Annotated in this window: 49 protein-coding genes (2 of these 49 running past the window's edge); 33 read left to right on the forward strand and 16 right to left on the reverse strand. The window is 66.0% G+C overall.

All coding sequences use genetic code 11. The annotated features are described in order from the left end of the window. From nirB to R5H30_RS13045, 6 genes are all read left to right on the forward strand, one after another. Nucleotides 1–1,784: the 3' portion of a nitrite reductase large subunit NirB gene (nirB, locus tag R5H30_RS13020; protein WP_318328849.1), read on the forward strand. The gene continues 658 nt to the left of window position 1, outside the view; only the last 1,784 of its 2,442 coding nucleotides appear in the window; the start codon falls outside the window, past its left edge; the stop codon is at nt 1,782–1,784. After that, nucleotides 1,781–2,116, forward strand: a complete 336-nt coding sequence (gene nirD / locus R5H30_RS13025; RefSeq protein ID WP_318328850.1) for a nitrite reductase small subunit NirD — start codon at nt 1,781–1,783, stop codon at nt 2,114–2,116. The genes nirB and nirD overlap by 4 nt, the downstream gene beginning before the upstream one ends. Beyond that, nucleotides 2,113–4,728 carry a molybdopterin-dependent oxidoreductase gene (locus R5H30_RS13030; protein ID WP_318328851.1) on the forward strand — a complete coding sequence of 872 codons (2,616 nt, stop codon included), beginning with the start codon at nt 2,113–2,115 and terminating at the stop codon, nt 4,726–4,728. Before nirD ends, R5H30_RS13030 begins: the two co-directional genes overlap by 4 nt. Further along, the gene (locus R5H30_RS13035; RefSeq protein ID WP_318328852.1) at nt 4,725–5,705 is read left to right on the forward strand and encodes a glycosyl transferase family protein; all 981 of its coding nucleotides are present in this window, start codon (nt 4,725–4,727) and stop codon (nt 5,703–5,705) included. Before R5H30_RS13030 ends, R5H30_RS13035 begins: the two co-directional genes overlap by 4 nt. 11 nt (nt 5,706–5,716) lie before the next feature. After that, on the forward strand, nt 5,717–7,102 hold the full coding sequence (cysG, locus tag R5H30_RS13040) for a siroheme synthase CysG (protein ID WP_318328853.1): 1,386 nt from the start codon (nt 5,717–5,719) through the stop codon (nt 7,100–7,102). Nucleotides 7,103–7,174: 72 nt separating this feature from the next. Further along, nucleotides 7,175–8,626: a DUF2252 domain-containing protein gene (locus R5H30_RS13045; RefSeq protein WP_318328855.1), complete on the forward strand. Its 1,452-nt coding sequence runs from the start codon at nt 7,175–7,177 to the stop codon at nt 8,624–8,626. 7 nt (nt 8,627–8,633) lie between these two features. Here the strand turns inward: R5H30_RS13045 and R5H30_RS13050 are convergent, their stop codons facing one another. Genes R5H30_RS13050 through R5H30_RS13065 form a run of 4 tightly spaced genes read right to left on the reverse strand, consistent with a single transcriptional unit; the run spans nt 8,634 to nt 12,265 of the window. Then, nucleotides 8,634–9,809: a M24 family metallopeptidase gene (locus tag R5H30_RS13050; RefSeq protein ID WP_318328856.1), complete on the reverse strand. Its 1,176-nt coding sequence runs from the start codon at nt 9,807–9,809 to the stop codon at nt 8,634–8,636. 3 nt (nt 9,810–9,812) lie between these two features. Next, a complete protein-coding gene (locus R5H30_RS13055; RefSeq protein WP_318328857.1) occupies nt 9,813–10,229 on the reverse strand; it encodes a cupin domain-containing protein in 417 nt (138 codons plus the stop codon). Between the two features lie 3 nt (nt 10,230–10,232). After that, nucleotides 10,233–11,069: a phosphoenolpyruvate hydrolase family protein gene (locus R5H30_RS13060; protein ID WP_318328858.1), complete on the reverse strand. Its 837-nt coding sequence runs from the start codon at nt 11,067–11,069 to the stop codon at nt 10,233–10,235. Then, the gene (locus tag R5H30_RS13065; protein ID WP_318328860.1) at nt 11,069–12,265 is read right to left on the reverse strand and encodes a Tm-1-like ATP-binding domain-containing protein; all 1,197 of its coding nucleotides are present in this window, start codon (nt 12,263–12,265) and stop codon (nt 11,069–11,071) included. Before R5H30_RS13065 ends, R5H30_RS13060 begins: the two co-directional genes overlap by 1 nt. Nucleotides 12,266–12,633: 368 nt before the next feature. On the opposite strand from R5H30_RS13065, the gene R5H30_RS13070 reads away from it, so the two are divergent. From R5H30_RS13070 to R5H30_RS13095, 6 genes are all read left to right on the forward strand, one after another. Beyond that, nucleotides 12,634–13,944, forward strand: coding sequence for an ABC transporter substrate-binding protein (locus tag R5H30_RS13070; protein WP_318328861.1), 1,311 nt, complete (start codon nt 12,634–12,636; stop codon nt 13,942–13,944). A gap of 71 nt (nt 13,945–14,015) precedes the next feature. Beyond that, nucleotides 14,016–14,918: a carbohydrate ABC transporter permease gene (locus R5H30_RS13075; protein ID WP_318328862.1), complete on the forward strand. Its 903-nt coding sequence runs from the start codon at nt 14,016–14,018 to the stop codon at nt 14,916–14,918. Nucleotide 14,919: 1 nt separating this feature from the next. Then, the gene (locus R5H30_RS13080) at nt 14,920–15,882 is read left to right on the forward strand and encodes a carbohydrate ABC transporter permease (protein WP_318328863.1); all 963 of its coding nucleotides are present in this window, start codon (nt 14,920–14,922) and stop codon (nt 15,880–15,882) included. After that, nucleotides 15,879–16,091, forward strand: coding sequence for a hypothetical protein (locus R5H30_RS13085; RefSeq protein ID WP_318328864.1), 213 nt, complete (start codon nt 15,879–15,881; stop codon nt 16,089–16,091). Before R5H30_RS13080 ends, R5H30_RS13085 begins: the two co-directional genes overlap by 4 nt. Further along, a complete protein-coding gene (locus R5H30_RS13090; RefSeq protein WP_318328865.1) occupies nt 16,091–17,182 on the forward strand; it encodes an ABC transporter ATP-binding protein in 1,092 nt (363 codons plus the stop codon). The genes R5H30_RS13085 and R5H30_RS13090 overlap by 1 nt, the downstream gene beginning before the upstream one ends. Further along, nucleotides 17,182–18,240, forward strand: a complete 1,059-nt coding sequence (locus R5H30_RS13095) for an ABC transporter ATP-binding protein (RefSeq protein ID WP_318328866.1) — start codon at nt 17,182–17,184, stop codon at nt 18,238–18,240. The genes R5H30_RS13090 and R5H30_RS13095 overlap by 1 nt, the downstream gene beginning before the upstream one ends. A gap of 8 nt (nt 18,241–18,248) precedes the next feature. Here the strand turns inward: R5H30_RS13095 and R5H30_RS13100 are convergent, their stop codons facing one another. The 4 genes from R5H30_RS13100 to R5H30_RS13115 are packed head-to-tail and all read right to left on the reverse strand — an operon-like array spanning nt 18,249 to nt 22,028. Further along, nucleotides 18,249–19,229, reverse strand: a complete 981-nt coding sequence (locus R5H30_RS13100; RefSeq protein WP_318328867.1) for a 2-hydroxyacid dehydrogenase — start codon at nt 19,227–19,229, stop codon at nt 18,249–18,251. Nucleotide 19,230: 1 nt separating this feature from the next. Continuing rightward, complete coding sequence (locus R5H30_RS13105) at nt 19,231–19,941, reverse strand: FadR/GntR family transcriptional regulator (protein ID WP_318328868.1); 711 nt, start codon at nt 19,939–19,941, stop codon at nt 19,231–19,233. A gap of 2 nt (nt 19,942–19,943) precedes the next feature. Continuing rightward, nucleotides 19,944–21,110: a mandelate racemase/muconate lactonizing enzyme family protein gene (locus R5H30_RS13110; protein WP_318328869.1), complete on the reverse strand. Its 1,167-nt coding sequence runs from the start codon at nt 21,108–21,110 to the stop codon at nt 19,944–19,946. Between the two features lie 54 nt (nt 21,111–21,164). Next, nucleotides 21,165–22,028 carry a sugar phosphate isomerase/epimerase family protein gene (locus tag R5H30_RS13115; protein WP_318328871.1) on the reverse strand — a complete coding sequence of 288 codons (864 nt, stop codon included), beginning with the start codon at nt 22,026–22,028 and terminating at the stop codon, nt 21,165–21,167. A gap of 265 nt (nt 22,029–22,293) precedes the next feature. Here R5H30_RS13115 and R5H30_RS13120 point away from each other — a divergent pair, with 265 nt between their 5' ends. Next, complete coding sequence (locus tag R5H30_RS13120; RefSeq protein WP_318328872.1) at nt 22,294–23,142, forward strand: sugar phosphate isomerase/epimerase family protein; 849 nt, start codon at nt 22,294–22,296, stop codon at nt 23,140–23,142. Nucleotides 23,143–23,145: 3 nt separating this feature from the next. On the opposite strand, the gene R5H30_RS13125 is transcribed toward R5H30_RS13120, so the two are convergent. Then, nucleotides 23,146–24,051, reverse strand: a complete 906-nt coding sequence (locus R5H30_RS13125) for a LysR family transcriptional regulator (RefSeq protein WP_318328873.1) — start codon at nt 24,049–24,051, stop codon at nt 23,146–23,148. A gap of 160 nt (nt 24,052–24,211) precedes the next feature. On the opposite strand from R5H30_RS13125, the gene chvE reads away from it, so the two are divergent. From chvE to R5H30_RS13160, 7 genes are read left to right on the forward strand one after another with little or no spacing between them, the layout of a single operon-like run. Continuing rightward, entirely contained in the window at nt 24,212–25,267 is a 1,056-nt protein-coding gene (gene chvE / locus R5H30_RS13130) for a multiple monosaccharide ABC transporter substrate-binding protein (RefSeq protein WP_318328874.1), read from the forward strand. A 57-nt stretch (nt 25,268–25,324) separates the two neighbouring features. Beyond that, nucleotides 25,325–26,845, forward strand: a complete 1,521-nt coding sequence (gene mmsA, locus R5H30_RS13135) for a multiple monosaccharide ABC transporter ATP-binding protein (RefSeq protein ID WP_318328875.1) — start codon at nt 25,325–25,327, stop codon at nt 26,843–26,845. A gap of 13 nt (nt 26,846–26,858) precedes the next feature. After that, nucleotides 26,859–28,094 carry a multiple monosaccharide ABC transporter permease gene (gene mmsB / locus R5H30_RS13140; RefSeq protein ID WP_318328876.1) on the forward strand — a complete coding sequence of 412 codons (1,236 nt, stop codon included), beginning with the start codon at nt 26,859–26,861 and terminating at the stop codon, nt 28,092–28,094. Between the two features lie 29 nt (nt 28,095–28,123). Further along, nucleotides 28,124–29,869: an L-arabinonate dehydratase gene (gene araD, locus R5H30_RS13145; RefSeq protein ID WP_318328877.1), complete on the forward strand. Its 1,746-nt coding sequence runs from the start codon at nt 28,124–28,126 to the stop codon at nt 29,867–29,869. Continuing rightward, nucleotides 29,869–30,798 carry a Gfo/Idh/MocA family protein gene (locus R5H30_RS13150; protein WP_318328878.1) on the forward strand — a complete coding sequence of 310 codons (930 nt, stop codon included), beginning with the start codon at nt 29,869–29,871 and terminating at the stop codon, nt 30,796–30,798. Before araD ends, R5H30_RS13150 begins: the two co-directional genes overlap by 1 nt. A gap of 4 nt (nt 30,799–30,802) precedes the next feature. Beyond that, nucleotides 30,803–31,840: an aldose epimerase family protein gene (locus R5H30_RS13155; RefSeq protein WP_318328879.1), complete on the forward strand. Its 1,038-nt coding sequence runs from the start codon at nt 30,803–30,805 to the stop codon at nt 31,838–31,840. A gap of 11 nt (nt 31,841–31,851) precedes the next feature. Then, on the forward strand, nt 31,852–32,769 hold the full coding sequence (locus R5H30_RS13160; protein ID WP_318328880.1) for a dihydrodipicolinate synthase family protein: 918 nt from the start codon (nt 31,852–31,854) through the stop codon (nt 32,767–32,769). 4 nt (nt 32,770–32,773) lie between these two features. Here R5H30_RS13160 and R5H30_RS13165 read toward each other — a convergent pair whose 3' ends face one another. Then, nucleotides 32,774–33,967, reverse strand: coding sequence for an ROK family transcriptional regulator (locus tag R5H30_RS13165; RefSeq protein WP_318328881.1), 1,194 nt, complete (start codon nt 33,965–33,967; stop codon nt 32,774–32,776). Nucleotides 33,968–34,128: 161 nt separating this feature from the next. Between R5H30_RS13165 and R5H30_RS13170 the strand changes: the two genes are divergently transcribed. The 13 genes from R5H30_RS13170 to R5H30_RS13230 all read left to right on the forward strand — a co-directional run bounded on the left by R5H30_RS13170 (nt 34,129) and on the right by R5H30_RS13230 (nt 52,633). Next, nucleotides 34,129–35,142, forward strand: coding sequence for a sugar ABC transporter substrate-binding protein (locus R5H30_RS13170; RefSeq protein WP_318328883.1), 1,014 nt, complete (start codon nt 34,129–34,131; stop codon nt 35,140–35,142). Nucleotides 35,143–35,253: 111 nt separating this feature from the next. Then, entirely contained in the window at nt 35,254–36,324 is a 1,071-nt protein-coding gene (locus R5H30_RS13175) for an ABC transporter permease (RefSeq protein ID WP_318328884.1), read from the forward strand. Next, on the forward strand, nt 36,324–37,097 hold the full coding sequence (locus R5H30_RS13180; protein ID WP_318328885.1) for an ATP-binding cassette domain-containing protein: 774 nt from the start codon (nt 36,324–36,326) through the stop codon (nt 37,095–37,097). The genes R5H30_RS13175 and R5H30_RS13180 overlap by 1 nt, the downstream gene beginning before the upstream one ends. Then, complete coding sequence (locus R5H30_RS13185) at nt 37,097–37,765, forward strand: nucleoside triphosphate hydrolase (RefSeq protein ID WP_318328886.1); 669 nt, start codon at nt 37,097–37,099, stop codon at nt 37,763–37,765. The genes R5H30_RS13180 and R5H30_RS13185 overlap by 1 nt, the downstream gene beginning before the upstream one ends. Then, on the forward strand, nt 37,762–38,700 hold the full coding sequence (locus R5H30_RS13190; RefSeq protein WP_318328887.1) for a carbohydrate kinase family protein: 939 nt from the start codon (nt 37,762–37,764) through the stop codon (nt 38,698–38,700). Before R5H30_RS13185 ends, R5H30_RS13190 begins: the two co-directional genes overlap by 4 nt. A 56-nt stretch (nt 38,701–38,756) precedes the next feature. Continuing rightward, on the forward strand, nt 38,757–41,153 hold the full coding sequence (locus tag R5H30_RS13195; protein ID WP_318328888.1) for a glycogen/starch/alpha-glucan phosphorylase: 2,397 nt from the start codon (nt 38,757–38,759) through the stop codon (nt 41,151–41,153). A gap of 14 nt (nt 41,154–41,167) precedes the next feature. Continuing rightward, nucleotides 41,168–43,369: a 1,4-alpha-glucan branching protein GlgB gene (gene glgB, locus R5H30_RS13200; protein ID WP_412105139.1), complete on the forward strand. Its 2,202-nt coding sequence runs from the start codon at nt 41,168–41,170 to the stop codon at nt 43,367–43,369. 55 nt (nt 43,370–43,424) lie between these two features. Further along, complete coding sequence (glgC, locus tag R5H30_RS13205; protein ID WP_318328889.1) at nt 43,425–44,684, forward strand: glucose-1-phosphate adenylyltransferase; 1,260 nt, start codon at nt 43,425–43,427, stop codon at nt 44,682–44,684. A gap of 5 nt (nt 44,685–44,689) precedes the next feature. Next, nucleotides 44,690–46,132 carry a glycogen synthase GlgA gene (gene glgA / locus R5H30_RS13210; RefSeq protein WP_318328890.1) on the forward strand — a complete coding sequence of 481 codons (1,443 nt, stop codon included), beginning with the start codon at nt 44,690–44,692 and terminating at the stop codon, nt 46,130–46,132. Nucleotides 46,133–46,135: 3 nt separating this feature from the next. Beyond that, nucleotides 46,136–48,247 carry a glycogen debranching protein GlgX gene (gene glgX, locus R5H30_RS13215; protein WP_318328892.1) on the forward strand — a complete coding sequence of 704 codons (2,112 nt, stop codon included), beginning with the start codon at nt 46,136–46,138 and terminating at the stop codon, nt 48,245–48,247. Further along, the gene (gene malQ / locus R5H30_RS13220) at nt 48,244–50,310 is read left to right on the forward strand and encodes a 4-alpha-glucanotransferase (RefSeq protein WP_318328893.1); all 2,067 of its coding nucleotides are present in this window, start codon (nt 48,244–48,246) and stop codon (nt 50,308–50,310) included. Before glgX ends, malQ begins: the two co-directional genes overlap by 4 nt. Continuing rightward, nucleotides 50,300–51,931: an alpha-D-glucose phosphate-specific phosphoglucomutase gene (locus R5H30_RS13225; protein WP_318328894.1), complete on the forward strand. Its 1,632-nt coding sequence runs from the start codon at nt 50,300–50,302 to the stop codon at nt 51,929–51,931. Before malQ ends, R5H30_RS13225 begins: the two co-directional genes overlap by 11 nt. A gap of 36 nt (nt 51,932–51,967) precedes the next feature. Further along, the gene (locus tag R5H30_RS13230; RefSeq protein ID WP_318328895.1) at nt 51,968–52,633 is read left to right on the forward strand and encodes a D-lyxose/D-mannose family sugar isomerase; all 666 of its coding nucleotides are present in this window, start codon (nt 51,968–51,970) and stop codon (nt 52,631–52,633) included. Here R5H30_RS13230 and R5H30_RS13235 read toward each other — a convergent pair. The 6 genes in view from R5H30_RS13235 to R5H30_RS13260 are tightly spaced (at most 56 nt apart) and all read right to left on the reverse strand, a layout consistent with a single transcriptional unit that may run on beyond the window. Continuing rightward, the gene (locus R5H30_RS13235) at nt 52,630–53,400 is read right to left on the reverse strand and encodes a LamB/YcsF family protein (protein WP_318328896.1); all 771 of its coding nucleotides are present in this window, start codon (nt 53,398–53,400) and stop codon (nt 52,630–52,632) included. The two genes, R5H30_RS13230 and R5H30_RS13235, sit on opposite strands and share 4 nt — an antisense overlap. A gap of 11 nt (nt 53,401–53,411) precedes the next feature. Next, nucleotides 53,412–54,437, reverse strand: a complete 1,026-nt coding sequence (locus R5H30_RS13240) for a 5-oxoprolinase subunit C family protein (RefSeq protein ID WP_318328897.1) — start codon at nt 54,435–54,437, stop codon at nt 53,412–53,414. Further along, entirely contained in the window at nt 54,434–55,165 is a 732-nt protein-coding gene (locus tag R5H30_RS13245) for a 5-oxoprolinase subunit B family protein (protein ID WP_318328898.1), read from the reverse strand. Before R5H30_RS13245 ends, R5H30_RS13240 begins: the two co-directional genes overlap by 4 nt. A gap of 7 nt (nt 55,166–55,172) precedes the next feature. Then, a complete protein-coding gene (locus R5H30_RS13250; protein WP_318328900.1) occupies nt 55,173–56,483 on the reverse strand; it encodes a TRAP transporter large permease in 1,311 nt (436 codons plus the stop codon). A gap of 4 nt (nt 56,484–56,487) precedes the next feature. Continuing rightward, on the reverse strand, nt 56,488–57,012 hold the full coding sequence (locus R5H30_RS13255; protein ID WP_318328902.1) for a TRAP transporter small permease: 525 nt from the start codon (nt 57,010–57,012) through the stop codon (nt 56,488–56,490). A gap of 56 nt (nt 57,013–57,068) precedes the next feature. Beyond that, nucleotides 57,069–57,671, reverse strand: the 3' portion of a protein-coding gene (locus R5H30_RS13260) for a TRAP transporter substrate-binding protein (RefSeq protein ID WP_318328903.1). The gene runs 372 nt beyond the window's last position; only the last 603 of its 975 coding nucleotides appear in the window; its start codon lies off the right edge, out of view; its stop codon occupies nt 57,069–57,071.

Genomic DNA, 57,671 nt, shown 5'->3' on the forward strand with positions numbered 1-57,671 from the left:
GGGCGCTGCAACTCGAGGATGGCGAGGAAATCCCCTGCGACCTACTGGTGATGGCCGTGGGTATCCGGCCCAACGTGCAGCTTGCGCAGGAGGCAGGACTTGCCGTCGCCCGCGGCATCCAGGTCGACGACCAGATGGTGACCTCGGACGAGGACGTGCTGGCCGTCGGCGAATGCGTCGAACACAACGGCGCGCTCTTCGGCCTTGTGGCGCCGCTGTACGATCAGGCCAAGGTGGTCGCCGGAACGCTGGCCGGCGCAACGGCTGCTTTCACTCCGAAGGAGGTCTCGACCAAACTCAAGGTGACCGGATGCGATCTGTTCAGCGCCGGCGATTTCGCGGATGGCGACGGGCGCGAGGACATCGTGTTCCGCGATCCCGCCCGTGGCGTCTACAAGCGCCTGGTGATCGAGAACGACCGCCTGATCGGCGCGGTGATGTATGGCGACACCGCGGACGGCAACTGGTTCTTCGGGTTGATCAAGGATCGCGCAGACATCTCGGGGATGCGCGACACCCTGATCTTCGGGCCCAATTTCGCGGGGGGTGCCCCTGTGGACCCTTTGCAGGCCGTTGCAGCCTTACCGCCTGAGGCGGAGATCTGCGGCTGCAACGGCGTTTGCAAGGGCCAGATCGTCAAGGCCATCGAAGGCGGCGCGCATGACCTCGGCGCGGTGCGGGCCGAAACCAAGGCGTCCGGATCCTGCGGAACCTGCACCGGACTGGTGGAACAGGTTCTGGCGGTCACGCTGGGCGACGACTTCCAGATGCCTGCGGCGCAGCCCGTTTGCGGCTGCACCGACCTCACTCATGAAGACGTGCGCCGCCTGATCAAGTCGAGGGAACTGAAGTCGCAACTGGCGGTCTGGCAAGAGCTTGGCTGGAAGACCAGGGACGGCTGCCATGTCTGCCGGCCGGCGCTGAACTTCTACCTGCTGGCCGACTGGCCGCTCGACTACCTCGACGACCCGCAAAGCCGGTTCATCAACGAACGCAAGCACGCCAATATCCAGAAAGACGGCACCTTCTCGGTCGTGCCGCGCATGTGGGGCGGGATCACCAACCCGACCGAGTTGCGCGCCATCGCCGATGCCGCCGAGAAATATGCCGTGCCCACGGTCAAGGTCACCGGCGGCCAGCGCATCGACCTGCTGGGCGTGCGGTCCGAGGACCTGCCGGCAATCTGGGCCGACCTGAACCGCGCCGGGCTGGTGTCGGGGCACGCCTATTCCAAGGGGCTGCGCACGGTGAAGACCTGTGTCGGCACCGACCATTGCCGCTTTGGCACCCAGGACAGCACCGGGATGGGCATCAAGCTGGAAAAGGCGCTCTGGGGCTCATGGACGCCGCACAAGGTGAAGCTCGCCGTGTCCGGCTGTCCGCGCAACTGCGCCGAGGCGACCTGCAAGGACGTTGGCGTGGTCTGCGTCGACTCGGGCTACGAGGTTGGTGTCGGCGGGGCGGCGGGCATGGACGTGAAAGAGACCGAGCCGCTGGCCAAGGCGAAGACCGAACAGGAGGCGATCGACCTCACCGTGGCCTTCGTCCAGCTCTACCGCGAGAACGCCAAGTACCTCGATCGGCCCTACAAGTGGATCGCCAAGGTCGGACTCGACTGGGTGCGTGCGCGTGTCGTCGACGATCTGCAGGAGCGTCAGGCCCTCATCGACCGCTTCGCGATCAGTCAGAGCGTCTACCAGAAAGACCCCTGGGCCGAACACGCGGCGGAACGCTCTGAGAGCTATCAGCCCCTGACCATCGTGGCGAAGGAGGCCGCGGAATGACCAACTGGATCGACATCGGCCCGCTCGAGGCCATCGCCCCGCGCGGCGCGCGCGTATTGCGCACCGCCTTCGGCTGCATCGCCGTGTTCCGCACCGCCGAGGATGAGGTCTATGCCATCGACAACACCTGCCCGCACCGTGGCGGACCGCTGGCCGAAGGCATCGTGCATGGCCACTCGGTCACCTGCCCGCTGCACAACTGGGTGTTCGACCTGCGCACCGGCGAGGCGCAGGGCTCCGACAGCGGCGCGGTCGGCACCTACGGCATCCGCGTCGAGGCGGGACGTCTCCTGATCGATCCGAAGCACCTCGAAAAGAGGGACGCGGCGTGATCCGGACCACCTGCCCCTATTGCGGCGTCGGCTGCGGCGTTCTCGCCGCGCCCGACGGCGCGGGCGGGCTGGTGGTGAAGGGCGACCCGGATCACCCGGCGAACCGCGGCCGGCTGTGCTCCAAGGGCGCCGCGCTGGGCGAGACCGTGGGCCTCGACGGCCGGCTGCTGGCACCGGTTGTCGACGGCGCGGAAACCGACTGGGACACGGCGCTCGATCGCGTGGCGCAGAGATTCTCCGACGCGATCCGCGACCACGGTCCGGACAGCGTCGCCTTCTACGTCTCGGGCCAGATGCTGACCGAGGACTACTACGTCGCCAACAAGCTGATGAAGGGCTTCATCGGCTCGGCCAACATCGACACCAATTCGCGCCTCTGCATGGCCTCCAGCGTCGCCGGGCACAAGCGCGCCTTCGGTACCGACACGGTTCCGGGCGTCTACGGGGATCTCGAACTGGCCGACCTCGTCGTGCTCGTCGGCTCCAACCTCGCCTGGTGCCATCCGGTGCTCTACCAGCGCATCGCCGCGGCAAAGGCGGCGCGACCGGAGATGAAGATCGTCACGGTCGATCCGCGCGTCACGGCGACCTCGGACCTTGCCGATCTGCACCTCGCGCTGACCCCCGGCAGCGACGTGGCGCTCTTCAATCACCTGCTTGCCGCGATCCAGAAGCGGGGCGCGGTCGACAGCGAATTCGTGCTGGAGCACGTCGCCGACTTCCCTGAGGCGGTGCGGACGGCGCTGTGCAGCGATCCCGAACCGACCGGCCTGAGCCACGCCGAGATCGAGCAGTTCGTGCGGCTCTGGATCGGCACAGAGAAGGTCGTGACGGTCTATTCGCAGGGCGTGAACCAATCCGCGCAGGGCACCGACAAGGTCAACGCGATCCTCAACTGCCACCTCGCCACGGGCCGCATCGGCCGGCCCGGCATGGGCCCGTTCAGCGTGACCGGCCAGCCTAACGCGATGGGCGGGCGCGAGGTCGGCGGGCTCGCCAACCAGTTGGCCGCGCATCTCGATATCGAGAACCCCGCTCACCGCCAGGCCGTGCGCGCCTTCTGGTGCGCCCCGGCCATTCCCGAAACCCCCGGTCTCAAGGCCGTGGAGATGTTCGAGGCGGTGCGCGACGGGCGCATCAAGGCGCTGTGGATCATCTGCACCAACCCGGCGGTGTCGCTGCCCGAAGCCGACGCAGTGCGCGCGGCGATCGCAAGCTGCGCGTTCACGGTGGTTTCCGACTGCACCGCCAAGACCGATACCGCGCGGCTGGCCGATGTGCTGCTGCCGGCCACGACCTGGGGCGAAAAGGACGGCACGGTCACCAATTCCGAGCGTTGCATCAGTCGGCAGCGGCCCGCGTTGCCCGCGCCGGGACAGGCGCGGCACGATTGGGAGATCCTCTCGGAGGTCGGGCGGCGCATGGGCTGGTCGCGGGCCTTCGATTACAGTCACCCGGCCGAGATCTTCGCTGAACATGCCGAGCTGTCTGGCGTGGCTGCGGGCTTGGGCAAGGATTTCGATATCTCGGGTCTCGCCGGTCTCGGACGCTCTGATTACGACGCAATGACCCCGGTCCGCTGGCCGGTGGCCGACTGCAGGACCGGGGGTCGCTTCTTTGGCGACGGTCGGTTCTTTACCAAGGACGGCCGGGCGCGCATGATCGCGGTCAGTGCGCAAGACCGCGTGAGTGCGGACTGGCCCGCGCGCCCCTTTGTGTTGAACACGGGCCGCATCCGCGACCAGTGGCACACGATGACCCGCAGCGGGCAGTCTGCGCGCCTTGCCGGCCACCTTGCCGAACCCTTTGCCGAGATGAACCCCGCGGATGCCGCGCGGCTGGGCGCGAAGCCGTCGGATCTGCTCGAGGTCACCAACGACCACGGGCGGGCGATCCTGCGGGTACTTGTGACCGACCGCGTCGCACCGGGACAGGTCTTTGCACCGATCCACTGGAGCGCCGAGAACGCCAGCGCCGCACGGATCGCCGCGCTGGTGCCCGCAATCATCGACCCGGTGTCGGGTCAACCCGACAGCAAGGCCGCGCGCGTCTCGATCCGCCGATACGATGCCGCTTGGTACGGCTTCGCGGCAAGCGTCGTCCGGCCAACCCCGGACTGCGCCTATTGGGCGCGGGCCAGGACCGCGGCGGGCTGGCGCGTCGAACTGGCGGGTACGCAACCCAAGGCGGACTGGACGGCCTTCGCCCGCGACCTTCTGGGCTGCGCCACGGCAGAGAGCGTGACGATGGACGACGACGCGCGCGGCACGCGGCGGATCGCCTTCCATCAGGAGGGCAGGCTTGTCGCGGTGCTCTTCGCCGGTTCCGAACCGGTCGCCGTATCGCGCCGCCATGTGGCCGACCAGCTCGGCACCGAGGCGCCCGGTATTCTCGCGGGACGTCCCGGAGGCGAGATGCCAGACCCAGGTCAGACGCTTTGCAGTTGCATGGGCGTCGGGATCAACACCATCTCCCGCGCGATCCGCGACGGAGGCCTCACCACCGTCGACGGTGTCGGCGCGGCGACCGGCGCGGGCACGAGCTGCGGCTCGTGCCGGTCCGAGATCGCCGAGCTGATCCTGCGCCTGAAGGTCCCGGAGGCGGCGGAATGAGCTTGGCCAATTTTGTCGCGACGATCGCCCGCGGTCCTTCGCGCGGACGCAGCCTGACGGTTGACGAGGCCCACGCGGCCATGACCGTGATCCTGACCGGAGAGGCCGAACCCGAGGCGATCGGCGCCTTCCTCATGGTGCTGCGCTATCGCGGCGAGACCCCGGAGGAACTTGCCGGTTTCTCGCTGGCGCTGCGCGACGTGCTGCCCGGATGGACCGGCGCGGTCCCGGCTGTCGACTGGCCCTGCTACGCCGCCGGACGCACCCGGGGCCTGCCGTGGTTCCTGCTTTCGGCCCGGCTTGTGGCCTTGGCCGGACTGCCCGTCCTGCTGCATGGCTGGAACGCCTTCCAGACGCCCGTGGCGAGCGTGCGCGACGCCCTTCCGGGCCTCGGCATTCCTGTCGCTGCAACGCCGGACGAGGCCGGAACCCTGCTGCGCGACCACGGCATCGCCTATCTGCCGCTCGAGGCGATGTCGCGCCGGGTGTTCGATCTCATCCGCCTTCGCGAGGTCCTGGGGCTGCGGTCTATCCTCAACACGGCGGTGCGGATGATGAACCCGGGCCACGCCTCCTGCGTGGTGCAGGGCGTCTTTCACCCCGCCTACCGTCCGTTGCAACAAGAGGCGGCGCGGATCGTCGGCCTGCAGAACCTGGCGATCATCAAGGGTGGCGGCGGCGAGTTCGAACGCCACCCGGCAAAGGACGTGACCGTTTACGGGCTGCGCGAAGGGGCCGAGTTCCGAGAAGCCTACCCGGCCCTGCGCGACGACCACCGGCGCCTTTCGGAAAGTACCGAGGACCCCGCTGCGCTCGATCGCCTCTGGCGCGGCGAAAGCACCGAACCCTTCGCGACCGCCATCGTTCTCGGCACGGCCGCGCTTGCGCTCGAAGCCCGGGGCGCGGCCGCGCCCGGTGGCGGCCTCGATCTGGCGCGACGGCTCTGGGCCGATCGTGCTGTCCACGTTGCAGCCTGAGGAGACCGGGTGTGAAGTTCTTTCCGATGTTCATTCGCTGCGCCGGACGCCGGGTCGTGATCGCCGGCGGAGGCGAACAGGCGGCCCAGAAGGCGCGGCTGATGCTCAAGACCGAGGCGCGGATCGTTCTGCTTGCGCCGCATCTCGACGACGAGCTTGCAGCCCTTGTTGCCGATGGCCGCGCCGATCATCACGCCGGCCCGATCACGCCCGCGTGCTTCGAGGACTGCGCGATGTGCTTCGTCGCCACCGGGTGCCCCGCGCTCGATACCACGCTCCATTCGCTGGCCAAGGAGGCCGGCGCGCTTGTGAACGTCGTCGACCGCCCTGAGCTTTGCGATATCACCACGCCGGCGCTGGTCGATCGCGACCCGGTCGTCGTCGCCATCGGTACGGAAGGCACGGCGCCTGTGCTGGCGCGGCAGATCAAGACGCGGGTGGAGGAGATGCTGGCCCCCTCTCTCGGCGGCTACGCGGCGCTTGCCGGACGGTTGCGGGGCGCGGTCGCCGCGCGCCTGCCGCGCGAAAAGCGTCGCGCGTTCTGGCGCTGGGTATTCGACGGCGCACCTCGCGCCGCATGGCAGCGCGGTGCGGAACGCGAGGCGGCACGCCTGCTGAAAGAGGTGATTGCCGGCGAGGCCACCGACACCGGGACACCGCAAGGCTGCATCTCGCTGATCGGCGCCGGTCCCGGGGCGCGCGACCTGCTTACGCTGCGCGCGGTCGAACGTCTTCAGGAGGCCGACGTGATCTTCTACGACCGTCTGGTCGACCCGGACGTTCTGGAACTCGCGCGGCGAGATGCCGAGCGCGTCTGCGTCGGCAAGGAGGTCGGCGGCCATTCCTGGCCGCAGGCGCGTATCGACGCGGTGATCGTCGCCGCGGCGCGATCGGGCAAGCGTGTCGCCCGCCTGAAATCGGGCGACCCGTCGATCTTCGGGCGCGCGACCGAGGAAATCGCCGCCGCCCGCGCCAAGGGAATCCCGGTCGAGATCGTGCCGGGCGTCACCGCCGCCTCGGCCGCCGCCGCCGCCCTCGGGCACCCGCTGAACGAACGCGGCCGGTCTGACACGATCGTGCTCGCCACCGGTGCCTGTCGCGACGGTGACCCTCCACCGGACTGGAGCGAACACGCGCGGCCCGGGACCACGCTTGCCTGGTACATGGCCGTCGGTGCCGCGCAGGCGCTGCGCGACAACCTTCTGCGCGCCGGGATCGGCGGCGACGCGCGGGTCGAGATCGCAGCCTGCGTCAGCACGCCGCGCGAACACCTTCTCGACACCGCGCTGGCCGAGCTTCCGGAAACGTTGCGACGGCACGGCATCTCGGGCCATGCAATCCTGATGCTGACCCTGCCCAAGCCCGCGCAGCAGGCAAGCGTCGCCCTGGCGTCGTAGACCGCGCACAGCGCCTCGGAACCGGTGTGACCACATAGCGGTTGACTCTTCCGCACCAAGGCGGAGGGCGAAATGGCTGAAACGAAGGCGAAGTCGAAACCGAAAACGCGTGGCAAGTCCGGCAACACCGGCAAGGGGTCCGGCGAAGACGGCTCGGGAAATGTACGCAAGCTCGAGAGCCGGGTCTCGGCCTACCGCGATCTGGCCAACGATTACGTCGCCCGGCCTTGCATGATGCGCCCGTCCGAGTTGCGCGGGCTGCGTCGGCGGCTTCACGTGCGCGACACCATCATCGAGGATCACGCGGTCCGCATCGACGAGAAGGCGCAAGGGGCAACCGAGAAGTTCGAGAAGCTCGCGGGATCGCTCTTTTCCTTTTTCCGCGGCACTTCTCTGCTGTTTCACCGCGACATGGCCGGCGAGGACGAAAGGCTGCCCTCGGTGCTGGCTCTGGGTGACGTGCATCCGACGAATTTCGGCATCATGCCGAATGCGGACAACGTGCCGATCTTCGGCGTCAACGATTTCGACGACGTCATCTACGCGCCGTTCAGTTGGGACCTCAAACGCGGGACCACGGGGTTTCTCGTTGCCTCGAAAGAGATTGCGGGCCACGGTCACAAAACCCAACGGAAGATCGTGCGCAGCTTCGTCGAGGGCTACCACGCGCGGATGGGATTCTACGCCGAGCGCGCGCGCGACGCGAGCCAGCAGATGCGACCCGACAACAGCCCCAAGATCATCCGCCAGCTCTTCGACAGCGCCGGCGAAAGCCGGAAGGCGTGGCTTCGGGATCGCTATCTTGACGAGACCGGGCGCGGCTTTCGGGCCAACGCGGAGCTGACGCCGATCTCGAGCCGCGTCGAGGAGTTCCAGAAGCTCATCGACAAGGTGGCCAAGCAGAACGGGATCGAGCCGGGACAGCGCACCGGCGAGCTGCGGGTCAAGGATGTCTGCGTCCGCCACGGACAGGGCACGGCCTCGCTGGGCCTGCCGCGCTACTACTGCCTGATCGAGGGACCGTCCGCGGATGCCACCGACGACATCATCGTCGAGTTCAAGCGCGCGCGGCGCTCGGCGCTGGAAGGGCTGGTGCCCGAAAACGACTTCAACGCCGGCGCGGAAGGCGACCGGATCGCGCACGGACAGGCGGTGCATCTCGCCGAAGGTGACGTGTTCTATGGCAGCGTGGAGATCGACGGCGTGAGCTTCCTCTCGCGCGAGCGCGCGCCCTTCCGCGAGGATGTGGACCTGGACGACCTGTCGAAGAAGCAGTGGAAAGCCTACGCGCACGCCTGCGGCGAGGCCCTGGCACAGGCGCATGCCCGGTCCGATGACGCGGGCCAGCTCGACTATCGGATCGAGCCGCGGATTCTCGAGGCGATGACGCCGCTCGACCTTTTTGTCGACGACATGGTCCGGTTCGGGCGCGAGGCGGTCAAGCGGCTGAAGCGCGACCACAAGTATTTCCGCCGCGACCTGAAGCTCGGCGCCTTCGACATGACCCAGAAGTGGTATCGCTGACCGGCTGTCAGCCCGTCCCGCCGGGGTTCCACCCGCGCCCGTCCCCACCGAACAGCTCGTAGCCGTCCTCGGTCACTGCAAGCGTGTCCTCGAGCTTGATGAACCCGCGTTCGGGATGCAGCATCGTGGTCTCTACCGACAGCACCATGCCGGCCTGAAGCGGCTTCTCGGCGTCGACGCCTTCGTAGGCGACCGGGTGATTGGTCATCAGGAACGGGGCCTCGTGGGTAATCACACCCATGCCATGTGCGAAGAAATCCGTGCAGTCACGGCTGGGTTGGCGACCAAGTTCCGCCTCTCCGGCGGCGATCAGGTCGCCGCCGAGCGCCCCGGCACGGACTTTGGCAAAGGCGGCCTGCTGGACGCTGTCGATCTCGCCCAGAAGATCGATGAGCTGCGCATCCGGCTCCCCGAGACAGCCCATCCGGCAGATGTCGCCGATATAGCCGTCGAGGTTCCCGCCGGAGTCGATCGACAGCACCTCGCCCGGCGCCCAAGCCTGATCCGAGGCGGCGCGGTTGTGCGACGCGCCCAGCGTCAACAGGCAGTATTCGAACTGGAGCCCGCGCGCCGTCTCTTCCTGTCGCAGTCGTTCGATGATCTCGCGCTTCGTCGTTCCCTCCCGCGCCCAGGCCACCGTCGCCTGCATCGACGCGCTGATCCGCTCCGAGGCGTCGCGCAGAAGATCGAGTTCGGCCGCCGATTTGACCGCGCGCAGCCGTTCGAGCAAACCGCCCGCGTTCACCAGCGGCGCGTTGGAGTAGGCGGCCTCGAGCGCCTTGGCGGCATCCGACGGCAGGAACCCGGGCTCGACCCCGATGCGTGGCGAGGCGGGCGCGACCTTTTTAAGGTGCGCGACGGCGGCCTCCATCGCATCCGTCGTGCCCCAGGCCACGGGCATGAAATGCGGTGTCCAGAACGGGGTGTTGGCATGCTCCATGCCTTCCATCTTGTTGCCGACATAGGCGGTCTTGTCCGGCGCGCCCTTCACGTAAGCGATGATCGGCAGATAGCGCGAGTGGCCGATGGCATCCATCGCCGAGAAGAAGATGAAGCGGTAGCCGCCCAGCAGGTACTGCACGTTGTGCTTCGACGTGGCGAGCAGCACGTCGATTCCGGCCTCTTCCATCAGGCTGTCGAGATGATCGAAATCGTAGGGCAGGTCGGTGGCGAGGTCTTTCATCGGTCAGCCTTTCGCGGGGATCAGGTGGAAATCGGGAAGCTCCTTCAGCAGCTCCTCCGGCCCGGCCGGGGCGTAGACGACAAAGATCTGCATCTCCTCGTCGCCGGTGTTCAGGGTCGAGTGAAAGCGGCTTTCGGGAATGAAGACGGTGCAACCCGCGCGCACGGTTTCAGTATGCGGCACACCGTCCTCGTCCTCGACCATCTGCTCGCCTTCGCCCTTGAGGATAAAGATGATCTCTTCGCTGCCCGGGTGGTTGTGGCGGGCGTGACCCTGGCCCGGCGGGACGGTGACGACGGCGGCCGAGAATTGCTGCGCGCCATTGATCTTCGGGCCAAGAGTCACCGAAAGCTGGCCCCAGTCGAACCCGAAGGCGTCGACGTCGCCGGGGTAGCGGTAGAGATCCTTTACATCGGTCATGGCTCACTCCTTTCCGGGCAGCGCCTTGAAGGCGCGGATCTGGTCTGCAATCGCGCGTTCGGCCGGCAGGCGCTCGGCCGAGGACGCGCCATAGAAGCCGTGGATGCGGTCGGCGTGTTTCAGAACGTATCCGGCATCTTCGGGCATGGAGATCGGCCCGCCGTGGCACAGCAGGATCACGTCCTCGCGCACGCCGCGCGCGGCGGCGGCGATGGCGTCGATTTCGGTCACGCACTGGTCGAGCGTCTTGGCGGAGGTCGCCCCGATGGTGCCGCCCGTGGTCACGCCCATGTGCGCGACGATGATGTCTGCGCCGGCTTCCGTCATCGCCACGGCTTCGTCCGGATTGAAGACATAAGGCGTGGTCAGCAGGTCCTGTGCGTACGCCTCGGCGATCATGTCGACCTCGAGCCCGAAGCCCATGCCGGTTTCCTCGAAGCTCTGGCGCATCACGCCGTCGAACAAGCCCACCGTCGGGAAGTTCTGAACGCCGGAAAAGCCCATCGCCTTCAACTCGGTCAGAAACTGCGGCATCAGCACGAAGGGATCGGTGCCGTTCACCCCGGCCAGCACCGGCGTCGACTTGACCACCGGCAACACCTCGACGGCCATTTCCCGGACGATCTCGTTGGCGTTGCCGTAGGCCAGAAGCCCCGCCGCCGATCCGCGCCCGGCCATACGGTAGCGTCCGGAATTGTAGATGATGATGAGGTCGATCCCGCCGGCCTCTTCCGACTTGGCCGAGAGGCCGGTGCCCGCCCCGCCGCCGATGATCGGTTTGCCTTCGGCGATCATCGCGTTGAAGCGGTCGATTATCTGCTTTCGCGGGGTTGAGGGCATCAGGCCTCCGTCAGTTCGAGGTAGGTGTCGGCAAGGGCTTGCGCGAACGCCGCATCGTTGATGTGAAGCGGCAGGCGCCTGATGCGGGTGCGATCTTCGATCGTCTCTTCAAGAGCGTCGAAGAGGGCCGCATCCGCGGCCGGGTCATGGAAGTCGCCGCCTTCGATATCGAGCGCCGACAGGCCCCGTTCCGGGATCAGCAGGCGCACCGGCCCCGCGCAGGCGTTCAGCTTTTCAGCGATCCAGCGCCCGGCTTGGGTGTTCTCCTCGGCCGTGGTGCGCATCAGTGTGACGTTCTGATTGTGGCGGTGAAAATTGCGGTCGGCAAAGCGCTCGGGCACGCTCGACGGCGCCCAGAAGTTCACCATGTCGAGCGCGCCGGGCGCCCCAACCCAGGGGCTGCCTGTCCGGGCGACGACATCAAGCCGGTCCGGCAAGGCGGGCAGGACCCCGCCGCACAGAAGGTCGGCCACTTCCGTGAGCGTGGCGTCGACGAGGCCCGACACGAAGCCTTCGCCCAGAAGCCGCTCCATCGCCTGGCCGCCGGTGCCCGTGGCGTGAAAGACAAGGCAGTCGAACTGCGACGAGAGCCGCTCGGCGACGGCGGTGACGCAGGGCGTGGTGACGCCGAACATCGAAAGCCCGATGGCCGGATTGTCGTCCTGTGCCGCCCGCGGGGGATGCGATGCGGCACCGACCACCGCATGCGCGGCATTCGACAGGATCACGCGGCTGAGCCGGTTCAGCCCGGCGATGTCGGTGACCGACGGCACCATGACGATATCCGAGGTGCCTACGAAAGGTGCCGTGTCGCCCGAGGCGAGGGTCGAGACCATGATCTTCGGGACCCCGTAAGGCAGCGCGCGCATGCCGGCGCAGGCGATCGATGTACCGCCGCCGCCGCCGACGGCGATCATGCCGCAAATCTCCCGCGCGTTCTGCCGGCACCAGGCCGTGAACGCGTCGGACATGGCCGCGACGGCCGCGCCACGCTCCGATCCGCCAAGCACGGCCTCCGCGCCGTCGCGGTGGCAGCAAGCGACCGCGCGCGGGGAGACGTCGGTCTCGGATGTCGTGGCCTGCGTGCTGGTGTCGACCAGCCGGACCTCGTGCCCCTCCGCCGCAATCAGGTCACGCAGGAAGAAAAGCTCGGCACCCTTGGTGTCGGCCGTGCCGACGACGTGTATGGCTGGCATGCCCCCTCCCCGCGGCGCCCGTTCCGCGCCCTTGATACGCGGTTCGAACTGGTCCGACCAGAAGAATCGTGATCCGGCGCGTATGTGGCGAAGGCGCGATACCGAAACCGACGCCGGATCGACGGAAAATAAGGTGCAAAATCCGTCGAATCGGCCGGCGCGCCCGGGGAACATGCGCAGGCGGACCGGTGGAAGGAACGTCTTGACAGATCCGGCAATCTGGTCTTACCAAAAACGGGGGCAGGAATGTCGCGGGCTATCGCCGCAACATTCCGGCGTGACGGAAAAAGGCACAGGGCACAGGCGGCGGGGCAGGAGGAAAAGCCCGAAGTAAGTGCCGCCGATTACCGAAAAAGGGAGGAAAACCAATGACAAACAAGGCCAATAGGCTGCTGTCCGGCGTGGGCGCCCTGGCGCTCATGGCGTCCGGCGCGGCGGCACAGGAACTGACCATCTTCTGGGCCGAGTGGGACCCGGCGAACTACCTGCAGGAACTGGTGAACGAATACGAGGCCGAGACCGGCGTGACGGTCACGGTCGAGACTACACCCTGGTCGGATTTCCAGACCAAGGCCTTCACCGAGTTCAACGCCCGCGGCAGCGCCTACGACATGATCGTCGGCGACAGCCAGTGGCTGGGCGCCGCGTCCGAGGGCGGGCACTACGTCGAGCTCACGGACTTCTTCACCGAGCACAATCTGGGCGAGGTGATGGCGCCGGCGACGGTGAAGTACTACGCAGAGTACCCGGGCAACTCCGGCAAGTTCTGGGCGATCCCGGCCGAGGGTGACGCGGTCGGCTGGTCCTACCGCAAGGACTGGTTTGAGGATCCCGCCGAGATGGAGGCCTTCGAGGCCAAGTACGGCTATCCGCTCGACGTGCCGCAGACCTGGGCGCAGCTCATCGACATCGCCGAGTTCTTCCATCGCCCGGACGAGGACCGCTACGGGATCGCGATCTATACCGACAACTCCTATGACGGTCTGGTGATGGGCGTCGAGAACGCGCTGTTCTCCTACGGGGCCGAGCTGGGTGATTACGAAAGCTACGAGGTCGAAGGCATCCTGAACTCCGAGCAGGCGGTCGCGGGTCTCGAGGCCTACCGCAAGCTCTACGGCTTCACCCCGCCGGGCTGGTCCAAGACCTTCTTCGTCGAGAACAATCAGGCGATCACCGAAAGCCTCGCGGCGATCTCGATGAACTACTTCGCCTTCTTCCCGGCGCTGCTGAACCCGGCGACCAACCCGAATGCGGACGTCACGGGCTTCTTCGCCAACCCGGCCGGACCGGATGGCGACCAGTTCGCCGCTCTTGGCGGGCAGGGCATCTCGATCGTTTCCTACTCGGAGAACATCGACGAATCCTACGCCTTCCTCGAATGGTTCATCCAGGACGACGTGCAGAAGCGCTGGGCGGAATTGGGCGGCTACACGGCCCACGCCAAGACGCTCGAAAGCGAGGAGTTCCGCAACGCCACGCCCTACAACGAGGCGTTCTACCAGACCATGTTCAAGGTCAAGGACTTCTGGGCGGTGCCGGAATACGCCGAACTTCTGACGGCAGCCAACCAGCGGATCTATCCCTACATCGTGGGTGGCGAGGGCACGGCCAAGGAAGTGCTCGACGCGCTGGCCGCGGACTGGACCGAGACCTTCAAGAAATACGGCCGGCTGGACTGAACCGCCGCCGCGCAAACAGCAGGCGGGCGCCGCAAGCGCCCGCCGCATCATCCTGAGACGAGGTGGGACAAGTGGCAGACGTGATGACGAGGCTCGATCCGAAGAGCCGCGCGGCGGCGCGCGGCTGGTCGGACATGACGATCCGAAACCTGTTCATCATTCCGACGATCGCATTCCTGATCATCTTCAACGTCTTTCCGCTGCTCTATTCGCTCTGGACGTCCTTCACCGATTACCGCGCCTCGACCTTGGCCCCCGCGCAATGGGTCGGGCTCGCCAATTTCCGCGAGCTGCTGAACGACCCGTTCATCTGGCGCAACTTCACGATCACCGCGAAATACGTTTTGATCTCGGTCACAGGACAGGTGCTCGTGGGCTTCGGGCTCGCCATGCTGCTCAACCGCAAGATCCCGCTGAAGGGCCTGATCACGACGCTGCTGCTCTTGCCGATGATGCTGTCGCCGGCTGTGGTCGGCCTGTTCTGGAAGCTGCTCTACGATCCGTCTTTCGGCATCATCAACTACTTCCTCGGCCTGGGGAAATTCGAGTGGCTCGCCGATCCGCAGATGGCGCTCTGGGCGGTCGCCGTGGTCGACATCTGGATGTGGTCGCCGTTCGTGATGCTGCTGTCGCTGGCCGGGCTGTCGGCGGTGCCGAAGCACCTCTACGAAGCCGCCGAGATCGACCGGGCCGGACCCTTCTACACCTTCTTCCGGATCACCCTGCCGCTGGTCGCGCCGATCCTGATGATCGCGATCATCTTCCGCACGATGGAGGCCTTCAAGACCTTCGACCATGCCTACATCCTGTCCTCGCAGCCGACGACCGAGCTGATCGCGATCCGGCTCTACAAGATGGCCTTCCTCGAATGGCAGACCGGGATGAGTTCGGCCTTCGCCTACATCGTGCTGATCATGGTGGTGGCGATCACCAACATCTACGTGAAGTATCTCAACAAGGTGAAGGCGCGCTGACATGGCCGAAGTGAAGACACAAGGCGAGCGCATCCTGAACAAGGTCGCCATCGCGGCCGTGCTCTTGGCGGTCGTCGTCATGCTGACGCCGATCTTCTGGATCACCGCCACGGCGTTCAAGCCGCGCAACCTAGCGACCACCGTGCCGCCGACGGTGTTCTTCGAGCCGACGCTGTCGCCCTATGCCAAGCTCTTCACCAAGCGCAGCCAGCTGCGCGGCCCGGTCGAGGACGAGGTCTACGAGGCCGCGCCCTGGTGGGAAAAGCTGGTCTACGACGGCGGCGAACAGGTGGTGAAGAACCGCAAGACCGGCGAGATCACGAGTTCGGGCTATGGTGATCGCTACCTCAACTCGTTGATCGTCTCGATCGTGTCGACCTTCCTCGCGGTGTCGATGGGAACGCTGACCGCCTACGGCTTTTCACGCTTCAGGGTGCCGGGCGAACAGGACTGGCTGTTCTTCATCCTATCGACGCGCATGCTGCCACCGGTCGTCGTCGCCATTCCGATGTTCCTGATGTACCGCGCGGTCGGGCTTTACGACACGCATGTCGGGCTGATCATCCTCTACACCGCCTTCAACCTGTCGTTCGCGGTCTGGATCATGAAGGGCTTCATCGACGAGATCCCGCGCGAGTATGAGGAGGCGGCGTTGGTCGACGGCTACACGCGCCTGCAGGCGTTCTTCAAGATCGTGCTGCCCGAGGCGCTGACCGGCATCGCCGCCACCGCCGTCTTCTGCTTCATCGTCGCCTGGAACGAATACGCCTTCGCGCTGATGATGACCTCGCGCAACGCCCAGACCGCACCGCCCTACATCCCCAGCCAGGTCGGGTCGGGCCTGCCGGACTGGACCGTGATCGCGGCCGGCGCCTTCCTGTTCCTGCTGCCCGTGGCGATCTTCACCTTCCTTCTGCGCAACCACCTGCTGCGCGGCATGTCCTTCGGAGCGATCCGCAAATGACCTTTCGCGAGATGAACACGCGCTGGTTCGAACCGGGCGCGCAATGGGTGATGATCGCGGGGCTGGTGTTCCTCTGCCAGCCCTGGGTCGAGTTCCTGCACCGCTACGGGTTGACGGTGATCATCTTCGGCCTGATCGCCTTTATCGTCACCAGCCACATCGCACCCGAGCCGGAAGTCGAGGACGAGGAAGAGGACGAGTTGTACTGATGGCGCGGATCGAGCTGACCAACGTCGAGAAATACTTCGGCTCCGTCCAGGTGCTGAAGGACATGAACCTCGTGATCGAGGACGGCGAGTTCGTAGTGATGCTGGGCCAGTCAGGCTGCGGCAAGACAACGACCCTGCGCGCCATCGCCGGGCTCGAGACCGCGACGTCCGGCACCATCACGATCGACGGCGAGGAGGTGCAGGACAAGAAGGCCGCCGATCGCGACATCGCCTTCGTCTTCCAGTCCTTCTCGCTCTACCCGCACATGACGGTCTACGAGAACATCGCCTTTCCGCTGCGCGCGGTACGCATGGGCCAGTCCGATCGCGAGGCGGCAGTGCGCGAAGTGGCGCAGGTCCTCGGCATCGAACGGTTGCTGCCCAAACGCCCCTCGGCGTTGTCGGGCGGCGACATGCAGCGTGTCGCCATCGGGCGGGCGCTGGTGCGCCGGCCGAAGGCGCTGTTGATGGACGAACCCATCGGGGCACTCGACGCCAAGCTGCGCGAGCAGATGCGCGCCGAGATCAAGCGCCTGCACATCGCGCGCAACTCGACCTCGGTCTACGTCACGCACGATCAGGTCGAGGCGATGTCGCTGGCCGACCGCATCGTCATCATGCACGACGGTGTGCTGCAACAGGTCGGCGCTCCGGACGAGGTCTATCTGCATCCCGCGAACCTCTTCGTGGCGCAATTCGTCGGATCTCCGGTGATGAACGTCTCTGACATCACCGTCGAGGGCGACGGCACCGATGCCGTGCTGCGCGTCGGTGGCGGGCAGGGGTTCCATGTGCCGGGGCAGGTCGTCGGCCACCTCGGCAAAGGCGCGGTGACGCTGGGCATCCGGCCCGAGGCGGTGCTGCTGTCGCACCAGCCCGGTGACGGCTACGTCGAGACCGAAACCACCAACATCGAGCCCCTGGGCAGCCACGACATCGTCGACGTGCGGGTCGGCGACACGACGCTGCGCGCGCGCTGTGATGCGGGCTTCTCGAAAGGCGAGGGCGAAAAGCTCTGGGTCTCGCTCGACCCGCACCGGGCACATTTCTTCGATGCCGCGAACGGCCAGTCGCTGAGGAGGGCCGTCTGATGGCGCGGATCGAACTGGAGAACGTCACCAAACGCTACGGGGCCAACCGGGCGCTGAAGGACCTGAGCCTGACGGTCGAGGACGGCGAGTTCTTCGTGCTGCTCGGACGCACCGGGGCCGGCAAGACGACGACCCTGCGGGTGATCGCGGGGCTCGAGAAACCCGACGAAGGCCGGGTGCTGATCGGCAACAAGGATGTCAGCGACTGGACTGCCGCCGAGCGGGACGTGGCGTTGGTGCTGCAGCAGTATTCGCTTTATCCGCGTCTGTCCGTGCGCGGAAATCTCGAGTTTCCGCTCAAGTCGAAAATCCGGGCCTTCGACGCCGACCAGATCGCGCGCCGGGTGGACCGCGCGGCGAAGACGCTGCAGATCGAGCATCTGCTCGACCGCAAGGTCGAGCGTCTGTCAGGTGGCGAGATGCAGCGCGTCTCGATCGGTCGGGCCATCGTGCGCGATCCGTCGGTGTTCCTGATGGACGAACCGCTTTCGGCGCTTGATGCCAAGCTGCGCGAGGTGCTGCGGGTCGAGCTCAAGGCGATTCACAATGACCTCGGCGCGACGTTTCTCTTCGTGACCCACGACCAGGTCGAGGCAATGTCGATGGGCGACAAGATCGGCGTGCTGCGCAACGGCCGCCTGGTACAGGTCGGCACGCCCTCGGACATCTACGAGCGCCCGCGCAACGTCTTCGTCGCGCGTTCGGTGGGTTCGCCGCCGATGAACCTGATCGAGGGGCAGCTTGGAGGCGATGGCGCACAGGTCCAGGGCGTTTCGCTTCCCGTGGGCTCGATCAAGGGCGGCGGCGCGGTCACCTTCGGGGTCCGGCCCGAGAACATCGTGATCGAAACGGGCGCGCCGATGGAGGCGCGCGTCTTCGACATCGAGGACCAGGGCGTGGTCAAGATCCTTGCCCTCGACATGGGCGAGACGCGGCTGCATGCCACGGTGCCCGCCGGGGCCAGGTTCAGCCGCGACGAGACCATCCGCTTTGGCTGGAAGCCCGACCGCATCCTGACTTTCGATCCCGAGACCGGCGCGAATCTCGCGGTTGCGTAACCTCGAACTCAGGCGCCGAAGCGCTGGCGGTAGAGGTCGACCGCGTCGGGATTCACGAGGTTCTTCGGCAGTTGGCCGCGCAGGATGCGCTCGACCTCGGAAACGACGCCCTCACCCATCCGCAGCATGCTTTCTTCGGTGATGCCGGCCATATGCGGCGTCAGGATCACGTTGGGCAGCCCAAGTAGCGCGTGTGAATGCGGCAGGGGCTGGCGGTCGAAAACGTCGATCGCGGCCCCGCCAAGGCGACCGTCACACAGGGCCTCGACCAGAGCCTTTTCCACCACCACCGGCCCGCGCGCCACGTTGATCAGGATGGCACCGGGTTTCATCTTGGCGATGCGGCCAGCGTGGATCAGCCCCTTGGTCTCGGCAGTCAACGGACAGCAGAGCACGACCACGTCGGACTGCGCCAGAAGCGCGTCGAGCGACATCGCGGCGATACCCTCTTCGACGGCATCGGGCCGGCGCGTGTGGTAGAGCACCGACATGCCGAAGCCGTGCCGTGCGATACGCGAAACGGCGGTGCCGACGTTGCCCATCCCGACGATGCCGATGGTCTTGCCAGAAAGCTCGCGCCCATGATCGGAATGCGCCCTCGCCTCGGTCCAGCCGTGCAGGCGAAGGTCCTTGTCGACGCGCGGGTAGCGGCGCAGCAGCGCCATGGCCGACCAGATTGCGTGCTCGGCGACGGTGACGGCGTTCACGCCCGGAACATTCGCGACCAGGATGCCGCGCCCGGTGGCGGCCGCGACCGGGATCATGTCGAGCCCCGCGCCATGCCGGACCATCGCCTGCAGCCCGTCCTCGCGGGCGACGACGTCTTCCGGGATCGGCGCGCGCACGACGATGACCCGGGCGCCGGCGCTTTGCTCGGAGATCGCGTCGGGCGTCGGCGCGCTTGCGACCCTGTAATCGCCGAGCGCGGTCAGCGCATCCGTGACTGATGGGTGCAGCGGATGGGTCGAGAAGATCACCGGCGCGCTCATGTCAGTCGCGCCGCTTCTGGCCGGGTTCGAGGATTTCGCTCCAGTAACTCATCGCTCCGCGAAGATGCGAGACCATGAGCGCCGAGGCAAGCGTCGCGTCGCGCTGCACCAGCGCATCGAAGATCTGCCGGTGCTCGTCGTGAGACTTTCTGTTGCGCTCGGGGTCCTTGAAGTAGACCTGTAGACGCGCGCCGCCGAGTTCGTAGAAGGTCGTGCAGATGCCCAGAAAGACCGAATTCTGCGTCGCCCGCACGATCTCGAGATGGAATTCCTGGTCAAGCGCGTCGAGCCCCTGGCCATTGGCGATCCGCGTTTCGGAGCGCGCCAGCACGTCGCGAATGCGATCGAAGTTCTCCTCCTCGGCGCGTTCGGCGGCAAGCTCGGCGGCCTTGACCTCGTGGATCTTGCGCAGCTCGACCGCCTCGTAGATCTGGCGGTTTTCCAGCGGCAGCCCCGCACGGGCGAAAAAGCTCATCGCCTCGATGCCGCTCTGGTCCTCGTTGACGTAGATGCCCGACTTGGCCCGGCGCTCGATGACCTGAATCGCCTCGAGGATCGCCAGGGCCTCGCGCACCTGACCGCGGCTGACCGAGAAATGCTCGGCCAGATCGCGTTCGGACGGCGCCTTGCCGCCGTTCTGCCGCGCCGCCGACAGCAGGTAAGCCGCAATCGCGGGAAGGAATTCCTGTTCTTTCAGCGGTCCGTCCTGCATCGTCAGCGTTTCGTGAACCGTTCGATCACGTCCTCGTTCATGTCAAGGCCGAGGCCGGGCGTATCGGGCAGGGCGATGCGGCCGTTACGGACCTCGACCTTCTCTTTCGACAGATCATGGATCATCGGGTTGGCCCCGAGCGAGAACTCGACGAGGTAACCCGCGGGTGACGCCGCGATAACCTGCAAGCCGGCAAAGAAGGCCGGGGCACCGGCCCAGAGATGCGGCGCGAGGCGCAGGTTGAACGCCGACGCCAGCGCCCCGATGCGCATCGCCTCGGTGATGCCGCCGCAGAAGGCCGGGTCGGGTTGCAGGATGTCAGCCGCACGACGCGCGGCGAGATCCGCGAAATCGAAGCGCGTACACTCGGATTCGCCCACGGCGACGGGGATATGGGTGCTGCGCCGGAACTCCGCCAATCCGGCGTGATCGTCCGCCGTCACCGGCTCTTCGAACCACGCGAGGTCGCAGCCCGCGACCATCGCGGCAAAGCGCCGGGCCTCGGCGACGGTGAAAGTGCCATGCGCGTCGACCATGATGTCGATGCCCGGCCCCAGCGCCTTGCGCGCGGCCTGAACCCGCCCGGCCGAGACATGCGCCGCGCCGTCCATCGACCCGACGCGCATCTTGACCGCTCCGAAACCGCCGGCATCGACGTAGGATTGTAGTTGTTTGCCGATCCCTGCTGCGTCCGCCCAGCCGCCCGAGGCATAGGCCGGCAGGCTGTCCGCGCTGCGCCCGCCAAGCAGCGACCAGACCGGTTCGCCCAAGGCCTTGCCGCGAATGTCCCAGAGCGCGATGTCGATGGCGCTGATGGCCGCGACCGTCAGCCCGCGCCGGGCCAGTTCCGGCATGACGTGGCCACGGTCGGCGGCACCCTGCGCGCGCGAGCCGTTATAGAGCGACTCCCAGATCGGCGTGATCTCGGACGCGTCGCGCCCGATGAGCCTCGGTCCGAACTCGTGGTTCAGCAGATGCACGAGCGTGCCGTACGCGCCTGCGCTGCCAGCGGCGTTCTTGCCTTCCCCCCAGCCGACGATCCCGTCCTCGGTCTCGATCCGCAGGATCGCGGCATCGAAGGTGCGCAGCCGCCCGAAGTCGCTGACATGCTGCCGCGACTCCTCGATCGGGATCTGGACCCAGCGTGCCTCTACCGATTTTATGCGCATCGGCGCCGCTCCTCTCGGTGGCGCGGGCGGCCCGGGGCCGCCGGCCGTGTTCGCTTACTTGATCAGCGGCAGAAGCGTTTCGGCGGTGATGCGCATCTGGTCGGCGTAGAAGGATTCCGTCAGCAGCGACGAGCCGTGGTCCTGGATGAACTGGAGCTGTTCCGGCGAGATATCGACCGGGTCGGTTTCGACCATGTCTGGGTATATCGCCGCCGGGGTCCGGTCGACGGGGGCCACGAATTCGTTGGTCAGCGCACCGTCATAGCCGATGTCCTTGAGCGTCGAGACGATCTTTGCCCAGTCGAGATGCCCGAGCCCTGCGGCAAAGCGGTTGTTGTCGGCGACGTGGAAATCGAACAGCCGGTCGCCGGCAAGACGGATCGCCTCGTAGATGTCGCTTTCCTCCATGTTAAGGTGGTAGGCGTCGAGGCAGACGCCGCATTCCGGGCTGACCGCATCTGCAAGCGCCAGCGCCTGTGCGCAGCGGTTGAAGAGGTAGGTCTCGAACCGGTTGAGCGGCTCCACGGCGATCTTGACGCCTTTCTGCTGGGAATGGGCGAAGCATTCCCTGGTCGCGTCGACCACCCATTTCCATTCCTCTTCCGGCGTCGCATCCGGCACCACCTTTCCGACCGTGGCCGGGACCAGCGTGACGATCTCGCCTTCGAGTTCGGAGACCATGGTGATCACGGATTTGACGTAGTCGACGGACTTGGCGCGCTGGCCCTCGTCCTTGGCGGCGAGGTTCCGGTCGCCGAGCGTCAGCGTCACCGCCCCCCAGCAGCGCATGCCCTCGTCCTTGAGCAGTTTCAGGGTTTCCTTGGTGTCGTACTGGGTCGGCTCGCCCGAGATCTCGATCGATTCGTACCCGAACTGCTTGATCCGCCGCACCGTCGTTTCGATCGGCTCCGCACGCATCCAATTGTGTGTCGACAAGTGCATCTGTGTCCTCCCCTGACGGTCTGCCTTGTTGGCGAAGGGCCCGCCTTCGCGAATTCTGGTATGACCAGATTGCGACGGATGCGGCAATGGCGTCAAGCGGCCAATTTGGCACCCATCAGGGTGAAAGTGATGCCTCCGCTGCGCATAGTTCCGCGATTTGCCCGAGATCCCCGGCGTCGGGTCGACCTTGACGCAGACAGTGAACTTGCATTTGGTATGACCAGATAGCACGGGAGGGCGCATGCAGATCGGAATGAACATGTTCCTGTGGACGACCAACGTCGGTCGGGACCACGAGGAACTGCTTGCGGATATTCGCGCCACGGGGTTCGACGGGGTCGAGATCCCGGTGTTCGAGGGCGGCCCCGACGATTACGCCGGCCTTGCCCGGATGCTCGACGGTCTCGATCTCGACCGCACCGCCGTTTCGGCGCTGGGCGATCCCGCGTTCGACCTCGTTTCGGCGGACGCGCAGGTGCGGGCGGCTGCGGTCGCGCGGATGAAGGAGGTGGTCGATTGCACCGCCGCGCTTGGGGCGCAAGTCGTGGCCGGCCCATTGCATTCCGTGCTTGGCCAGTTCTCCGGCAGCGGCCCGACCGAGGACGAGTTGGAACGCGCCGCCAACAGCCTTCGGCAGGTGGGCGAACATGCCGCCGCGGCGGAGGTCATCGTGGCGCTGGAGGCGTTGAACCGGTTCGAATGCTATCTGGTCAACACGATGGACGATCTGGCCGCGCTTCTGCGCCGGATCGAGCACCCGAACCTGCGCGCGATGTACGACACGTTCCATGCCAATATCGAGGAGACCGACCCGCAGGGCGCATTGCGGCGCAACGCGGATGACGTGGTGCATATCCATATCTCCGAGAACGACCGCGGCGTGCCGGGACGCGGCAACATTCCCTGGGACGAGACATTCGCCACCATCCGCGACATCGGCTATGACGGCTGGCTGACCATCGAATCCTTCGGGCGCGGTCTGCCGGATCTCGCCGCCGCCACCAAGGTCTGGCGCGATTTCGCGGAAAGTCCCGAGGCGGTCTATCGCGAGGGCTATGCCCATATCGCGGGCCACCTCGGCCGGCACTGACGCTCAGAGCCGCGCCATCACCTCCTGCATGACCTTCCGGGCGGCCTGCGAGAACTCGTGGTCGCGGTGGTGGATGATGAAGTAGGGCGTGACGCTGATCTGTTGCCGCAGGTCCAGCGCCTCGAGTGCTACGTTCAGCGACGACCGGATGAGCAACTGCGCGACCTCGTGTGATTGCGGCGCGATGGCGGTCGAATTCTCGATCAACGCCAGCATGACCAGCAGCGACGAGGAACTGGTGATCATGCCGGGGATCGGGATGCCCGCCATGTGGAAGGCATTCTCGACCGCGGACCGGATCGGGTTTCCGCGCTGCTGGATGATCCATTCGTAGTCGGCCATGTCGGCAAGGCCCAGCCCGCGCCGCCCGAGCAGCGGATGACCGCGATGCACCACCAGCGTCACCACTTCCGAGCGCGCCGGAAGCAGGCGGAAATGGCGCGTGTCGTAATCCGCCGGCGGTCGCGCGAGGATGAAGTCGAAACGGTCCTCCTCGAGCCCGCGAAAGAGGTCGGCGGAGGTTCCGACCTCGACCGTCGGCTCGATGTTGGGTGCCGTCGCGCGGACGTTTCGAAGTGCGGGAACCAGCGTGCCCGCCGCCGGTCCGGTGACGGAACCGACGCGCACGGTCCCGACGCGGCCATCGCGGACGTCGGTGACCTCGGTTTCCAGCGCGTCGAACTCGGCGAGGATCGCGCGGGCGCGTCGGACGAAGATGCCGCCGACCTCGGTCAGCTCCATGCCTTTCGGATGACGCCGGAACATCGGGCCGCCCGCCGTCCTCTCGAGGTCGGACAGCATCCGCGAGGCCGCCGGCTGCGACATGCCCATCGCATCCGCGGCGGCCTGGAGCTTGCCGGTCTCCGCCACCCGGATCAGCAGGCGCATCTGGTTGGGTTTGAGCAGCATGCCGCGTGGTTCGACTATATCGTTTTTGTTATGCAGATTTTCGATATTGTCATTTTACAGGTATGTAAAGCGGGTGTAGGCCACGGGGCGGATCGCGTTATCCGTTTCGAAAGAAAATGAGGTCCGCCCAACGCGCGGACCCGGTTCTCGGGAGGAACCAATGAAACTCAAGCATCTTCTGGCCACCGCTGCGGCCACACTCGTCATGTCCTCGGCCGCGTTTGCCGAGGGCACCGTCGGCATCGCGATGCCGACCAAGTCTTCTGCGCGCTGGATCTCCGACGGCGACTCGATGGTCGAACAGTTCCAGGCCGCGGGCTTCGAGACCGACCTGCAATACGCCGAGGACGATATTCCGAACCAGCTTGCCCAGATCGAGAACATGATCACCAAGGGCGTCGACGCGCTGGTGATCGCGGCCATCGACGGGACCACCCTGTCGAATGCGCTCGAGAACGCGGCGGCCAGCGGCATCAAGGTCATCGCCTACGACCGCCTGATCCGCGACAGCGAGAACGTCGACTATTACGCCACCTTCGACAACTTCAAGGTCGGCGTGCAGCAGGCGACGAGCTTGGTGAGCGGCCTCGAAGAGCGTTTCCCCGACCAGTCGCCTTGGAATGTCGAGCTGTTCGGCGGCTCGCCCGACGACAACAACGCCTACTTCTTCTATGACGGCGCAATGTCGGTACTCCAGCCGATGATCGACGAGGGCAAGATCGAGATCGTCTCGGGCCAGACCGGCATGGACACGGTCGGAACGCTGCGCTGGGACGGCGCGGTGGCGCAGGCGCGGATGGATAACCTTCTGTCGGCACATTACACCGACCAGCAGGTGCACGGCGTGCTCTCGCCCTACGACGGGCTTTCCATCGGCATCCTGTCCTCGCTCAAGGGCGTCGGCTACGGCTCGGGCGATCTTCAGATGCCGATCGTGAGCGGCCAGGACGCCGAGGTGCCGTCGGTCAAGTCGATCCTCGCGGGCGAGCAGTACTCGACCGTCTTCAAGGACACGCGCGAACTTGCGCGGGTGACCGTGGGCATGGTCGAGGCAGTTCTCGGCGGCGGCGAGCCCGAGATCAACGATACCGAGACCTACGACAACGGCGTCAAGGTCGTGCCGTCCTACCTGCTCGAGCCGGTGTCGGTCGATGCCTCGAACTGGGAAGAGATCCTGGTGGGCTCCGGCTACTACAGCAAGGACCAGATCGAGTAATCGAGGAAGTGAAACCGGCGGCCCGCTGCGGCGGGCCGTTCCGGGCAGGGGGCGATCATGACAGCGCTGCTGGAAATGCGGTCGATCAGCAAGGAATTTCCGGGCGTCAAGGCGCTCGATAATGTCACGCTGTCGGTCGCGAAGGGCGAGATCCACGCCGTCGTCGGCGAGAACGGCGCCGGCAAGTCGACCCTGATGAAGGTGTTGTCGGGCATCTACCCGCATGGCACTTACGACGGCGAGATCCACTATGACGGCGCCGAGGCGCGGTTCGGCGGGATCGCCGACAGCGAGCGCGACGGCATCATCATCATCCACCAGGAGCTCGCGCTCGTGCCGCTCCTGTCGATCGCCGAAAACCTGTTCCTCGGGAACGAGATCGCCACCGGCGGCATCATCGACTGGCACGAAACCAACCAGCGCACTGAAGGGTTGCTGCGCAAGGTCGGCCTGCTCGAAAGCCCGACGACGCTGGTGGATTCGCTGGGCGTCGGCAAGCAGCAGCTGGTCGAGATCGCCAAGGCGCTGTCCAAGGAGGTGCGGCTGCTGATCCTTGACGAGCCGACCGCGGCGCTTTCGGAAGCCGACAGCGCGAAGCTGCTGGACCTGATGCTGGAGCTCAAGACGCAAGGTGTGACGCAGATCATCATCAGTCACAAGCTGAACGAGGTGCGGCGCGTGGCCGATACGGTCACCGTGATCCGCGACGGCTCGACCATCTCGACGCTCGACGCGCAGAAGGAAAAGATCACCGAAGACCGCATCGTGCGCGACATGGTGGGCCGCGACATGGCGCACCGCTACCCCGAGCGCCAGCGCGTGGCAGGCAAGGAGCTCATGGTGGTGCGCGACTGGAACGTCTGGCACCCCGAGCATGGCGACCGGCAGGTGATCCACGATGTCGGCTTTACCGTGCGCGCGGGCGAGGTCGTCGGCATCGCGGGGCTGATGGGCGCGGGTCGTACGGAGCTGGCGATGAGCCTTTTCGGACGGGCCTACGGGCGCAACGTCACGGGCACGGTGGAAATCGACGGCGCGCCTGCGGACGTTAGCACCATCGACCGGGCGATCGCCGCGGGGCTCGCCTATGTCACCGAGGACCGCAAGAGCCTCGGCCTCGTCATCGACGAGACGATCCAGAAGAACGTGACGCTTGCGAACCTGTCCGGCGTGTCCTCGGGCGGGGTGCTGAACGAGCGCGAGGAGACCCGCGTCGCCGAACGCTACCGCAAGGCGATGAACATCCGCACGCCGAGCGTCTTTCAGAAGGTCGTGAACCTTTCGGGCGGCAACCAGCAGAAGGTGGTGCTATCGAAATGGCTCTTTTCCGAGCCGGAGGTGCTGATCCTCGACGAACCGACGCGCGGCATCGACGTGGGTGCCAAGTTCGAAATCTACGGAATCATCAACCAGCTCAGCGCGGACGGCAAAGGGGTCGTGATGATCTCGTCGGAACTGCCCGAGCTGCTGGGCATGTGCGACCGCATCTACGTGATGAACGAAGGCCGCTTCGTTGGCGAACTGGACGCCGCGGAAGCCAGCCAGGAACGCATCATGTCGATGATCGTGACCGAATAGAAAGCCGGAACCTATGGAACAGACAGCCACATCGCAGGGCGGCGGCACCACGCAAAGCATCGGTGCCTACCTGCGCAGCAATCTTCGGGAGTACGGGCTGCTGATCGCGCTTATCGGGATCATGGTCTTCTTCCAGATCGTGACCGACGGCACGCTGCTGCGCGCGGTCAACATCACCAACCTGCTGCTTCAGAACAGCTATATCATCATCATGGCGCTGGGCATGCTCATCGTCATCGTGTCGGGCAACATCGACCTGTCGGTGGGCTCGGTCATGGGGTTCATCGGCGCGCTAGCGGCCGTGATGATCGTGAACTGGGGCATGGGTGTGCTGATCACCATGCTGGCCTGTCTCGTGGTCGGCGGCATGATCGGCGCGGCGCAGGGCTATTTCGTGGCCTACTGGAAGATCCCGTCTTTCATCGTGACGCTGGCGGGGATGCTGGTCTTCCGGGGCTGTTCGCTCTGGCTGCTCGAAGGCCAGTCGGTGGGACCGTTCCCGCGCGAGTTCCAGATGATCGCCAACGGCTTCGTTCCGGATGTCTTCCCCGAAGGCCTTGGCGCGGGTCTCGCCACGCTGTTTGCAGAACGTCAGTTCAACGTGCTGGCGCTGCTGACCGGCCTCGTCGCCGCAGCTGTGATCGTCTGGATGGGCATGCGCCAGCGCGCGCGCAACAAGGCCTACGGGATCGAGGACGAGCCGCGCGCATTCTTCGTGACGCGCAACGCGATTGTTGCCGTGGCGCTGGTCTTCATCTGCTACAAGCTCGCGACCTTCCGCGGCCTGCCCAACGTGCTGATCACGATGGGCGTGCTGACGATCATCTACGCCTTCATCACCGAGAAGACGACGCTGGGGCGCCGGGTCTACGCGCTGGGCGGCAACGAGAAGGCGGCGAAGCTGTCCGGCATCCGCACCGAGCGCCTGACTTTTCTTGCCTTCACCAACATGGGCGTGCTCGCCGCCGTCGCCGGGCTGGTCTTCGCTGCGCGCCTGAACACGGCGACGCCGAAGGCGGGCTTTGCGCTCGAACTCGATGTGATCGCGGCGGTCTTCATCGGCGGCGCCTCGATGTCCGGCGGCGTCGGCAAGATTGTCGGTGCCGTGGTGGGCGCGTTCCTGATGGGCGTGCTCAACAACGGCATGTCGATCATGGGCATCGGCATCGACTACCAGCAGGTCATCAAGGGCCTCGTGCTGCTCGCTGCGGTGTTCTTCGACGTCTACAACAAGAGCAAGCAGAGCTGACGCCTGCACGGCAAGAAGGAGACTCCGGAATGGCGTTCGAACCCAAGGAATGGCCGCGCAAGCTGCGGTCGCAGGAGTGGTACGGCGGCACCTCGCGCGACACGATCTATCACCGCGGCTGGCTGAAGAACCAGGGCTATCCGCACGACCTGTTCGACGGGCGTCCGGTGATCGGGATCATGAATACCTGGTCCGATCTGACGCCCTGCAACGGGCACCTGCGCGAGCTGGCCGAGAAGGTGAAGGCCGGTGTCTGGGAGGCGGGGGGCTTTCCACTCGAGGTGCCGGTGTTCTCGGCCTCGGAAAACACCTTCCGCCCGACGGCGATGATGTTCCGCAACCTCGCCGCGCTGGCGGTCGAGGAACAGATGCGCGGCCAGCCGATCGACGGCGCGGTGCTGCTGGTGGGCTGCGACAAGACCACGCCGTCGCTGCTGATGGGTGCGGCCTCGACCGACATCCCGTCCATCGTCGTGACCGGCGGGCCGATGCTGAACGGCTGGTTCCGGGGTGAACGGGTCGGGTCGGGCACGCATCTGTGGCGCTTTTCCGAGGCGGTGAAGGCGGGCGAGTTCAGCCAGGAGGATTTCCTCGAGGCCGAGGCGGCGATGTCGCGCTCGTCGGGGACCTGCAACACGATGGGTACGGCCTCGACGATGGCCTCGATGGCCGAGGCGCTGGGCATGGCGCTCTCTGGCAACGCGGCGATCCCTGGTGTCGACAGCCGGCGGCGCGTGATGGCGCAGCTGTCCGGGCGGCGCATCGTGCAGATGGTCAAGGATGACCTCAAGCCATCGGACGTCATGACCAAAGAGGCCTTCGAGAACGCGATCCGCACCAACGGGGCGATCGGCGGCTCGACCAACGCGGTCGTTCACCTGCTGGCGCTGGCAGGCCGGGTCGGGGTCGACGTGACGCTGGACGACTGGGATCGGCTGGGCCGGGATGTCGCGACCATCGTGAACCTGATGCCCTCGGGCAAGTACCTGATGGAGGAGTTCTTCTACGCGGGTGGTCTCCCGGTCGTGCTGAAACGCCTCGGCGAGGGCGGGCAGTTGCACAAGGACGCGCTGACCGTCTCGGGCACGACGATCTGGGACGAGGTCAAGGATGTCACCAACTGGAACGAGGACGTGATCCTGCCTCTCGAGAAGGCGCTGACCCGGCAGGGCGGCATCGCTGTGCTGAAAGGCAACCTCGCGCCGAAGGGGGCGGTTCTGAAACCCTCGGCGGCGACCAAGGAGCTGATGACCCACAAGGGCCGGGCCGTCGTCTTCGAGGACATCGACGACTACAAGGCCAAGATCAACGACGACGCGCTCGACATCGACGAGACCTGCATCATGGTGCTCAAGAACTGCGGGCCGCGCGGCTATCCGGGCATGGCCGAGGTCGGCAACATGGGCCTGCCGCCGAAGATCCTGAAAAAGGGCATCACCGACATGGTGCGGATCTCGGACGCGCGCATGTCCGGCACCGCCTACGGCACGGTCGTACTGCACACCTCGCCCGAGGCCGCGGCAGGTGGCCCGCTGGCGGTGGTGCGCGACGGCGACACGATCGAGATCGACGTGCCGAACCGCAAGCTGCACCTCGACGTGTCCGACGAGGAGATCGCGGAACGGATGAAGTCCTGGGCTCCGCCCGAGCATGAAGAAGCCGTTTCGGGCTACGCCTGGTTACACCAGGAGCATGTGCAGGGTGCCGATACCGGGGCAGACCTCGACTTTCTGAACGGCTGCCGTGGCTCGGCGGTCGGGAAGGACTCGCATTGATGGAGATCGCACTCGTCGGCATCGGCAAGATCGCCATCGACCAGCATGTGCCCGCGATCTCGGCGAGCCCGGACTGGGAACTCACCGCCACGGTGTCGCGCCATGGCTCGGTGGAGGGCGTTCAGGCCTATACCGACTTCGATGCCATGCTGGAGGAACGGCAGGACATCCGCGTTGTCTCGCTCTGCATGCCGCCGGTGCCGCGCTTCGACTACGCCGCGCGCGCGATCCGCGCGGGCCGGCATGTCATGCTGGAAAAGCCGCCCGGGGCCACGCTGTCGGAGTGTCACGCGCTCGTCGATCTTGCGCGCGCGTTCCGCGTGTCGCTGTTCGCCACCTGGCATTCGCGCGAGGCTGAACAGGTCGCTGCCGCGAAGGCCTGGCTTGCCGACAAGCGACTCGAGCGCCTGAGCGTGACCTGGAAAGAGGACGTGCGGCGCTGGCACCCGGGCCAGGAGTGGATCTGGCAACCGGGCGGCCTTGGCGTTTTCGATCCGGGCATCAACGCGCTGTCCATCGTCACGGAAATCCTGCCCGACCCGATCCACCTGACCTCGGCCGTGCTCGAGGTGCCGCAGAACCGGCAGGCGCCCATCGCGGCGAGTCTCGATTTCCACCACCCCGCCGGGGCCTCCGTCACGGCCGTCTTCGACTGGCGGCAGGAGGGCGATCAGACCTGGACCATCGAGGCCGCCACCGACGCGGGACGGATGGTGCTGACCGAGGGCGGCGCGCGGTTGGCGATCGACGGGGTCGAACAGAGCGCGCCCGAGACCGAAGGTTTGACCGGCGAATACCCAAGCCTCTACGCGAAGATGGCGCGCTACGTGACGGCTGGCGAAAGCGACGTCGACCTGTCCCCGATGCGGCATGTCGCCGATGCCTTCACGCTTGGACGGCGCGAGACCGTCGACCCGTTCGTCGAGTGAACCCGTGGCCGTCGCGGACATAGACTTCCAGGCGGTCCCGCCGCCGCCCGCGCGGTTCGGAGAAACGCAGGCGGGCGATGCGGTGAGCTTCGTTCAGATCCGGAACGGAAGCGTCGCCGCCAACCTGATGACCTGGGGCGCGAGCCTGCAGGACCTGCGCCACGAAAGGCTGCCGCACGCCCTGGTGCTCGGCAGCCCGCGGTTCGAACCCTATCTCGGCAAGATGCGTTTCTTCGGGGCGGTGGTTGGGCGTGTCGCGAACCGGATCGCTGACGGGCGCGCGACGATCGACGGGCAACCGCTTGCACTTGACCGCAACGAGGACGGGCGCACGATGCTGCACGGCGGACGCACCGGGACCGGGACCGTGAACTGGACGCTCGAGGGCAGCGACGAGACCTCCTGCCGCTTTTCGCTGATCTGCCGCGACGGGCAGGATGGGTTCCCGGGAAACCTGTCGCTGAGCGTCACCTACCGGCTGGAAGCGGACGGTACGCTGGTCTTCGAGGCCGAGGGCCGGACGGATGCGCCGACCTTCTGCAACCTGGCGCATCACGCGTACTGGAAGCTCGACGGGCGTCCCGACCTTTCGGGACACCGCATGATAGTGAACGCGACGCATTACCTGCCGGTCGACGAACGGCAAATCCCGTCGGGCGATCCGGCCCCTGTCGAAGGCACACGGTTCGACTTTCGTGGTCCGCGTCCTGTTGTCGGCGCGAACGACCCGCTGCTCGATCACAACTTCTGCCTAGTCCGCTCCGAGGGGCTGAGGCCGGCGTGTTCTCTGCGCACCGACCTGGCCCAGCTTGACGTCGAAACGACCGAGCCAGGGCTGCAGGTCTACGAGGGGCGCCTCATCGACACCGCGCCCGCGCCGGGACATGGCGGCACCCCCTACGGTGCGCGGGCCGGCGTCGCGATCGAGCCACAGGGGTGGCCAGATGCGCCGAACCGGGCCGAGTTCCCCTCGGTGCGCCTCGAACCCGGCGACACCTACCGACAGATCTCGCGCTTTCGCGTCAGCCTGCCGACATCTTGAAAGGACAGACCATGAAATCTCCTCTGACCGGCATCCTGCCTGTCGCCCCCACGCCTTTCACCGACGACGGGAGCGTCGACGAAGAAGGCATGCGGCGCGTTCTCGATTGCATGATCGACCAGGGCGTGGACGCGATCTGCATCCTGGCCAACTACTCCGAACAATTCGTTCTGAGCGATGACGAGCGTGCGCAGCTGATGCGGCTGAGCCTCGAGCATGTCGCCGGCCGCGTGCCGGTCATCGTGACCACGAGCCATTTTTCGACGCAGGTTGCGGTCGCGCGGGCCCGTTCGGCGGCCGAAATGGGCGCGTCGATGATTATGATGATGCCGCCTTATCACGGCGTCGGGCTGGTGCCGGACGAGCAGGGTATCGTCGAGCATTTCCGCGCCGTCAGCGACGCGATCGATGTCCCGATCATGGTGCAGGACGCGCCGCTCTCCGGGGTCAAGCTCTCGGTTCCGCTGCTGGCGCAAATGGCGCGCGAGATCGAGAACGTCGCCTATTTCAAGATCGAGGTGCCGTTTGCCGCCGACAAGCTTGCGGCGCTGATCGAGGCCGGTGGCGCAGATATCGTCGGACCGTTCGACGGCGAGGAGGCGGTGACGCTGCTGGCCGACCTCGATGCCGGTGCCACCGGGTCGATGACCTCGGCGATGTTCCCCGAAAAGATCCGGCCCATCGTCACGAAGCATCTCGAAGGCGATACCGACGGCGCGCTGGAACAGTGGAAACTGTGCATGCCGCTGATCAACCACGAGAACCGGCAATGCGGATTGCGGGCTTGCAAGACGGTGTTCAGGGAGGGCGGCGTGATCCGAAGCGATCACGTGCGGCACCCGCTCAAGCCGATGTCGCAGCGCACCAAGGACCGGCTGCTGTTGCTGGCGCGCGATCTCGATATCCTCGCGCTGCGCTGGGGCAAGTGACGCTTCAGGTCGCGGTCATGAAATAGCTGTCGAAGATCGGACCGCACGCGGCCCCGATGCTGCGGGCGTGAAGGCCGATCGTGCCTTCCTCGATCCTCGGCGCGATCAGGCCACGCTGGTCGAGCGTGGCCAGCTCGTCCCGCGCGGTCCCGACGATCCGGTTCCGGACATCTGCGGGGAAGGCGCCGTCGATGAGGATGGCGTCGAAGTCTATCACCGCGCAGACCGAAAGTGCTGCGCGGGCCAGGGCCTTGCCGACGCGCTCGATCCAGGGGTCGAGCAGATGGTCCATCCCGCTCCAGTCCTGCGGTTCCTGCCAGAGCCCTTCGCGCGGCAGGCCGGCGTCGATCAGCGCCGTCTCGAGCCGGAAGATCGAGGCCTCGTCGATCAGCGAATGCTCTTTTCCATCCGCTCCGACCATGCGCAGCGCGCCGAAGGCGCCCGCATTGCCTTTGGCACCTTCGTGGACCGACTGGTTGATCACCACGCCACCGCCGACGAAGGCGCCGACGAAGAAGTAGGCGTAGTCGCGGAACTCCTTGCCACGCCCGAAGTGATGCTCGGCGCGGCAGGCGGCTGTGGCGTCGTTGACGATGGTGACCGGCAGCGCGGTGAACCGTGCGATCTCGTCGCGGAAATCGATGCGGCGCCAATGCTGGAAATCCTCGCTGGTCGCGCCGACAAGTTCTTGCCAGTTCCAGATCTCGTGCGGCGCCGCCACGCCAAGACCGGCGATCCGTTCGCGATCCCGGGACGGCATCCGCTTGAGGATGTCGGAGAGCCCGGCGGCGAAGAAGTCAAAGATATCCTTGGGATTGGGATAGGGAAAGTTCAGGCGATGCTGCTTGCGAACCGCGCCGACGAAATCGATCAGCATCAGCTCGGCGCTGCGCCGCCCGATCTTGAGGCCGAGCGAGAAGACGCCGTCGGGCGCCAGGGCCATCGGGATCGACGGCTTGCCGACCTTGCCCTTGGTCGGCGCGCCGGGTGCGAGCAGACCGTCCTGTTCCAGCTTGCGGGTGATCACGGACGCGGTCTGCAGCGACAGGCCCGAGATCCGCGCCAGTTCGCTGCGCGGCATCGCCCCGTAGCGCTGGATCATCGACAGCATCAGGCGCTCGTTGAAATCGCGCAGCCCGCTCTGGTTGATCCCGGTGCGCAGTGCGGCGATCTTCGAGGTGTCCGCGTCCGCCGGCATGTCGATATCTCCCTGCGCGAAACCTAGCGTCGTCGTATTTATAAATCAAGTTTAGTTATTTATTGACAGCCAAGACGGAATCGTTGTTATCTCTTTTGACGCGTGGCCTAATGGGTGCGCGGAACGGGGCTGGGCCCCGACAGATCCAATGGGAGGATACCATGAAAAAGATTCTTGCGGGGACCGCACTGGCCCTGGCAGCCACGACCGGAACCGCGTTCGCGCAGGACACAAGCGCCTGCCTGATCACCAAGACCGACACCAACCCCTTTTTCGTCAAGATGCGCGAAGGTGCGGCTGCAAAGGCCGAGGAGCTCGGCGTCGAGCTGAAGTCCTTCGCCGGCAAGGTCGACGGCGACCACGAGACCCAGGTTGCGGCCATCGAGACCTGCATCGCGGACGGGGCCAAGGGCATCCTGATAGCCGCGTCGGACACCTCGTCCATCGTCTCGGCCGTACAGCAGGCGCGGGATGCCGGGTTGCTGGTCATCGCGCTCGACACGCCGCTCAACCCGATCGACGCGGCCGATGCGACCTTTGCCACCGACAACTTTCTTGCCGGTGAACTGATCGGCCAATGGGCGGCGGCAACGCTGGGCGATGCCGCGGCGGATGCCAAGATCGCGATGCTCGATCTCGCCGTCTCGCAGCCGACCGTGGGCGTTCTGCGCGACCAGGGTTTCCTCACCGGTTTCGGCATCGACGTGAAGGATCCCAGCAAGTGGGGCGACGAAGATGACCCGCGCATCGTCGGCAATGACGTAACCGCCGGCAACGAGGAAGGCGGCCGCAAGGCGATGGAGAACCTGCTGGCCACCGACCCGATGATCAACGTGGTCTACACCATCAACGAGCCAGCCGCGGCAGGCGCCTACGAAGCGCTGAAAGCGATCGGCCGCGAAAACGACGTGCTGATCGTCTCGGTCGACGGCGGTTGCCCCGGCGTGCAGAACGTCGCGGACGGCGTCATCGGTGCAACGTCGCAGCAGTACCCGCTGCTGATGGCGTCGCTCGGCATCGAGGCGATCGCCGCCTGGGCCGCGGACGGCACCAAGCCCGAGCCGACCGAAGGCAAGGACTTCTTCGACACCGGCGTGGCGCTGGTCACGGACCAGCCTGCCGACGGCGTCGAGTCGATCTCGGTCGAGGAAGGCATGGACAAGTGCTGGGGTTGATCCCGGCCTGACCAGCGCGAGGCGGTCCGGCCGCCTCGCACACAAGGACGGCACCTGCCGCGCGCGAGCCGACGGCAGGTACCCGACGACGCTGCCCCGTTGGAGAACCCGATGTCAGACACGTCCAAAGGACAAGACTACGAACAGTCGCTTTCCCGGAGTTCCGCCGAAGTTGCGAGCTTCGCGGACGAACGGACCGGCTTTGTTCACAAGCTTCAGCATACGCTGCACGTGACGCCGTCGCTGGTGCCGCTGATCGTGTTGCTGGCCGCGATCCTGGTCTTCGGCCTTCTGCTCGGGACAAAGTTCTTCTCGCCCTTCGCGCTCACCCTGATCCTGCAGCAGGTGCAGATCGTCGGCATCCTCGGCGCGGCCCAGGCGCTGGTCATCCTGACCGCCGGCATCGACCTCAGCGTCGGTGCGATCATGGTGCTGAGCTCGGTCGTCATGGGGCAGTTCACGTTCCGCTACGGGCTGCCCACGCCGATGGCGATCGGCTGCGGCATCGCCTGCGGGGCGCTTTGCGGCTTCATCAACGGCTGGCTCGTCGCCAAGGTCAAATTGCCGCCATTCATCGTGACGCTTGGCATGTGGCAGATCGTACTGGCCACCAACTTCCTTTACTCCGCGAACGAGACCATCCGCAGCCAGGAGATCGCCGAACAGGCGCCGATGCTGCAGCTTTTCGGGGCCAAGGTGACCGTTGGCGGCGCGGTGTTCACCGTCGGCGCGATATTCATGGTGCTTCTGACGCTCGTGCTTGCCTATATCCTGAGGCACACAGCATGGGGGCGGCATGTCTACGCCGTCGGCGATGATGCCGAGGCGGCGGAACTATCCGGGGTGCAGGTCAGCCGCGTGCTGATCCAGGTCTACATGCTCTCGGGCGTCATCTGCGCCTTCGCGGGCTGGGCTCTGATCGGGCGCATCGGTTCGGTCTCTCCGACCTCAGGCCAGCTTGGCAACATCGAAAGCATCACCGCCGTGGTGATCGGGGGCATCTCGCTTTTCGGCGGACGCGGTTCGATCCTCGGCATGCTCTTCGGGGCGCTGATCGTCGGTGTGTTCACCCTCGGCCTGCGCCTGCTCGGCGCGGATGCGCAATGGACCTACCTGCTCATCGGCGTGCTGATCATCGGCGCCGTCGCGGTCGACCAGTGGATCAGAAAGGTGTCTGCGTGATGGAACCGATCCTGCAAGGCAAGAACCTCGTCAAGCGCTACGGCAAGGTCACCGCCATCGACCACGCGGATTTCGAGCTTTATCCGGGCGAGGTTCTCGCGGTCATCGGCGACAACGGTGCGGGCAAGTCCACGCTGATCAAGGCGGTCTCGGGCGCGGTGGTGCCCGACGACGGCGACGTGTACCTCGAAGGCAAGAAGGTGCATTTCACCTCGCCGCTCGACGCCCGCGAGCACGGCATCGAAACCGTCTACCAGCAGCTTGCGATGTCGCCGGCACTGTCGATCGCCGACAACATGTTCATGGGGCGCGAGCTGCGCAAACCCGGATTCATGGGCAAGTGGCTGCGCCAGCTCGACCGGTCCGCGATGGAAAAGTTCGCCCGCGACAAGCTCAACGAGCTGGGGCTGATGACGATCCAGAACATCAACCAGGCGGTGGAAACCCTGTCCGGCGGTCAGCGCCAGGGTGTCGCGGTGGCCCGGGCGGCGGCCTTCGGGTCGAAGGTCGTCATCCTCGACGAGCCGACGGCGGCGCTGGGTGTGAAGGAAAGCCGCAAGGTGCTGGAACTGATCCTCGACGTGAAGTCGCGCGGCATTCCGATCGTGCTGATCAGCCACAACATGCCGCATGTCTTCGAGGTCGCCGACCGCATCCACATCCACCGGCTCAGCAAGCGGCTCTGTGTGATAAACCCCAAGGAACATTCGATGTCTGATGCGGTGTCCTACATGACGGGAGCGGCGGTTCCGGACGGGGTCGAGGCCGTGTGATGCACTTCGATCCGGGGCTCGAAGGTCTTGCGTCGCGGATCACCGCCGCGCCAAGCAAGGGCGCGCGGCGGATCGTGGCGCTGGCCGGTGCGCCGGCCAGCGGAAAGTCGACCCTCGCCGAGGCGCTGGCAGAACACCTGTCGGCCAACGGCTTTCCGGCGCGGATGGTCCCGATGGACGGGTTTCACCTCGACAATCTTGTTCTGAGCGCGCGCGGGCTGCTGTCCCGAAAAGGCGCGCCCGAGACCTTCGATCTCGCCGGGTTCCAGACGCTGGTGCGGCGCCTGTCGGAGGGCGGCGAGGTCATATTCCCTGTCTTCGACCGATCGCGCGAAATCGCCATCGCCGGGGCCGGTGTGGTTCCTGCGGATTGCGAGACGGTGATCCTCGAGGGCAACTACCTGCTTCTCGATGAACCCGGATGGCGCGATCTGTCGACGCTCTGGGACCTGTCGGTGCGCGTCGATGCCGACCTCAAGACCCTGCGATCCCGGCTGCTCGACCGCTGGTCCGGGTACGGTCTGAGCTTCGATGAGGCCACCGAGAAGGCGGAAGGCAACGACATCCCGAACGCGGAACGGGTTCTCTCAAACGCGCTGCCCGCGGATATCGTCTGTACGACGGCCCCGGCGCAAGAGCAGCGCCAGGCCGAGGAGGCAAGCCGATGATCCTGTGCTGCGGGGAAGCCCTCATTGACATGATCGAGACGCGTCGTGCGGATGGCGGCAGCAATTTCGAGGCGCATGCCGGCGGGGCGGTGTTCAACACGGCGATCGCACTTGGCCGGCTGCGCGCGCCGGCCGGGTTCCTGTCCGGCCTGTCGAGCGACCTTTTCGGCGGCGTGTTGCAGCAGGCGCTGGCGGACAGCCATGTCGACACGTCGAACTCAATTATCTCGGACCGTCCGACGACCCTGGCCTTCGTGCGCCTGACCGATGGCAACGCCACGTATACGTTTTACGACGAAGGGACTGCGGGGCGCATGCTCGACCCGGAAGACCTGCCCGACCTCTCGCCAGACGTGACCGCCTGCTATTTCGGCGGCATCAGCCTGATCAGCGAGCCTTGCGCGGATTTCTACGCCGCCCTCGCGCGTCGTGAGGCGGAAACGCGGGTGATCATGGTCGATCCGAACATCCGGCCCACCTTCATCAAGGATCTCGAGCGATACCGCGCGCGGCTGGCCTCGATTCTCGAGGTGGCCGACATCGTGAAGGTGTCGGACGAGGACCTGCACTGGATCGTCCAGGGAACCGATTCGATCGCCGACAAAGCCCGCGCGCTGCTGGAGGCGGGACCGCGCATCGTGGTGCTGACCCGGGGCAGCGAGGGCGCCACCGCCTATTTTGCAGACGGACGGGAGGCACACGCCACGTCACGCAAGGTCGAAGTGGTGGACACCGTCGGCGCAGGCGATACGTTCAATGCAGGGCTTCTCGCGAGCCTTGCGGAACAAGGCGTGCTTGGAAAGGAAAAGCTGGAGACCCTTGACCCCGAAACGGTGGAGAAGGCGCTGGCCCACGGGGCCGTCGTCGCGGGAGTGACCGTTTCACGCGCCGGGGCGAACCCGCCCTGGGCGCACGAATTGCCGAAATCCGGCTGACGGGAGGCGTGCCGGACATCCCTGAAAACATTCCCTGAGCAGAAGAACCCCTTCACATGCTGAACAGAGTCACTGAAGACATTGATGCGCAGACGCTCGAAGCGTCGATCCTGCGGCACCTGAAAAGCTCGCTGGGCAAGGACCCGGCTCATGCCACGACCTACGATTGGCGCATGTCGCTGGCGCTGTCGTTGCGCGACCTCGTGATCGAGCCGTGGTTCGAGACCACGCGCAAGACCTACCGGACCGCCGGCAAGCGGGTCTATTACCTGTCGATGGAGTTCCTGATCGGACGCCTGATCGAGGACGTGGGCATGAACCTCGGCCTCAACGAGATCGCGGCACAAGCACTGGAACAGCTTGGGCAGGATTTCGATCACATCGTGTCCGACGAACCCGACGCGGCGCTGGGCAACGGCGGGTTGGGCCGGCTGGCGGCCTGCTTCATGGACAGTCTCGCGACCCTCTCGATTCCGGCCTACGGCTATGGCATCCGCTACGAGCATGGTCTTTTCGAGCAGCATTTCGAGAACGGCGAACAGGTCGAGACCGCCGAAGGCTGGCTGGCGCAGAAACACGCCTGGGAATTCGAGCGGCCCGAAGTGCGCTACCCGATCCGCTTCGGTGGTCACGTCAGCGAAAGCGACGGCCACTGCGTCTGGCATGCCGACGAGACCGTGCTGGCAGTGGCCTACGACACGCCGGTCGTGGGCTGGAAGGGCAAATGGGCGAACACCCTGCGGCTCTGGTCCGCGAAGCCCCTGAAGCTCTTCGACCTCGAGGCGTTCAACCGCGGCGACTATGTCGGAGCCAACGCGCCGGAGCGGCTGGCGCGGACCATCTCGCGCGTGCTCTACCCCGACGACACGACGCAGGAAGGCAAGGAACTGCGGCTGAAGCAGGAGTATTTCTTCACCGCTGCCTCGATCATGGACATCCTGCGGCGCTTCATCGCGGAAGGCCATGACATCGACACCCTGGCCGACCACGTGGCGATCCAGCTCAACGATACTCATCCGGCGATCGCCGGGCCGGAACTCGTTCGCCTGCTGACCGACAACCACGAGGTGCCGATCGACCGGGCCATCGACATCGCCCGCGATTGCCTGGGCTACACCAACCATACCCTGCTGCCCGAGGCGCTGGAACGTTGGCCCGAGGGTCTGTTTGCGCGCATCCTGCCGCGACATCACCGGATCATCGAGATCATCCAGGACACCCACCGGTTCGTGTCGGGCAGCCACGTCAACATCATCGAACATGGCGACGTGAAGATGGGCGAACTGGCCTTCGTCATGGCGCACAAGGTCAACGGCGTCTCGGCGCTGCATTCCGACCTCGTCAAGGAGACGGTCTTTGCCGATCTGCACCGGGCCTACCCGGACCGGATCGTCAACCAGACCAACGGCATCACGCCGCGGCGCTGGCTGCATTCGTGCAACCCGGCGCTGCGCGACCTGATCGACGAGACCATCGGCACCGGCTGGGCCGACGATCTGGAACGGCTCGAAGGCCTCAAGGCGCATGTTGACGACGCCGGGTTCCAGGACAGGTTCCGGTCCGCGAAAGCCCACAACAAGGCGCGGCTCTCGCAATGGCTGCTCAAGCGTGACGGGTTCCGGGTGGACCCGCAGGCGATGTTCGACGTGCAGATCAAGCGCATCCACGAATACAAGCGCCAGCACATGAACATCCTCGAGACCATCGCGCTCTGGAACGACATCCGCGACAATCCGAACGGCGACTGGACACCGCGGGTCAAGTTCTTCGGCGGCAAGGCGGCACCGGGTTACGTGCTGGCCAAGTCGATCATCCATCTGATCAACGACGTGGGCCGCGTGATCAACTCCGACCCGGTCACCCGCGACCTGCTGCAGGTGGTCTATCCGGAAAACTACAACGTCTCGATGGCCGAGATCGTGATCCCGGCGTCGGATCTCTCCGAGCAGATCTCGACCGCGGGCAAGGAAGCGTCGGGCACCGGCAACATGAAGCTGTCGCTCAACGGCAGCCCGACGATCGGTACGCTCGACGGGGCCAACGTGGAGATCCGCGATCACGTCGGAGAGGAGAACTTCTTCCTGTTCGGTCTGACCGCGCAGGAAGTGGTGGAGCGTCGCGGTCACGCGGGGTACGCCCGCGCGGCCATCGACGCCAGCCCGCGGCTCAAGCGCGTTCTTGGCCAGATCTCCGACGGGGTTTTCTCGCACGGCGATCATCATCGCTACGACGCGCTGGTGCGGAACCTCTACGAGCACGACTATTTCCTCGTGACCTGCGATTTCGACGACTTCTACGCAACCCAGCGCCGGGTCGACGGAGCCTATCGGGACGTTCCGGCTTGGACCCGGATGGCCGCGATGAACACCGCCGGCATGGGGTGGTTCTCGTCTGATCGCACGATCAGGGGTTATGCCCGTGACATCTGGAACGCGGAGTCGCTGACCGACTGAAAAGGGGGCTTCCCGTGGCACTGACATCCGACGACGACGCGCGGCAACTCGCCGAGGGGCGACATCCGGACCCGTTCTCGGTTCTGGGGCAGCACGTGGTCGATGGCAGGTTGGTGCTGCGGGCGGTCATTCCCGGGGCGCAAGATGTCGAGGTGCTGGATGCCAAGACCGGACGCAAGGTCGTTGCGCTATCCGAGCACCCGCAGGCCGCTGGTGTCTTCGAGGGGGTCGCTGCGCGGCGCAGGAAGCCGTTTGCCTACCGCCTGCGCGTCACGCGCGACGGCCACAGCTGGGAGCAGGGCGACGCCTACCGCTTCGGCCCCGTGCTGGGCGCGCTTGACGAGCACCTGATCGGAGAGGGCGCGCACCTGCGCCTCTGGGACAAGCTCGGGGCGCACGTGATGTCCCACGAAGGCGCGGAGGGCGTGCATTTTGCGGTCTGGGCGCCGAACGCGCGGCGTGTCGCGGTCGTGGGCGACTTCAACGACTGGGACGGCCGGCGCAACCCGATGCGCCGCCGCGGTCAGACCGGTGTCTGGGAGATCTTCATTCCCGGCCTGGGCGAAGGCGAGACCTACAAGTACGAATTGCACGACCCGCAGGGCAACCTGTTGCCGGGCAAGGCCGACCCGTTCGGTTTCGGCGCCGAGCATCCGCCGCGCACCGCGTCGGTGGTTCGGCGGCTCGACGGCCATGAGTGGGACGACGGCGACTGGATGCAAACCCGTGCCGAGGCGCACCGCATCGACAGTCCGATCTCGGTCTACGAGGTGCATCTGGGGTCCTGGCGGCGCGTGCCCGAAGACGGCAACCGCCCGCTGTCCTACGCCGAGCATGCCGAACAGCTGGTGGGCTACGTCAAGGACCTCGGCTTTACCCATATCGAGCTGATGCCGATCTCGGAGTTCCCGTTCGAGGGATCCTGGGGCTACCAGCCGATCGGACTTTACGCCCCGACGATCCGGCACGGCACGCTGGCCGAGTTCCGCGCCTTCGTTGCGGCGGTGCACAAGGCCGGGCTGGGCCTGATCCTCGACTGGGTGCCGGGCCATTTCCCGACCGACATCCACGGGCTGGGGCTCTTCGACGGCACGGCGCTTTACGAGCATGCCGACAAGCGCGAGGGGTATCACCCGGACTGGAACACGCTGATCTACAACTACGGACGCCGCGAGGTTTCGAACTACCTCGTCGCCAACGCGCTCTACTGGCTGAAGGAGCATCACGTCGACGGGCTGCGTGTCGATGCCGTGGCCTCGATGCTCTACCGCGACTATTCGCGGAAGGCGGGCGAATGGGTGCCGAACGAACATGGCGGGCGCGAGAACCTCGAAGCGATCGCCTTCCTGCAGCGCATGAACCGCATCGCCTACGGCGAAGTGCCTGGCATCCTGACCGTGGCCGAAGAGTCGACCGCATTCCCCGGGGTGAGCGCGCCCACGGACGGCGGCGGCCTCGGCTTCGGGTACAAGTGGAACATGGGCTGGATGAACGACACCCTGTCCTACATGCACGAGGACGCGGTGCATCGGAAGTACCATCACCACAAGCTGACCTTCGGCCTGCACTACGCGTTCTCGGAGAACTTCGTGCTGCCGATCAGCCATGACGAGGTGGTGCACGGCAAGGGCTCGATGCTGAACAAGATGCCGGGCAACGGAGAGGAGAAATTCGCCAACCTCCGGGCCTACTACGGCTTCATGTGGGGCCATCCGGGCAAGAAGCTGCTCTTCATGGGCTGTGAATTCGCGCAAGGGGCAGAGTGGAACCACGACGCCTCGCTCGATTGGCACCTGCTGGAACGCCGCGAACATGCCGGTTTGCAGGCACTGGTGCGCGACCTCAACACGCTCTACCGCAAAACCCCGGCGCTGCACCGTCTCGACAGCAAGCCAGAGGGTTTCGAGTGGATCGAGGAGAACGCGGCCGACGAGTCAATCCTCGTCTGGCTGCGCAAGAGTGATAACGGCGCACCGCCGGTTCTGGTCGTGTCGAACTTCACGCCGGTCGAGCGCAGCGATCGGCGCATTGGCGTGCCCGAGGCCGGGCGCTGGGCGGAACGGTTGAACACAGATGCCGCGTCCTATGGTGGCGGAAACCGCGGCAATATGGGCGGCGTTGACAGCGAAGAGGTCGCTGCTGCGGGGCGTCCGCATTCGATCCGGATCACGCTGCCGCCGCTTTCGACGCTCTTTTTCGAACTCGAAAGGTCCTGAGAATACCGACGAAAGATTACCGACGATCAAGATTACACTAGGGAGGAACGAAGTGATGCAATCCGAAAGCGAACGGCTGGCGCAGCAGACGATGGCATTCGTGCTCGCCGGGGGACGTGGCAGTCGTCTTTACGAGCTGACCGACCGGCGCGCGAAACCGGCGATGTATTTCGGCGGCAAGACCCGGATCATCGACTTTCCCCTCTCGAACGCGGTCAATTCCGGCATCCGCCGGATCGGCGTGGCCACCCAGTACAAGGCGCATTCGCTGATCCGGCACCTGCAGCGCGGCTGGTCCTTCTTCCGGGCCGAGCGCAACGAGTCGCTCGACATCCTGCCCGCCTCGCAGCGCATGGACGAGGAGAACTGGTATCGCGGCACTGCGGACGCGGTGACCCAGAACATCGACATCATCGAAGGCTACGGGCCGAAATACATCGTGATCCTCGCCGGCGACCACATCTACAAGCAGGACTACGTCAAGATGGTCGAGCACCACATCGACAGCGGCGCGGACGTGACCGTCGGCTGCATCGAGGTGCCGCGCAAGGAGGCGAGCGCCTTCGGGGTCATGCATGTCAACGAGAACGACGTGATCATCGACTTCATGGAAAAGCCCAAGGATCCGCCGGCGATGCCCGGCCATCCCGACCTCGCACTGGCGAGCATGGGGATCTACATTTTCGAGACGGAGTACCTCTTCGATTTGCTGCTTGCGGATGCCAAGGACAGCAATTCCGAGCACGATTTCGGCAAGAACATCATCCCAGACATCGTCAAGAACGGCAAAGCCGTGGCGCATCCGTTCAGCCGCTCCTGCGTGCGCACCGGGCTCGAGCGCGAGGCCTACTGGCGTGATGTCGGCACCGTCGACGCGTTCTGGCAGGCCAACATCGACCTCACCGATTTCGAGCCCGAGCTGGACCTCTACGACAACAGCTGGCCGATCTGGACCTATTCCGAGCTGACGGCACCCGCCAAGTTCATCCACAACGAGGAAGGGCGTCGCGGTCACGCGGTTTCGTCGATGGTGTCGGGCGGCTGCATCATCTCCGGGTCGAGCCTCGAACGTTGCCTGATGTTCACCGGGGTGCGCACGCACTCCTTCTCGCAGCTCGACGGGGTCGTCGCGATGCCCTACGTCGAGATCAAGCGCAAGGCCCAGCTGACAAACGTCGTGATCGACCGGGGCGTCGTGATCCCCGAGGGGCTGGTGGTGGGCGAGGATCCCGACCTCGACGCCAAGCGCTTTCGCCGCACGGCGAACGGCATTACGCTGATCACCCAACCGATGATCGACAAGCTGGAGAGCTGACAAGAATGAACGTCCTGTTTGTCGCCTCGGAATGCGCGCCATTCGTCAAGACCGGGGGGCTTGCCGATGTCATCGGCGCGGTGCCCAAGGCGCTCGGCAGTATCGGCGCGCAGGTGAAGGTCATGCTTCCGGCCTATCCGGCATTGGCGATGCATGTCGCCTCCGGGACCGAGGTCGGCGGCTTCGGCGATCTTTTCGGCGGTCCGGCCCGCCTTGTTGCCGCCGAGGCCGACGGGCTAGACCTGCTGCTGCTCGACGCGCCGCATCTCTTCGATCGTCCCGGTAACATCTACCTCGACCAGAACGGGAAGGACTGGTTCGACAATCATCTGCGCTTCGGCGGGCTGTGTTTCGCTGCGGCCCAGGTCGCACAGCATGGCGCAGCCGGGTGGCGTCCGGACCTCGTGAATGCGCATGACTGGCAGGCGGGCCTGGTGCCCGCCTACCTGCGCCAGACCGGCGTCACGCCGCCGCCGGTCGTCATGACGATCCACAACATCGCCTTCCAAGGCCTGTTCCCGCAGGACGTGCTCGAGGTCTTGCGGCTCGACCGCAGGCTCTTCACGCCCGACGCGCTGGAATTCTACGGCCAGCTCGGGTTCCTGAAATCGGGATTGGCACTGTGCGACGCGATCACAACAGTCAGCCCGACCTACGCGCGCGAGCTTCTGACGCCCGACTTCGGCATGGGGCTCGAAGGGCTCTTGCAGGAGCGCCAGAAGGATCTGACGGGCATCCTCAACGGCATCGACGTCGAGATCTGGAACCCCGAGACCGATCCGCATCTCGCCAAGCCCTACGGGCTGCGCAGTCTCAAGAGCAAGGCTGCGAACAAGACCGCGTTGCGCAAACGCTTCGGTCTCGAAGCCGCCGTCGCTGGCCCGCTCTTCTGCGTCATCAGCCGCCTGACCACGCAGAAAGGACTGGACCTGCTGGTTGACTGTCTGCCCGACCTCGTCGCCGAGGATGCGCAACTGGCGCTTCTGGGAAGCGGGGAAGGCTGGATGGAGCAGGCGTTCGCGGAGGCTGCCACGCGGTTCCCCGGCCGGGTCGGCACGATCATCGGCTACGACGAACCTCTGTCGCACCTGATGCAGGGCGGCAGCGACGCGATCCTGATCCCCTCGCGGTTCGAGCCCTGCGGCCTGACCCAGCTTTATGGTCTGCGCTACGGCACCTTGCCGGTGGTCGCGCGCACCGGGGGGCTGGCCGACACGGTCATCGACGCGAATGAGGCGGCGCTGACCGCGAATTGCGCCACCGGTCTGCAGTTCGCCCCGGCAACGGCCGAGCGGTTGCGGCAGGCCATCGTCCGCACCTGCGCGCTCTACCGGGACCAGAAGACATGGGCGGGCATGATGCGCCGGGCGATGCGGCATCCGGTCGGCTGGGACGGATCTGCGGCAGCCTACGCGGCGGTCTACGACAGGCTCCTGCCGGCAAGGTGACGGATGACTGACACCCCGAACCACAGATTGAGCAGCGGCAACCCCTGCACGCTGGGCGCGGTCCACGACGACGGCGGCGTGAATTTCGCGGTGTTTTCCGAGAACGCGACCAGGATCGAGCTTTGTCTCTTCACGCCCGACGGCGCCCGGGAAACCGCCCGGATCGCCCTGCCCGAACGCACCGGGCCGGTCTGGCACGGGTATCTCGAAGGGCTGCCGAAGGGGACGGTCTACGGCTACCGGGCGCACGGCAGCTACGCCCCGGAACAGGGACACCGCTTCAACCCGAACAAGCTGCTGATGGATCCCTATACGCGCGAGCTGCGGGGAGGGTGGAAACGCGATCCCGCCGTGCTCGGGTATGACGCCAAGAGTTCCGGCGCGGACCTGTCCTTCAATACCCGCGACAGCGCGCCTTTCGTCGCCAAGTCGGTCGTGTCCGACTTCTCGATCTTCGGGACCCTGCGCAACGGTGCGCACCGGCGCAGCGAGCGTGACCTGATCTACGAGGCCCATCCCAAGGGCCTGACGGTCACTCATCCCGGTGTGCCGGAGGCGCTGAGAGGCACCTACGAGGGGCTGGCGTCGGACGCGATGATCGAGCACCTGCACCGGCTCGGGGTCGGCGCCGTCGAGCTTCTGCCGGTGCATGCGCTGATCGACGACGCCTTCCTGCTCGAGAAAGGCCTGGTGAACTACTGGGGCTACAACTCCGTCGGCTTTTTCGCGCCGGAGCCGCGTTATTTCGGTCCCAGCGGGCTGCTGGGGTTCCGCACCATGGTCGACCGCTTCCACGACGCCGGGATCGAGGTCATTCTCGACGTGGTCTACAACCACACAGCAGAGGGCGACCAGTACGGCCCGACCCTGTGCTACCGCGGCCTCGACAACGCGTCCTATTACCGGCTGATAAACGGGCAGCCGCGCTATTACGTCAACGACACCGGTACCGGAAATACCGTGAACGTGGCACATCCTTTCGTGCTGCGCATGGTGCTCGACAGCCTGCGCTTCTGGGTCGAGTGTATGGGCATCGACGGGTTCCGCTTCGATCTCGCCACCACGCTCGGGCGCGAGGACTACGGGTTCGACAAGCATGGCGGCTTTTTCGACGCGCTGCGGCAGGACCCGGTGCTGGCCAAGGTGCGCATGATCGCCGAACCCTGGGACATCGGTCCCGGCGGCTACCGGCTGGGCGGCTACCCGCACGAATTTCTCGAATGGAACGACACCTTCCGCGATACGGTGCGGCGCTACTGGCGCAACGACGATCATTCGGCACAGGAACTGAGCGCGCGGCTGCTCGGGTCGGCCGACAAGTTCGACCGGGCCGGGCGGCGTTCGTGGGCGTCGGTCAACTTCGTCGCGGCACATGACGGTTTCACGCTCGCCGACATCACGCGCTACAACGAACGCCACAACGAGGCCAACGGCGAAAAGAACCAGGACGGGCACAACGCGAATTACAGCGACAACTGCGGCGTCGAGGGCGACACCGACGACCCGGCGATCCTGGCCAAGCGTGCCCGGCGCCAGCGCAACATGCTGGCGACGCTGTTCCTGTCGCAGGGCACGCCGATGCTGCTGGCGGGGGACGAATTCGGCAACTCCCAGCAGGGTAACAACAACGCCTACTGCCAGGACAACGCAGTCGGCTGGGTGAACTGGGGCAATGCGGACGCGGAATTGATGTACTTCGTCGAGCAGCTTTCGGCGTTCCGGGTGAAGCACCGGGCGCTGCGCCAGACCCGGTTCCTGCACGGGGCAGCGCGGGCGGCGGACGGGCTGCCGGATGTCGAGTGGACGGATTTCTCGGGCGGGCCGCTGCACTGGCGTGATCCCGGTCTCACCAATTTCTGCCTGACGCTGCGCTGCTCGGCGGAGGCACCGGAGTACGAAGCTTCGGACGATACCGTTTTCATCGCCTTCAACCGGGAGGAAACGTCGATGACGTCCGTGCTGCCGGACGCACCCGGGGGACGGCGCTGGGTGCGCGGCATCGACACCTCGCTGGGTGAGGTCAACGACGAAGATGGTGTGCCCGGACAGGCGGTGATCGCAAGGCGCTCGGTCGCCGCCTTCGTCCTTGAAGACGTGGAAGAGGTCGCGGCATGACCGGTGCGGAAGCGCTCGACGCGCTGGCCGAACTCTACGGCATCCACCCGAGCTTCGTGGATCTCGGCGGGGTGACGCATGAAACCTCGCCGGACACGAAACGCGCCTTGCTGCGCGCCAACGGGCTCGATGTGGCCTCGGAGACGCAGATCGTCGAAACGCTGGCCGCAGAGACCGCGCGCCGGTCGTCGCGCCGCTACCCCGAGGAGATCATCGTAGAGAGCGGATCGCCGACTTCGCTCGACTTTGGCGGTGGGGCCGAGTGGTCGGTGACGGAAGACGGCACCGAAACGGTCGTCGCCGAGGGGCGCGGGTCCGGGACCATCGCGCTGCCCGCGCTGCCCTCCGGGGTTTACGATCTCGCGGTCCGCGACGCTGCTCGGGTCGAACACGTCACGCTGCTGGCCGCGCCGTGTCGCCTGCCGTCGGTCGAGGACCTGACCGGGTGCAATCGCCTCTGGGGGCTGAGCGCCGCCCTTTATGGCCTGACCTCCGAGCGCAATGCCGGCATGGGTGATTTCTTCGATCTCGAAACCGCGGCAAGTGCCTTCGGAGGGCTCGGAGCGGGTTTCGTCGGCCTCAATCCGGTCCATGCGATGGGCTATTGCGACGTCGAGACCGCGAGCCCCTATTCGCCGTCGCACCGGGGTTTTCTGAACACGTCCTACATCGCGCTTGACCACGTTCCGGGTCTCGGCGGCAAGCCCGCCGTGGCGGAACTGCTGGACAGCCATGGCGTCGAACTCGAACGTCTACGCGCGAGTGACACCGTATTGCACGCCGCGCACAAGCGCGCGCACCGCAAGATGCTCGAAATGCTCTACGACATCTTCGGGCGCGAGGCCGGGAGCCGGGCGGCGGAGTCCTTCGATGCCTATGCCGAGGCGGCGACGCCGGCAACACTGCGCTTTGTCGCCTACGAGGCGCTCAGCGAGCGTCACGGTGCCGACTGGCGCACCTGGCCGCGCGACGTCAGCGCCGAGGACGCACCGGAAGACCGCGCCCGGTTTCACCTCTGGCTGCAATGGGTCGCGGAGCGGCAGTTGCAGCGGGCCCAGACCCGGGCGCTCGACAGCGGGATGCCGCTCGGGCTCTACCTCGATCTTGCCGTCGGTCCGCGACGGGACGGGGCGGAAGCCTGGTGCGAGCAGGACACGGTGGCCATCGGTGTCTCGGTCGGGGCGCCGCCTGATCACCTGAACCCCGAGGGCCAGCGCTGGAACCTCGCGGCCTTTTCACCGGCGCGGCTGCGTGCGCAGAGATATGCGCCCCTGCGCGGGATCCTCACCGCAACTATGCGCGACGCCGGGGTGGTACGGATCGACCATGTGCTCGGGCTGTTCCGCAGCTTCTGGCTGCCCGACGACGGCAGCCCGGGCGCCTACATCAGCCAGCCTTTCGAGTCGCTTCTGGCGATCATCAAGATCGAGGCCGAGCGCAACGGGACCGCCGTGATCGGCGAGGACCTCGGGCTGGTCCCCGAAGGCTTCCGCGAAACCATGCGCGGGCATGGCTTCTACGGGTACTCGGTCCTGCAATACGAGAAAACGGATGCAGGGCACATCCGCGATCCGAAATCCGGTCCGGCGCAGGTCCTGTCCTGCTTCGCCACCCATGACACGCCGACCCTGCGCGGGTTCCGGCAGGGGCGTGATATCGACTGGTGGGAAGGGCTCGGCTGGACCGACGCCGAGACCGCGCAGGCCGCGCGCGTGCAGCGGCGCACGGATGTCGCGGCCCTCGTTGCGCTGGGCGACGAAAGCGACTGCGGCGTGCCTTCGCCGGAAGACGATGGCGACCGCCTGCAGAATGCCGTGCATGGCGCGCTGGCCGGGTCTCCCGCCGCGATGGTCTGCGTCCAACTCGACGACGTGCTGGGATCGACCGAGGCGCAGAACCTGCCCGGGACCGTCGAGGAGCACCCGAACTGGCAGCGCAGGCACGACCTGCCCGTGGAGGATCTTGCAACGCATGACGGCCTCGCCTCGCTCGCCGCCTGCATGCAGCGCGCGGGCCGATCCGCGACCCCCTTTTCGACCGAGGATGACGACAATGACCCATGACACCGTTCAGACCGCGCCGATCGACGGCCAGAAGCCCGGAACCTCGGGCCTGCGCAAGAAGACACGCGTCTTCATGCAGGAGCATTACCTTGAGAACTTCGTACAATCGGTCTTCGAGGCAATCGGCGGCGGCCAGGGCAAGACCTTCGTCGTCGGCGGCGACGGACGCTATTTCAATGCGCAGGCGATCCAGACCATCCTCAAGATGGCAGCGGCGAACGGCGCGGCGAAGGTCATCGTCGGGCAGGACGGGATTCTGTCGACGCCCGCCGCATCCCATCTCATCCGGCTCAACAAGACCGACGGCGGGTTCATCCTGTCGGCAAGCCACAACCCGGGCGGCATCGACGAGGATTTCGGCGTCAAATTCAACGCGGCCAATGGCGGCCCCGCGCCGGAAGGGCTGACGGGAAAGATGTTCGAGGCCACCAAGACGATCTCGGAATACAGGATCGCACGGTTCGAGGATGTCGACCTCGGCAGCATTGGCACCTCTGAACGCGGCGGCTTGACGGTCGAGGTGGTCGACCCGGTTGCGGATTACGCCGCGCTGATGGAGAGCCTGTTCGACTTCGATGCCATCCGGACGATGTTCCAAAGCGGCTTCACCATGCGCTTCGACGCCATGCATGCGGTGACCGGACCCTATGCGAAGGATATCCTTGAAGGCCGACTTGGCGCGGCGTCCGGCACGGTCGCGAACGGCGACCCCAGCGAGGATTTCGGCGGTGGCCATCCCGATCCGAACCCGATCTGGGCCAAGCCGCTGATGGACCTGATGATGTCGGATGACGCGCCCGACCTCGGCGCGGCCTCGGACGGGGATGGCGACCGCAACATGATCGTGGGCAGGGGTATCTACGTGACCCCTTCGGACAGCCTCGCGCTGCTGGCCGCGAACGCGACCCTGGCGCCGGGCTACAAAAACGGTCTTGCGGGCGTCGCACGCTCGATGCCGACCTCGGGCGCGGCGGACCGGGTCGCGGAAAAGCTCGGCATCGATTGCTTCGAGACGCCGACCGGGTGGAAATTCTTCGGCAACCTGCTCGACGCGGGCAAGGCCACGCTCTGCGGCGAGGAAAGCGCCGGGACCGGCTCGGACCACGTGCGCGAGAAGGACGGGCTCTGGGCGGTCCTGCTCTGGCTCAACATCCTCGCCGAACGCAAGCAGCCGGTGCAGGAGATCGTCGAGGAGCATTGGCGTACCTACGGGCGCAACTACTACACGCGCCATGATTTCGAGGCGGTGCCGGTCGAAAAAGCGGGCGCGCTTATGGATGGCATCGTCGCACGGCTGGGCGATCTCGAGGGTCAGAGCTTTGCCGGTCTCGCGGTCACCGGCGCGGACGAGTTTTCCTACACCGATCCGGTCGATGGCTCGGTCAGCACGAACCAGGGCCTTCGAATCTGGTTCGAGGGTGGCGGTCGCGCGGTACTGCGCCTGTCGGGCACCGGGACCGAGGGCGCGACGATCAGGCTCTATCTCGAGCAATACCGTGCACCGCAGGAGGGCACGACCGACCCGGCTGCGGAGGTGCTGGAGCCGCTGCGGCAGGCCGTGCTCGAACTTGCCGGCTTCGAAAAGCATGTCGGGCGGGTGGAGCCGGACGTGATCACCTGATAATGCCGTTTCGAAACAACACGGAAGGCGCCGCCGATGGACAGGTCACAGGTCAACGAGATCCTCAAGGAGGGCGATGCCTTCTTTCGCAAGCACGGTTTCATCCTGCCGCCTTACGCCTACTGGTCGCCCGAGCGTATCCGTGGTGCGGAGGCCGAAACGATCCGCGAACGCGGTCTCGGCTGGGACATCACCGACTACGGGCAGGGCAGGTTCGACGAGATGGGCCTGTTCCTCTTCACGACCCGGAACGGACTGCAGTCCGACCTCGATGCCGGTCGCGGCATGGTCTACGCCGAGAAGATCATGATCTCGCGCGAGAACCAGCTTTCGCCTATGCACCGGCATATCGTAAAGACCGAGGACATCATCAACCGCGGCGGTGGCGCGCTTATCATCGAGCTGTTCAATTCCGCACCCGACGGCAGCGTCGACCGCGAGGCGGAGATCACCGTGCAGTGCGACGGCGTTCCCGTCACGCTTCAGGCCGGCGGGCACCTGCGGCTTGACCCGGGGGCAAGCGTGACTCTGGTGCCGGGCGACTGGCACGCCTTCTGGGCCGAGGGCGGCGACTGCCTGATCGGCGAGGTGTCCACCGTCAACGACGACCGCACCGACAACATCTTCGAAATGGAGATCGGGCGCTTTTCCGACATCACCGAGGATGTCGACCCGGTGCACCTGCTGGTGTCGGACTACTAGGACGTCCGTCCGTCGAACTGCGTCGCGGTAATCCCCGCGGCCTCGAGCGCCGCGCGGACGCTGGTGGCGATCTCGACCGCCTCGGGCGTGTCGCCGTGCAGGCAGATCGTGTCGATGCCGGTCTCGATGCGCTTGCCGCTCTCGGTGATGATCGCGCCGGCCTCGACCATCTCGACCATTCGCGCACCGGCGCGCGCGGCATCGTGGATCACCGCACCGGGCAGGCCACGGTCGACCAGCGTGGCGTCGTCGTTGTAGGCGCGATCGGCGAAAATCTCAGCGGCGAAGCGGCAGCCGAGCTTGCGCACCGCGGCCTCCTGCGCGGTGGCGGCCAGCACCATGACGATGAGATCCGGCGCGACCGAAAGCGCGGCCTCGTAGAGATCGCTGGCAAGCTGCTCGTCTTCCGAGGCCATGTTGGCGAGCGCCCCGTGCAGCTTGAGATGCCGCACCTGCGCACCCACGGCCTTCGCCATGCCGACATGGGCCGCGACCTGGTAACGAACCGAGTTCTGCAGCGATCCACGCGGGATCGTCAGGCGCCGGCGGCCGAACCCTTGCAGGTCCGGAAAGCCGGGGTGTGCGCCGATGCCCACGCCGTTGCGGTGCGCCAGCGTCAGCGTCTCCGACAGCACGTCCGGATCGCCGGCATGGGCGCCGCAGGCGATGTTGGCCGAGGTCACGATCTCCAGCAGGCGCGCGTCATCGCCCATCTTCCACGGGCCGAAGCTCTCTCCCATGTCGGCGTTGAGGTCCACGCGGGGCATCGCTGTCTCCTTCAGTCGGAATAGGGGTCGGCGGTGGCCGAGACCACGCCGCCGACAAGTTGGTATCCCAGCAGGTCGGGGATGTCATGCGGGTCGCGGACCAGCGGGTGCAAACGGTCGGGCAGCGCCTTCAACGCGGCGCGGGCGCGGCGTTCGATGGCGATGGCCTCTTCCAGTGACATGAACTCGAACCGGATCAGCGCGCCCGCCGGGGCCTGGGCAACAAGCGGCAAGTCAGCCGGGATGACGGTTCCGATGCGCGGATAGCCACCCGTCGTCTGACATTCGCACATCAGCACGTAGGGTGCCCCGTCGCCGGTGATCTGGATATCGCCCGGCACGATGACCTCAGAGACGATCCCGAGCCCGTCGGCGGCCGCGAAACCTTCTCCGTCGTGCGAGAGACGCACGCCCTGGCGGTTGGCGCGGGCATCGCGGACAAAGCGCGTCTCGGAAAACCGGTTCCGCATCTCCTTGGTAAACGCGCCGGTCTGCATCGAGGCGACGATGCGCACGGTGCCGCCGGCAAGCCGGCTGTCGGGGCGGAGCTGCCACCCGCAGCGGGGCGACCCCGATGCGTTGCCGAACGGCAGGCGGTCGCCGGTCTCCAGCAACCGGCCGATCTCGGCGGTCAGGTGCGCCGCACGCGATCCCATCACAGGATCGCCGTCGAAGCCGCCCGCGACCGAAAGATAGCCATAGGTCCCCGCCCGCGCCCCGCCGATCGCGAGTGTCGCGCCCCGCGGCCAGGCGTGGCAGGCGTTGGGCGCCAGCGGCGCACCGTCGAGTGTCGCCGCCATCTCGGCGCCGGTCAGGGCGACGGCGGTGTCCTGCGTCGCCTCGAACCTGCCGCCGTTGCCGTTCATCTCGATGGCCGCGAGGTCTGGCGACTGGCGCAGCAGCACCGCCGCCTCCTGCAGCGCCAGCGGGTCGGCGGCGCCGCCACGGGTGATGCCCTGGGCGCGGTATCCTGGCCGCCCGGCATCCTGAAGGCTCATCGCGGGACCGGCCTGCCGGACAATGACTTCGCCGCTCATGCAATGGCCTCGCGCTCGGCCCCGCCGTTGCCAGAAGTGTCGCGGATGCGGTCGAAGGCCGCGCGGTCGATGGACGGAAACACCATCTCGTCGCCCGGCGACAAGGCGAAGGGCGGATCGCCGGACGGTCGGAAGGTCCGGAAGCCGGTCTGACCGACATGGCGCCAGCCAGTTGGCGAGGCATTGGTGAAGACGATGAGTTGCCGGATCGCCGTGACCAGCGCCCCGGAAGGCACCTTCGGCGTCAGCCCTTCGATTCGGGGAATGTTCCAGTGCGCGGGCAACTCTCCGGTGTAGGGCTGACCGGGCGCGAAGCCGATCGTGAGAACCCGCACCCGCGCTGTGGAGAGCTCCTGCACCGCCGTGTCGGGATCGACCCCGGCGGCTTCGGCGGCGTCCTCGAGCTGTGGCGCAAGATCGGTGCCATAGACCGTGGGAACGTGCCAGAGCGTACGGCCTCCGGGCAGGGCGGCGTCGCTCCAGTCGCGCGTGGCGATCAGGTCCGACAGCCGCGCTGTCATCTTTTCCGCGCCGACGGCGACAAGATCGACCGCGAGGAAGGTCGAGACCAGTGAGGTCGCGGTTTCCTGCACCTCCGGCCAGTCCGCCTCGTCGACCGCCGCGCGGAAGGCCAGCGCGGCGCGGTTGGCCGGTTCGGACATGGCATCGGCAAAACTGACCAGCAGACCCGAAAGGCCGACGGTGCGGATGCGGGGAAAGTCGGTCATGCCCGGCCTACCCCGGCGTCGCGCGCATGTTCTCGGGCAGCCACGTCGCAAGCTCCGGCACGAAGATCAGCACGAAAACCATCGCCACCATGATCAGGAACATCGGCAGGGCGGCGCGGGTGATGTAGCCCATCTCGTGCTCGGTCATGCCCTGCAGCACGAAGAGGTTGAAGCCGATGGGGGGCGTGATCTGCGCCATTTCGACCACCACCACGACGAAGATGCCGAACCAGATCAGGTCGATGCCGGCGCCGCGCACCATCGGTTCGACCACAGCCATGGTCAGCACGACCGATGAAATGCCGTCGAGGAACATGCCGAGCACGATGTAGAAGACCAGCAGCGCCATCAGCAGCTCGAAGCGCGACAGCTCCATTGCCGCGATGCCGTCGGCGAGCGCGCGCGGCAGGCCGGTGAAGCCCATCGACAGTTTCAGGAAGGCGGCTCCTGCAAGGATCAGCGCGATCATCGCCGAGGTACGCATCGCGCCCATCAGGCTGTCGCGGAACGAGGCCGGCGTCAGCGATCCCTGCACCAGCGCCAGCAGCAGCGCCCCGATCACGCCGATCGCGGCGGCCTCGGTGGCCGTGGCGAAGCCTAGATACATCGAGCCGATGACAACGAGGATCAGCGCGAAGACAGGCAGCAGGAAACGCGAGTTGCGCAGCTTCTCGGCGAGGCTCATGTCGGTTTCGACGTCCGGGTTCCACGACGTCGAGGTTTTCGAGACCACCGCGACATAGGCCATGAACAGGATCGCGAGGATCAGGCCGGGCACGATACCGGCGAAGAACAGCTTGGTGATGCTCTCGTTCACGGTGACGCCGTAGACGATCAGCGCCAGCGACGGTGGGATCATCAGCCCCAGTGTCGCGGCCCCGGCCAGCGTGCCGATTACCATGCGTTCTGGGTAGTTGCGCGCGCGCAACTCCGGGATCGACATCTTGCCAACCGTCGACAGCGTTGCCGCGGAGGATCCGGAGACGGCGGCGAAGACGGTGCAGCCAACGATGTTGGTGTGGACGAGCCCTCCGGGCAGACGGGCGAGCCAGGGTGAGAGGCCGCGGAACATGTCCTCGCTCAACCGCGTGCGGTAGAGGATCTCGCCCATCCAGACGAAGAGCGGCAAAGCAGTCAGGGTCCAGGAGGATGACGAGGCCCAGATCGTCGTGACCATCACGTCGCCCACGGGCCGCGTCGTGAACAGCTCTATCCCGACCCATGCCACGCCCATCAGCGCCAGCCCGACCCAGACCCCGGAGCCGAGCAGGACGAAGAGGACAGCGAGGAAGAGAGCAATGGCGTAGACTTCGGTCATCGGGTCACTCTCCGTGCGACTGCTGGACGATGTCGCGGGTGATGCGATGCTGCCCGCGGAAAAGCACATGCATCAGGTTGTCGGTCAGCGCGATGGCCAGAGCCGCACCGCCCAGGACCATGACCGATTGCGGGATCCAGAGTTTCGTCGCGTCCTGCGCCTGGCTGATCTCGTTGAACTTCCAGGACCAGTAGACGAACCAGTAGGCGTAGTAGGTGAAGTACCACGCGACCGCCGCGCCGACGGCGAAACACCAGATCTCCAGCAGGCGCTTCGGGCCTGGCGGCAGGGCGTTGAGCAGGATCGACACGCGAATGTGCGCGCCTCGGTTCAGCGCGTTGGCGAAGGCGAGAAAGCTCGCGGAGGCCATGGCATAACCGGCATATTGCGCGGCACCGGGAAAGATCTCGCCCGTCCAGCGCGCGACCATCTGCGCCACGATCAGAAGCAGGATCGCCACCAAGCTGATCGCGGCGAGGATGCCGCAACCGAGGTAGAGCGCATCGAGCGCGCGGCGCAATGTCTTCATCGCGGAAGCCTCCGGCGGGTCCGGGGCGGCGCGATGTGCGCCGCCCCGCGCAAGGATCAGTTGCCCTTGTAGGCGTCGACGATTGCCTTGCCGTCGTCACCGGCGGCTTCGAGCCATTCGGCGGTCATGGTCTCGCCCACCGCGCGCAGTTCTTCCATCAGCGCGTCGCTTGCCGGACCCACGGTCATGCCGTTCTCGGTCAGACCGTCGAGCGTGGTCTGTGTGTAGTCCTTCGAGGCCTGCAAACCGCGGCTTTCGGCCTCTTCGGCGCAGCCGATGATTACGGCTTTCATGTCGTCCGGCACGCCGTCCCAGACCTCTTTGTTGACCATTACGTAGTTGCGCGGCAGCCAGGCGTCGACGGTGTAGAAATGCGTCAGGCTTTCCCATACCTTCTGGTCATAACCCGTGGCCCCGGACGAGATCATCGCCTCGGCCACGCCGGTGGCGAAGGCCTGGCTCAGTTCGGCCGCCTCGATCGTCACCGGCAGCATGCCGGTAAGTTCGGCAAGACGTGAAGTGGCGTTGTTGTACGAGCGGAACTTGACGCCTTCCATGTCGGCGGTCGCGTTCACTTCCTTCTTAAAATAGAAGCCCTGAGGCGGCCACGGCACCGAGTAGAGATAGACGAGGTTCTGCTCGTCGAGCACCTCCTCGAT

The sequence above is a fragment of the Roseobacter sp. FCG-D35 genome, from assembly GCF_033436665.1.
Lineage (GTDB): Bacteria > Pseudomonadota > Alphaproteobacteria > Rhodobacterales > Rhodobacteraceae > JAWQFO01.

Bases quoted from the DNA above. Each gene is read 5' to 3' on its own strand.
- malQ (WP_318328893.1), top strand. From the start codon at position 48,244: ATGACCGGTGCGGAAGCGCTCGACGCGCTGGCCGAACTCTACGGCATC.
- R5H30_RS13255 (WP_318328902.1), bottom strand. From the start codon at position 57,012: ATGAAGACATTGCGCCGCGCGCTCGATGCGCTCTACCTCGGTTGCGGC.
- R5H30_RS13175 (WP_318328884.1), top strand. From the start codon at position 35,254: ATGTCAGACACGTCCAAAGGACAAGACTACGAACAGTCGCTTTCCCGG.
- R5H30_RS13150 (WP_318328878.1), top strand. From the start codon at position 29,869: ATGGAGATCGCACTCGTCGGCATCGGCAAGATCGCCATCGACCAGCAT.
- R5H30_RS13115 (WP_318328871.1), bottom strand. From the start codon at position 22,028: ATGCGTGCGGAGCCGATCGAAACGACGGTGCGGCGGATCAAGCAGTTC.
- R5H30_RS13190 (WP_318328887.1), top strand. From the start codon at position 37,762: ATGATCCTGTGCTGCGGGGAAGCCCTCATTGACATGATCGAGACGCGT.
- R5H30_RS13245 (WP_318328898.1), bottom strand. From the start codon at position 55,165: ATGACCGACTTTCCCCGCATCCGCACCGTCGGCCTTTCGGGTCTGCTG.
- R5H30_RS13105 (WP_318328868.1), bottom strand. From the start codon at position 19,941: ATGCAGGACGGACCGCTGAAAGAACAGGAATTCCTTCCCGCGATTGCG.
- R5H30_RS13180 (WP_318328885.1), top strand. From the start codon at position 36,324: ATGGAACCGATCCTGCAAGGCAAGAACCTCGTCAAGCGCTACGGCAAG.
- R5H30_RS13185 (WP_318328886.1), top strand. From the start codon at position 37,097: ATGCACTTCGATCCGGGGCTCGAAGGTCTTGCGTCGCGGATCACCGCC.
- R5H30_RS13125 (WP_318328873.1), bottom strand. From the start codon at position 24,051: ATGCTGCTCAAACCCAACCAGATGCGCCTGCTGATCCGGGTGGCGGAG.
- R5H30_RS13195 (WP_318328888.1), top strand. From the start codon at position 38,757: ATGCTGAACAGAGTCACTGAAGACATTGATGCGCAGACGCTCGAAGCG.
- R5H30_RS13035 (WP_318328852.1), top strand. From the start codon at position 4,725: ATGAGCTTGGCCAATTTTGTCGCGACGATCGCCCGCGGTCCTTCGCGC.
- R5H30_RS13170 (WP_318328883.1), top strand. From the start codon at position 34,129: ATGAAAAAGATTCTTGCGGGGACCGCACTGGCCCTGGCAGCCACGACC.
- R5H30_RS13250 (WP_318328900.1), bottom strand. From the start codon at position 56,483: ATGACCGAAGTCTACGCCATTGCTCTCTTCCTCGCTGTCCTCTTCGTC.
- mmsB (WP_318328876.1), top strand. From the start codon at position 26,859: ATGGAACAGACAGCCACATCGCAGGGCGGCGGCACCACGCAAAGCATC.
- R5H30_RS13050 (WP_318328856.1), bottom strand. From the start codon at position 9,809: ATGAAAGACCTCGCCACCGACCTGCCCTACGATTTCGATCATCTCGAC.
- R5H30_RS13095 (WP_318328866.1), top strand. From the start codon at position 17,182: ATGGCGCGGATCGAACTGGAGAACGTCACCAAACGCTACGGGGCCAAC.
- R5H30_RS13235 (WP_318328896.1), bottom strand. From the start codon at position 53,400: ATGCCCCGCGTGGACCTCAACGCCGACATGGGAGAGAGCTTCGGCCCG.
- araD (WP_318328877.1), top strand. From the start codon at position 28,124: ATGGCGTTCGAACCCAAGGAATGGCCGCGCAAGCTGCGGTCGCAGGAG.
- R5H30_RS13090 (WP_318328865.1), top strand. From the start codon at position 16,091: ATGGCGCGGATCGAGCTGACCAACGTCGAGAAATACTTCGGCTCCGTC.
- R5H30_RS13085 (WP_318328864.1), top strand. From the start codon at position 15,879: ATGACCTTTCGCGAGATGAACACGCGCTGGTTCGAACCGGGCGCGCAA.
- R5H30_RS13240 (WP_318328897.1), bottom strand. From the start codon at position 54,437: ATGAGCGGCGAAGTCATTGTCCGGCAGGCCGGTCCCGCGATGAGCCTT.
- R5H30_RS13065 (WP_318328860.1), bottom strand. From the start codon at position 12,265: ATGCCAGCCATACACGTCGTCGGCACGGCCGACACCAAGGGTGCCGAG.
- R5H30_RS13230 (WP_318328895.1), top strand. From the start codon at position 51,968: ATGGACAGGTCACAGGTCAACGAGATCCTCAAGGAGGGCGATGCCTTC.
- R5H30_RS13070 (WP_318328861.1), top strand. From the start codon at position 12,634: ATGACAAACAAGGCCAATAGGCTGCTGTCCGGCGTGGGCGCCCTGGCG.
- R5H30_RS13225 (WP_318328894.1), top strand. From the start codon at position 50,300: ATGACCCATGACACCGTTCAGACCGCGCCGATCGACGGCCAGAAGCCC.
- chvE (WP_318328874.1), top strand. From the start codon at position 24,212: ATGAAACTCAAGCATCTTCTGGCCACCGCTGCGGCCACACTCGTCATG.
- nirD (WP_318328850.1), top strand. From the start codon at position 1,781: ATGACCAACTGGATCGACATCGGCCCGCTCGAGGCCATCGCCCCGCGC.
- R5H30_RS13110 (WP_318328869.1), bottom strand. From the start codon at position 21,110: ATGCGCATAAAATCGGTAGAGGCACGCTGGGTCCAGATCCCGATCGAG.
- R5H30_RS13100 (WP_318328867.1), bottom strand. From the start codon at position 19,229: ATGAGCGCGCCGGTGATCTTCTCGACCCATCCGCTGCACCCATCAGTC.
- R5H30_RS13165 (WP_318328881.1), bottom strand. From the start codon at position 33,967: ATGCCGGCGGACGCGGACACCTCGAAGATCGCCGCACTGCGCACCGGG.
- mmsA (WP_318328875.1), top strand. From the start codon at position 25,325: ATGACAGCGCTGCTGGAAATGCGGTCGATCAGCAAGGAATTTCCGGGC.
- glgC (WP_318328889.1), top strand. From the start codon at position 43,425: ATGCAATCCGAAAGCGAACGGCTGGCGCAGCAGACGATGGCATTCGTG.
- R5H30_RS13120 (WP_318328872.1), top strand. From the start codon at position 22,294: ATGCAGATCGGAATGAACATGTTCCTGTGGACGACCAACGTCGGTCGG.
- R5H30_RS13060 (WP_318328858.1), bottom strand. From the start codon at position 11,069: ATGCCCTCAACCCCGCGAAAGCAGATAATCGACCGCTTCAACGCGATG.
- R5H30_RS13055 (WP_318328857.1), bottom strand. From the start codon at position 10,229: ATGACCGATGTAAAGGATCTCTACCGCTACCCCGGCGACGTCGACGCC.
- glgX (WP_318328892.1), top strand. From the start codon at position 46,136: ATGACTGACACCCCGAACCACAGATTGAGCAGCGGCAACCCCTGCACG.
- R5H30_RS13045 (WP_318328855.1), top strand. From the start codon at position 7,175: ATGGCTGAAACGAAGGCGAAGTCGAAACCGAAAACGCGTGGCAAGTCC.
- R5H30_RS13080 (WP_318328863.1), top strand. From the start codon at position 14,920: ATGGCCGAAGTGAAGACACAAGGCGAGCGCATCCTGAACAAGGTCGCC.
- R5H30_RS13160 (WP_318328880.1), top strand. From the start codon at position 31,852: ATGAAATCTCCTCTGACCGGCATCCTGCCTGTCGCCCCCACGCCTTTC.
- glgA (WP_318328890.1), top strand. From the start codon at position 44,690: ATGAACGTCCTGTTTGTCGCCTCGGAATGCGCGCCATTCGTCAAGACC.